The organism is Shewanella sp. K8 (assembly GCF_028823715.1).
Taxonomy (GTDB): Bacteria; Pseudomonadota; Gammaproteobacteria; order Enterobacterales; family Shewanellaceae; genus Shewanella; species Shewanella algae.
In genome coordinates this window covers 1-57,671 of record NZ_JAPEHY010000015.1, presented here as the reverse complement: position 1 = coordinate 57,671, position 57,671 = coordinate 1, and the positions used below count along the sequence as shown (strand labels likewise).

At 53.6% G+C, this 57,671-nt stretch carries 50 protein-coding genes and 1 other RNA gene (1 of these 51 running past the window's edge); 26 read left to right on the top strand and 25 right to left on the bottom strand.

Translation table 11 applies throughout. From position 1 onward, the window contains the following. From ON072_RS10040 to ON072_RS10020, 5 genes are all read left to right on the top strand, one after another. Positions 1-2,157, top strand: the 3' portion of a protein-coding gene (locus ON072_RS10040) for a molybdopterin-dependent oxidoreductase (protein WP_144166158.1). It extends 45 nt beyond the left edge of the window; 2,157 of the gene's 2,202 nt are visible here — the last part of the coding sequence; the start codon falls outside the window, past its left edge; it ends in the stop codon at positions 2,155-2,157. Between the two features lie 11 nt (positions 2,158-2,168). Next, a complete protein-coding gene (locus ON072_RS10035; protein WP_025890007.1) occupies positions 2,169-2,717 on the top strand; it encodes a 4Fe-4S dicluster domain-containing protein in 549 nt (182 codons plus the stop codon). After that, on the top strand, positions 2,714-3,337 hold the full coding sequence (locus ON072_RS10030) for a TorD/DmsD family molecular chaperone (RefSeq protein WP_144166159.1): 624 nt from the start codon (positions 2,714-2,716) through the stop codon (positions 3,335-3,337). Before ON072_RS10035 ends, ON072_RS10030 begins: the two co-directional genes overlap by 4 nt. Before the next feature lie 18 nt (positions 3,338-3,355). Beyond that, a complete protein-coding gene (locus ON072_RS10025; RefSeq protein WP_274626042.1) occupies positions 3,356-4,321 on the top strand; it encodes a formate dehydrogenase subunit gamma in 966 nt (321 codons plus the stop codon). A 103-nt stretch (positions 4,322-4,424) separates the two neighbouring features. Further along, positions 4,425-5,483 carry a porin gene (locus tag ON072_RS10020; RefSeq protein ID WP_274626041.1) on the top strand — a complete coding sequence of 353 codons (1,059 nt, stop codon included), beginning with the start codon at positions 4,425-4,427 and terminating at the stop codon, positions 5,481-5,483. Between the two features lie 36 nt (positions 5,484-5,519). Here ON072_RS10020 and ON072_RS10015 read toward each other — a convergent pair whose 3' ends face one another. Continuing rightward, complete coding sequence (locus ON072_RS10015) at positions 5,520-5,855, bottom strand: YkvA family protein (RefSeq protein WP_025011932.1); 336 nt, start codon at positions 5,853-5,855, stop codon at positions 5,520-5,522. Positions 5,856-6,262: 407 nt separating this feature from the next. Between ON072_RS10015 and speFL the strand changes: the two genes are divergently transcribed. From speFL to ON072_RS09995, 5 genes are all read left to right on the top strand, one after another. Continuing rightward, complete coding sequence (gene speFL / locus ON072_RS21110) at positions 6,263-6,394, top strand: leader peptide SpeFL (protein WP_363325324.1); 132 nt, start codon at positions 6,263-6,265, stop codon at positions 6,392-6,394. 268 nt (positions 6,395-6,662) lie between these two features. Next, positions 6,663-8,828, top strand: coding sequence for an ornithine decarboxylase SpeF (gene speF, locus ON072_RS10010; RefSeq protein ID WP_025011933.1), 2,166 nt, complete (start codon positions 6,663-6,665; stop codon positions 8,826-8,828). A 58-nt stretch (positions 8,829-8,886) separates the two neighbouring features. Then, entirely contained in the window at positions 8,887-10,206 is a 1,320-nt protein-coding gene (gene potE / locus ON072_RS10005) for a putrescine-ornithine antiporter (RefSeq protein WP_028780970.1), read from the top strand. A 77-nt stretch (positions 10,207-10,283) separates the two neighbouring features. Beyond that, complete coding sequence (locus tag ON072_RS10000; RefSeq protein ID WP_025011934.1) at positions 10,284-11,438, top strand: porin; 1,155 nt, start codon at positions 10,284-10,286, stop codon at positions 11,436-11,438. A 234-nt stretch (positions 11,439-11,672) separates the two neighbouring features. Beyond that, positions 11,673-14,402 (top strand): DEAD/DEAH box helicase, encoded by a 2,730-nt coding sequence (locus ON072_RS09995; protein WP_274626040.1) that lies wholly within the window; start codon positions 11,673-11,675, stop codon positions 14,400-14,402. Here the strand turns inward: ON072_RS09995 and ON072_RS09990 are convergent. Continuing rightward, positions 14,399-15,856 carry an MFS transporter gene (locus tag ON072_RS09990; protein ID WP_107006160.1) on the bottom strand — a complete coding sequence of 486 codons (1,458 nt, stop codon included), beginning with the start codon at positions 15,854-15,856 and terminating at the stop codon, positions 14,399-14,401. The genes ON072_RS09995 and ON072_RS09990 overlap by 4 nt on opposite strands. Between ON072_RS09990 and ON072_RS09985 the strand changes: the two genes are divergently transcribed. Together ON072_RS09985 and ON072_RS09980 are read left to right on the top strand one after the other, a co-directional pair. Further along, positions 15,855-16,154, top strand: coding sequence for a hypothetical protein (locus ON072_RS09985; RefSeq protein WP_208166099.1), 300 nt, complete (start codon positions 15,855-15,857; stop codon positions 16,152-16,154). The two genes, ON072_RS09990 and ON072_RS09985, sit on opposite strands and share 2 nt — an antisense overlap. Then, entirely contained in the window at positions 16,144-16,755 is a 612-nt protein-coding gene (locus ON072_RS09980; protein WP_096142601.1) for a TetR/AcrR family transcriptional regulator, read from the top strand. The genes ON072_RS09985 and ON072_RS09980 overlap by 11 nt, the downstream gene beginning before the upstream one ends. Before the next feature lie 58 nt (positions 16,756-16,813). Here the strand turns inward: ON072_RS09980 and ON072_RS09975 are convergent, their stop codons facing one another. Further along, positions 16,814-19,303 carry a YgiQ family radical SAM protein gene (locus tag ON072_RS09975; RefSeq protein WP_274626039.1) on the bottom strand — a complete coding sequence of 830 codons (2,490 nt, stop codon included), beginning with the start codon at positions 19,301-19,303 and terminating at the stop codon, positions 16,814-16,816. A 175-nt stretch (positions 19,304-19,478) separates the two neighbouring features. Then, positions 19,479-19,883: an MAPEG family protein gene (locus ON072_RS09970; protein ID WP_025011611.1), complete on the bottom strand. Its 405-nt coding sequence runs from the start codon at positions 19,881-19,883 to the stop codon at positions 19,479-19,481. Positions 19,884-20,099: 216 nt separating this feature from the next. On the opposite strand from ON072_RS09970, the gene ON072_RS09965 reads away from it, so the two are divergent. The 3 genes from ON072_RS09965 (at position 20,100) to ON072_RS09955 (ending at position 23,989) form a co-directional block, all read left to right on the top strand. Next, the gene (locus tag ON072_RS09965) at positions 20,100-21,320 is read left to right on the top strand and encodes a threonine/serine ThrE exporter family protein (protein WP_025889321.1); all 1,221 of its coding nucleotides are present in this window, start codon (positions 20,100-20,102) and stop codon (positions 21,318-21,320) included. Between the two features lie 156 nt (positions 21,321-21,476). Then, a complete protein-coding gene (locus ON072_RS09960; RefSeq protein ID WP_274626038.1) occupies positions 21,477-23,126 on the top strand; it encodes a hypothetical protein in 1,650 nt (549 codons plus the stop codon). A 68-nt stretch (positions 23,127-23,194) separates the two neighbouring features. After that, positions 23,195-23,989: a substrate-binding periplasmic protein gene (locus ON072_RS09955; RefSeq protein WP_082052759.1), complete on the top strand. Its 795-nt coding sequence runs from the start codon at positions 23,195-23,197 to the stop codon at positions 23,987-23,989. 45 nt (positions 23,990-24,034) lie between these two features. On the opposite strand, the gene rnpB is transcribed toward ON072_RS09955, so the two are convergent. Both rnpB and rsmI read right to left on the bottom strand, forming a co-directional pair. Continuing rightward, an RNA gene (gene rnpB, locus ON072_RS09950) (RNase P RNA component class A) lies at positions 24,035-24,404 on the bottom strand. 44 nt (positions 24,405-24,448) lie between these two features. Then, the gene (gene rsmI / locus ON072_RS09945; RefSeq protein ID WP_039035999.1) at positions 24,449-25,291 is read right to left on the bottom strand and encodes a 16S rRNA (cytidine(1402)-2'-O)-methyltransferase; all 843 of its coding nucleotides are present in this window, start codon (positions 25,289-25,291) and stop codon (positions 24,449-24,451) included. A gap of 88 nt (positions 25,292-25,379) precedes the next feature. Between rsmI and ON072_RS09940 the strand changes: the two genes are divergently transcribed. The 4 genes from ON072_RS09940 to ON072_RS09925 all read left to right on the top strand — a co-directional run bounded on the left by ON072_RS09940 (position 25,380) and on the right by ON072_RS09925 (position 28,800). After that, positions 25,380-27,209, top strand: a complete 1,830-nt coding sequence (locus ON072_RS09940; protein ID WP_144191260.1) for a penicillin-binding protein activator — start codon at positions 25,380-25,382, stop codon at positions 27,207-27,209. Positions 27,210-27,217: 8 nt separating this feature from the next. Beyond that, positions 27,218-27,544, top strand: coding sequence for a YraN family protein (locus ON072_RS09935; RefSeq protein ID WP_025889313.1), 327 nt, complete (start codon positions 27,218-27,220; stop codon positions 27,542-27,544). 96 nt (positions 27,545-27,640) lie between these two features. Continuing rightward, a complete protein-coding gene (locus ON072_RS09930; RefSeq protein WP_028780981.1) occupies positions 27,641-28,234 on the top strand; it encodes a phosphoheptose isomerase in 594 nt (197 codons plus the stop codon). After that, entirely contained in the window at positions 28,231-28,800 is a 570-nt protein-coding gene (locus ON072_RS09925; protein WP_025011605.1) for a BON domain-containing protein, read from the top strand. Before ON072_RS09930 ends, ON072_RS09925 begins: the two co-directional genes overlap by 4 nt. A gap of 31 nt (positions 28,801-28,831) precedes the next feature. On the opposite strand, the gene ON072_RS09920 is transcribed toward ON072_RS09925, so the two are convergent. Further along, positions 28,832-29,707, bottom strand: a complete 876-nt coding sequence (locus ON072_RS09920; protein ID WP_044733485.1) for a DMT family transporter — start codon at positions 29,705-29,707, stop codon at positions 28,832-28,834. A gap of 122 nt (positions 29,708-29,829) precedes the next feature. Between ON072_RS09920 and ON072_RS09915 the strand changes: the two genes are divergently transcribed. Next, the gene (locus ON072_RS09915; RefSeq protein ID WP_107353278.1) at positions 29,830-30,720 is read left to right on the top strand and encodes a LysR substrate-binding domain-containing protein; all 891 of its coding nucleotides are present in this window, start codon (positions 29,830-29,832) and stop codon (positions 30,718-30,720) included. Between the two features lie 57 nt (positions 30,721-30,777). Here ON072_RS09915 and trpS read toward each other — a convergent pair whose 3' ends face one another. From trpS to rpe, 3 genes are read right to left on the bottom strand one after another with little or no spacing between them, the layout of a single operon-like run. Beyond that, the gene (gene trpS, locus ON072_RS09910; RefSeq protein ID WP_261752970.1) at positions 30,778-31,782 is read right to left on the bottom strand and encodes a tryptophan--tRNA ligase; all 1,005 of its coding nucleotides are present in this window, start codon (positions 31,780-31,782) and stop codon (positions 30,778-30,780) included. Positions 31,783-31,790: 8 nt separating this feature from the next. Then, positions 31,791-32,477: a phosphoglycolate phosphatase gene (locus ON072_RS09905; RefSeq protein ID WP_243887792.1), complete on the bottom strand. Its 687-nt coding sequence runs from the start codon at positions 32,475-32,477 to the stop codon at positions 31,791-31,793. A gap of 3 nt (positions 32,478-32,480) precedes the next feature. After that, positions 32,481-33,149 carry a ribulose-phosphate 3-epimerase gene (rpe, locus tag ON072_RS09900; RefSeq protein WP_025011600.1) on the bottom strand — a complete coding sequence of 223 codons (669 nt, stop codon included), beginning with the start codon at positions 33,147-33,149 and terminating at the stop codon, positions 32,481-32,483. Positions 33,150-33,341: 192 nt separating this feature from the next. Here rpe and ON072_RS09895 point away from each other — a divergent pair, with 192 nt between their 5' ends. Both ON072_RS09895 and ON072_RS09890 read left to right on the top strand, forming a co-directional pair. Continuing rightward, the gene (locus tag ON072_RS09895) at positions 33,342-33,692 is read left to right on the top strand and encodes a hypothetical protein (protein WP_025011599.1); all 351 of its coding nucleotides are present in this window, start codon (positions 33,342-33,344) and stop codon (positions 33,690-33,692) included. Further along, complete coding sequence (locus ON072_RS09890) at positions 33,693-33,881, top strand: DUF2970 domain-containing protein (protein ID WP_025011598.1); 189 nt, start codon at positions 33,693-33,695, stop codon at positions 33,879-33,881. A gap of 21 nt (positions 33,882-33,902) precedes the next feature. Here the strand turns inward: ON072_RS09890 and ON072_RS09885 are convergent, their stop codons facing one another. The 9 genes from ON072_RS09885 to ON072_RS09845 all read right to left on the bottom strand — a co-directional run bounded on the left by ON072_RS09885 (position 33,903) and on the right by ON072_RS09845 (position 43,068). Beyond that, positions 33,903-34,742, bottom strand: a complete 840-nt coding sequence (locus ON072_RS09885) for a Dam family site-specific DNA-(adenine-N6)-methyltransferase (RefSeq protein ID WP_071237680.1) — start codon at positions 34,740-34,742, stop codon at positions 33,903-33,905. Positions 34,743-34,790: 48 nt separating this feature from the next. Continuing rightward, positions 34,791-36,257, bottom strand: coding sequence for an AAA family ATPase (locus tag ON072_RS09880; RefSeq protein WP_261752969.1), 1,467 nt, complete (start codon positions 36,255-36,257; stop codon positions 34,791-34,793). 16 nt (positions 36,258-36,273) lie between these two features. Further along, positions 36,274-37,350: a 3-dehydroquinate synthase gene (gene aroB, locus ON072_RS09875; protein ID WP_025011597.1), complete on the bottom strand. Its 1,077-nt coding sequence runs from the start codon at positions 37,348-37,350 to the stop codon at positions 36,274-36,276. An 8-nt stretch (positions 37,351-37,358) separates the two neighbouring features. Next, positions 37,359-37,874, bottom strand: a complete 516-nt coding sequence (aroK, locus tag ON072_RS09870; RefSeq protein WP_025011596.1) for a shikimate kinase AroK — start codon at positions 37,872-37,874, stop codon at positions 37,359-37,361. Positions 37,875-38,205: 331 nt separating this feature from the next. After that, the gene (gene pilQ, locus ON072_RS09865; RefSeq protein WP_145839896.1) at positions 38,206-40,260 is read right to left on the bottom strand and encodes a type IV pilus secretin PilQ family protein; all 2,055 of its coding nucleotides are present in this window, start codon (positions 40,258-40,260) and stop codon (positions 38,206-38,208) included. A 21-nt stretch (positions 40,261-40,281) separates the two neighbouring features. Continuing rightward, positions 40,282-40,800, bottom strand: coding sequence for a pilus assembly protein PilP (locus ON072_RS09860; RefSeq protein ID WP_044733480.1), 519 nt, complete (start codon positions 40,798-40,800; stop codon positions 40,282-40,284). After that, entirely contained in the window at positions 40,797-41,417 is a 621-nt protein-coding gene (locus ON072_RS09855) for a type 4a pilus biogenesis protein PilO (RefSeq protein WP_025889304.1), read from the bottom strand. The genes ON072_RS09860 and ON072_RS09855 overlap by 4 nt, the downstream gene beginning before the upstream one ends. Further along, positions 41,414-42,001 carry a PilN domain-containing protein gene (locus tag ON072_RS09850; RefSeq protein WP_261752968.1) on the bottom strand — a complete coding sequence of 196 codons (588 nt, stop codon included), beginning with the start codon at positions 41,999-42,001 and terminating at the stop codon, positions 41,414-41,416. The genes ON072_RS09855 and ON072_RS09850 overlap by 4 nt, the downstream gene beginning before the upstream one ends. After that, complete coding sequence (locus tag ON072_RS09845) at positions 41,989-43,068, bottom strand: pilus assembly protein PilM (protein ID WP_025011592.1); 1,080 nt, start codon at positions 43,066-43,068, stop codon at positions 41,989-41,991. The genes ON072_RS09850 and ON072_RS09845 overlap by 13 nt, the downstream gene beginning before the upstream one ends. Before the next feature lie 182 nt (positions 43,069-43,250). Here ON072_RS09845 and ON072_RS09840 point away from each other — a divergent pair, with 182 nt between their 5' ends. Then, positions 43,251-45,785: a penicillin-binding protein 1A gene (locus tag ON072_RS09840; RefSeq protein ID WP_028780991.1), complete on the top strand. Its 2,535-nt coding sequence runs from the start codon at positions 43,251-43,253 to the stop codon at positions 45,783-45,785. Positions 45,786-45,869: 84 nt separating this feature from the next. Here the strand turns inward: ON072_RS09840 and argH are convergent, their stop codons facing one another. The 5 genes from argH to argC form a co-directional block, all read right to left on the bottom strand. Then, positions 45,870-47,237: an argininosuccinate lyase gene (gene argH, locus ON072_RS09835; RefSeq protein ID WP_261752967.1), complete on the bottom strand. Its 1,368-nt coding sequence runs from the start codon at positions 47,235-47,237 to the stop codon at positions 45,870-45,872. 65 nt (positions 47,238-47,302) lie between these two features. Beyond that, positions 47,303-48,526, bottom strand: a complete 1,224-nt coding sequence (locus ON072_RS09830; protein ID WP_025889296.1) for an argininosuccinate synthase — start codon at positions 48,524-48,526, stop codon at positions 47,303-47,305. Positions 48,527-48,560: 34 nt separating this feature from the next. After that, the gene (locus ON072_RS09825) at positions 48,561-49,466 is read right to left on the bottom strand and encodes an ornithine carbamoyltransferase (RefSeq protein WP_025889295.1); all 906 of its coding nucleotides are present in this window, start codon (positions 49,464-49,466) and stop codon (positions 48,561-48,563) included. Between the two features lie 11 nt (positions 49,467-49,477). Continuing rightward, complete coding sequence (gene argB / locus ON072_RS09820; RefSeq protein ID WP_025011587.1) at positions 49,478-50,260, bottom strand: acetylglutamate kinase; 783 nt, start codon at positions 50,258-50,260, stop codon at positions 49,478-49,480. A 33-nt stretch (positions 50,261-50,293) separates the two neighbouring features. After that, positions 50,294-51,274, bottom strand: coding sequence for an N-acetyl-gamma-glutamyl-phosphate reductase (gene argC, locus ON072_RS09815; RefSeq protein ID WP_261752966.1), 981 nt, complete (start codon positions 51,272-51,274; stop codon positions 50,294-50,296). A 264-nt stretch (positions 51,275-51,538) separates the two neighbouring features. Between argC and argE the strand changes: the two genes are divergently transcribed. The 3 genes from argE (at position 51,539) to ON072_RS09800 (ending at position 56,007) form a co-directional block, all read left to right on the top strand. Further along, a complete protein-coding gene (gene argE, locus ON072_RS09810) occupies positions 51,539-52,690 on the top strand; it encodes an acetylornithine deacetylase (protein WP_219031707.1) in 1,152 nt (383 codons plus the stop codon). 144 nt (positions 52,691-52,834) lie between these two features. Further along, positions 52,835-55,471: a phosphoenolpyruvate carboxylase gene (gene ppc, locus ON072_RS09805; protein ID WP_144221176.1), complete on the top strand. Its 2,637-nt coding sequence runs from the start codon at positions 52,835-52,837 to the stop codon at positions 55,469-55,471. Continuing rightward, complete coding sequence (locus ON072_RS09800) at positions 55,468-56,007, top strand: DUF1439 domain-containing protein (RefSeq protein WP_144221177.1); 540 nt, start codon at positions 55,468-55,470, stop codon at positions 56,005-56,007. Before ppc ends, ON072_RS09800 begins: the two co-directional genes overlap by 4 nt. A gap of 71 nt (positions 56,008-56,078) precedes the next feature. On the opposite strand, the gene ON072_RS09795 is transcribed toward ON072_RS09800, so the two are convergent. Beyond that, positions 56,079-57,353 carry a CinA family nicotinamide mononucleotide deamidase-related protein gene (locus tag ON072_RS09795; protein WP_261752965.1) on the bottom strand — a complete coding sequence of 425 codons (1,275 nt, stop codon included), beginning with the start codon at positions 57,351-57,353 and terminating at the stop codon, positions 56,079-56,081. Between the last annotated feature and the right edge of the window lie 318 nt (positions 57,354-57,671).

Here is a 57,671-nt window from a genome sequence, read left to right as displayed (position 1 = left end):
GCCGTGCTTTCCTCCCTGTCAGGGTTGACTCCCGGTGTTGCCAATGCCAAAGAGGCGGGAGCCAATTCAGGGTTGCTGGCCAAGCGTAACGGCAAAGTCGTGTACCACAGCTGCCTGCGTAACTGCGCCGCCCGCTGTCTGCTCAAGTTCCGGGTTCAGGACGGCAGAATGACTTATGTCACCGGTGCCGAGGAACAGGCCAAGACTGGCAAGGCACCCTGCCTCAAGGGGCAAAGTTATGTTCAGTACACCTATGCCGCCGACCGTATCCTGCATCCCATGGAACGGGTGGGTAAGAAGGGTGAAGGCAAGTGGCGCCGGATCACCTGGGATCAAGCCTACAGCAAGATCGCCAGCCGCTTTAAGCAGATCATCAATGAGCACGGTTCGGAAGCAATTCTGCCCTACAGCTATTCGGGTAACTATGGTGCCATCGGCATGTCGGCCTCCGGCGAGCGTTTCTGGAACCGTATCGGTTCCTCCATTCTGGAACGTAAGGTATGTACCTACGCCGCCTACGACGGCCTCAAGTCACTCTACGGCACCTTCCTCGGCCCGGATCCTGAAGATGTGCTGCTCAGTGACGTCTATCTGACCTGGGGACACGATGAAGTCGTTTCCAACACCATAGCCATCAAGCTCATCAACCAGGCCAGGGATCGCGGCACCAAGCTGCTGGCGGTCAACCCACAGCGCACACCTTTGTGCTCTCAGGCCGACATCTACCTGCAACCTCGCCCCAGCACAGACGTACAACTGTGTGCCGGCATCATGAAGTATCTTGTAGAAAAAGATCTGGTTAATCATAAATTTATTGCCGAACAGACCATAGGCTACGACGAGTTGCTCAAGCGCCTCGATGAAATCAGCTACGACGAAATCGAAGCCATTACCGGGGTACCCAGAGCCAAGATGTTTGAATTTGCCCAGGTACTGGGTGAAAACGAAAAAACCATGCTGCGTATGGGTTATGGCTTCCAGCGCAACTTCAACGGTGCCCGTATGTCTCGCGCCGTCGCCATGCTGCTGGCGGTCACAGGCAATTTCGGTAAGCGCGGTAACGGCCTTATCTATGACAACGTTCATGCCGGTGGTGGCTTGAATCAGTACCAGGCCAGCGGCAAATACATGCGCCCGAATCCGGATGCCCAGCGGATCAATATGACAGAGCTGGCCAAGGCGCTGCATCCAACCAATCCCACCAGCCACGACAAGCCCAGCAAGCCGATCCACGGGATGATCATCTACAACGGTAACCCTGTGGTTGTGGCACCCGATACCAATGCGGTGCTCGAGGGGATGAAGCGCGAAGACCTGTTTGTTGTCGGCCACGACATGGTAATGACAGACTCTCTGCAGTACTGCGACATTATAGTCCCGGCTGCCAGCCAGTTTGAAACCGATGATATTGTCGGTGACTACCACGGCTACTATGTGCAGGTGTGCCAGAAGGTGATTGAACCTCTGGGTGAATCCAAGTGTAACTGGACCTTCTTCCGCGAGCTGGGCCAGGCTATGGGCTTTGAAGACCCCGCCTTCCAGGCAAGCAATGACGATGTGATCCGCGAGCTGCTGGATACCGACTCCGAGTACTATAAAGGAGTAACCTATGACCGGCTGATGAAGGAGAAATACATCAAGCTGGACATTCCTCAGCCCGTATTGGCCGACGGTAAATATGAAACCCCAAGCGGCAAGATTGAATTCAGTTCTCAGTTGATGGCCGATGCCGGTTTCCACCCGGTACTGGATTGGGGCCTGCCAGAGGATGAGATGGAACCCAGAGAGCGAGAGTTGCCATTCCGCTTGCTATCTTCCGGGGTACCACAGCGGGTTAACAGCTCCTTCTACAACGTGAAATATATCCGCGCCATTCCAGCCTACTACGTCAAGATCAATCCCAAAGATGCCCAGCAATACGGCATTGCCAACAACGACACAGTCAAACTCAGCAACCACAGAGGTGAAGCCAAATTTGTGGCCATGGTCACCACAGGTGTGCCAGAGGGCTCGCTGATGACTCCCAAGTGTAACTGGCTCAGGCTCAATCCCAACGGCACCGAAGGCTGCACCAACTCGTTGACCACAGATAAATTGACCGATATGGGCGGCTGCTCGGCCTATCACTCAACCCGCGTGGCACTGGCCAAAGCCTGAAGGAGATCCTCATGGAAAACAAACATCAACTCGGATTCGTCTTCAGACAGGAAAACTGTGTCGGCTGCCAGGCATGCACCATAGCCTGCCAGATCCACAATGAGCTGCCGGAAGACGTGCGCTTTCGCAAGGTAGACCGCTACGAAGTCAAACGTGACGACGGCATGGTGGACGTGTGGCTCAGCCATTCCTGCATGCATTGCGGCAACCCGGCCTGTCTCATGGTGTGCCCGGCTCAGGCCTATACAGTGCGTGACGATGGTTTGGTAGTACTCAACCGCGAGAAATGTACCGGTTGCGGCCTGTGTGTCAGTGCCTGTCCTTATGATGCGGTAGTCATGCTGAAAACCGATGGCAAAGCCGCCAAGTGCAACATGTGTATTGAGCTTATCGATCAGGGTCTCAAGCCCGCCTGTGTCGACGGTTGTCCGGTCAAGTGTCTGGATACCGACAGAGTACAGCAGGTGTTGGCCCAGAAACCTTCAGCCAGTAAACAAGGCGTAGGTTACGGCGACTGCATCACCAAGCCCAATATGGTCATCATCAAGGAGCGGCCATGACACATCTCGACCTCGGTCCGGTCGCCAGCGGCTATCAGGCCTTGAAGGGAATGCTGTTTGCCCCCTCAAGCCCTGAATCGCTCAAGCGGCTTATCGATTGGCTGGAACAGGAGCAGCGTTATCCAGAGTTGCTCCAACAAGCCAAACATTGGCAATCAGAGCCTCTGGAACTTGAGTGTGACTTCAACCGTATGTGTATCGGCCCCACCAAGTTGCTGGTGCCTCCCTATGAGTCTGTCTACCGCGATGTCGGCCGGCAGATCCATACGGATCGCACTCTGGAGGTCGCCGACTTCTACCAGCAGCTGGGACTGGTGACAGATACAGGTTTCAACGAACCGGCGGACTATATAGGCAATGAGCTGGAGTTTCTGTTTTGTGCCGAGGCCCTGCGCCATCAGCAGCAAAACGAAGACCCGGCCGCAGCCGATGAGCTGGAGCAGTTGGCGCAAGTCTTTCTCGAGCAACACTTAGGCACCTGGTATCAAGCGTTTGCCCAGGGGATCAGCCAACATGCACGGCTGGATTTCTGGCGTTGCTATGCCCAGGTGCTGGAAGACTTCCTCACTTCCAGACTGAAGAATTCCGGGGTCGAGACTCCGACTGCAAAGCATCATTAAGATGTTTAAGGATTTGACATGAAAAGTTTAAATGCCTTTATCTCAGGTGCTGTGGCCTTAGTATTCAGCTTACCGCTGCTGGCCGCCGACACTCTGACACCCGAGCCACAACAGTGGCAACCGATACAGGAAGTGGCGATTCAGGGCGATATCCCTGAACTCAGGGGCATGCCGCAACAGGCACAGTTCCCGGACGCGTTGCCCCCCGTCAATCAAGGGTATCTCGATACTCTGGCGCCGGCCTCCTGGTGGGCCGACCTCCTGAGCTACAGCTTCTTTGGCATGATAGTACTGCTGGCATTGTTCGTGGCCATCAATGGTAAAGCCAAGCTGAGCCAGGGCTTTTCCGGCAAAAAGGTCGACCGCTGGAGTGGCATGGATGTGCTGGTGCACTGGGTGGGCGCCATCGCCTGCCTACTGCTGATCATCACAGGCCTTATCATGGTTGCCGGCCGCTTCTGGCTGGAACCCAACATGGGCGACTCCCACTGGACCGGCTTTATCGGTACTTCGGTAGCCCTGCATGACCTGATGGCCTTCCCCTTCATCCTGGGATGGGCGGTCATGGTGGTCAAATGGGCCGGTAAGCAGCTGCCGGAAGCCTGTGATATCGGCTGGCTCAAAGTGGTTGGCGGCTATCTGAACTTCGGCCCCTTCAAAGGCAAGCATCCGGATGCCGGTTTTGCCAATGCCGGTGAAAAACTCTGGTTCTGGTGCTTCGCCTTGTTCGGTGCCCTGATGGTCGGCTCGGGTCTGGTGCTTATGTTCCCAAGCCTGGTGGCCACCAAAGACGGTGCCAATCTGGCATTGATCCTCCACCTTGTCAGTGCCTTCGTACTCGGCGCCTTTACAATAGTGCACATCTATATGGCCACAGTGATCTCTGAAGGCGGTATGGAATGTATGCTCAGTGGCAAGTGCGACGAAAACTGGGCGAAACAGCACCACAACCTCTGGTACGACAGCCTCTCCAAAGGCAAATAACCCCTGCGCCCTCCTCCTGCTCCCGGGGGAGGGTTTTCCAAACCTATGGCAACCACGGCCCTTATGGGTCGGGGATCCCTATACCCAAATGAGGGACAAACAGATGCGAACATCTTCCCTGTATTTACTCAGTTGTGCCCTGCCGCTGACAGCAATGGCGGCCGACAATAACAGCAACGGTGACTGGCAGCAGATTGACCAGCGCCTGCAACGCCTGGAGCAGCAACAAGTCAGCTCCAGTGCCGAGAACACCAGCTTCAGCCTCTATGGCTCACTGCGCCCGACCCTGGTTTACAGCGACAGTGACATCACAGATGAGTGGGATGTTGGCGATGCCCTGTCCCGCATCGGCGTCAAGGGCCGCACCGAATTTGCCCCCGGCTGGGCCTTGCTGGCTCAGGGTGAATGGAAAATCAACCTCAATGGTGATGGCAGCTTCGGCGATGCCAGGCTGGCATTTGCCGGGGTGGATTCACCCTATGGTCAACTCAGCTTCGGCCGCCAGCGGCCGGTGCAGTACACCCTGGTGGCCGAATACACAGACATATTCAACAACGCCAATAGCCCGTTTGCCTACAACCAGGAAAGCCCCTTCTTCGCCGACAACCTGGCGTTGTATCAGTTGAAGTTGCAGCACTTTACCCTGATGGCCTCGGCACGTTTCGATGGTGAAGGCGATAACAGCGGCACCGATGCCATCAATGCCGGTCTGGGCTTTGACTGGCAGGGTTTGCATCTGGGGGTGAGCTATCTGGAACAGGACAATTTCGAGGGTGAGCTGAAAACCGGCAAGGATAAGACCAGCGCCGCCGCTGTGGCCTACAGCTTCGACAACGGCATCTATCTGGCGCTCGCCTACCAGTATAAAGACTATCAATTGACAGGCTCCGAAGACAGGGACGGCAGCACCCTGGACGCCGCACTGGCGATCCCGCTGTGGCAGGACTACAAACTCAAGCTGGGCTACTTCCGCTTCGATGATGGCCTGGAGCCCGATATCAGCCTGGATTATCAGGGCTTCAACACCACGCTGGAATGGAACCCCGCCGGCAATGTACGCCTGCACCTGGAGTACCTGCAGCAAGACAACGAACAAGGTGCCACCGACAAGAGCATTGCCATAGGCATTCGCTACGACTTCGATCTGAACTGGCGCTTCTGAACCTTCTCCATTGGGCCAGGGACGGCCAACCTTGAGTTACTGCTCATCCCCAAACCAGCGCTTCAGCGTCTGATCGGCTTCCTGCTTCACCTCGGCATTCACGTAGAGGCTCACCATGGTCAGTGCCGCTGCCAGCGCACCGAGATCATCACTGAAACCCACCAAGGGCGTCAGATCCGGAATGGCATCCAAGGGAGTAATGAAATACGCCAGGGCGCCAAAGATCACCGTCTTGGCCCATTTGGGGGTATCGGGTCTTTGGGCGGCATAGTATAGCCAGAGCGCCTTTTGCACTACCTCCCTGCCGGCCTGCCTGGCATAACCCTTGAGTTTGGCCCAGAAACCACTGTCGCTGTACTGCTCTTGTTCCATCTCACTCTCCACTGCCGATATAGAGGACAGTATTCAACCCAGGCCCCGACAACGTCAAGCACCATACAAATGGTTGATACTGGAATAATCCGCCGACTCATTTACCTTTATGCAACAGTCTTAATAAAGTGAATATTTAATCAAATAATCGCAATATAATCTCAAATATATCGATATATCATACATATCCATTTATTTTAAATGTTCCTTATTTTATGTATAACCAAAACAATATATAAATATAAAGTGTAAATTTTTGGTACAACTCATTAAAAACAATAAAAATTTAAAATAAGCAGATACACTTTTTCACAAGTGATTGGAACTATGACTTAGCTCATACTTTTATTTTTTGGCCGGATATAAACTCGCAATTAAGTTATCACCAGTGCTTTTCTCTAAACGTAATGGAGTTGTATATGAAGAGAAAGTCCAAAATCATGGCGCATATAAGGCGCACCCGACATATCATGATGCCAACCCATCGTGACTATTTTGACTACTCCTACTTTTTCCCCGCCTCAATCATCGCTGACTGAGGAGATAGGCTGCTCCGCGCATCCATCTCCTTAGCATCCCCAATACATACAATTAGTTGCTTTTACTCGGCCGGTAATATCCTGCACGCGTAACGGTAAGGCTTTCTTATACCTTTTCTCTGACGAAGCATTCGTCATGGTATCTCTACGCCTTACATAAATATCGCTGCTTGAATATATCAGCCCAGGGCTGACTTTATCTAAATTTTAATATTGGAATTTATTTTCCGATACGAGCCCTGCTGACTTTTTTAAATAAGGTTATTTTATGAAATCACTAAAAATTGCAGCAAGTTTATCTGTTCGTTCTTGTTTTGATACTGAAAGAGAAGTGGTCAACGTATTAACTACCGACTTTTGCGATATTGGTGCCGTGGTTGTTTCAGTCACAGACGTTAATAACGGTATAGTCGACAAAATCAATAACACAGGCCTGAAACTGCCGATCTTCGTTGCCGTATGTTGTGAAGAAGCCTTCCCCGATGATATCTGCTCTTCCATTACCGGCGTATTTGAGCTGTGCGCCAGCAGCAGTACTGAGTTTTACGGCAAACAGGTAGAAACCGCGCTCAATAAATATGAGCAGGCACTGCTGCCACCTTTCTTTGGTACATTGAAGAAATATGTGGAAATGGGTAACTCCACCTTTGCCTGCCCAGGACACCAAGGCGGCCAGTTCTTCCGTAAGCACCCGGTTGGCCGTCAGTTTTTTGATTTCTTTGGCGAAACAGTATTCCGCTCCGACATGTGTAACGCCGACGTCAGACTGGGCGACCTGTTGATCCACGAAGGCGCCCCTTGTGATGCCCAGAAGCATGCCGCCAAAGTATTCAATGCCGACAAGACTTACTTTGTCCTCAACGGCACTTCAGCCTCCAACAAGGTGGTGTGTAATGCGCTGCTGACCAAGGGCGATCTGGTACTGTTTGACCGCAATAACCATAAGTCAAACCACCACGGCGCGCTGATCCAGGCCGGTGCTACCCCGGTTTATCTGGAAACTGCCCGTAACCCCTTCGGCTTTATCGGCGGTATCGATGCCCATTGTTTCAGCGAAAACTATCTGCGCGAAGAAGTCCGCAAGGTTGACCCCAGCCGTGCCGATGCCAAGCGCCCCTTCCGTCTGGCGGTGATCCAGCTGGGTACCTACGACGGCACCATATATAACGCCCGTCAGGTCGTGGACAAGATAGGTCACCTGTGTGACTACATACTGTTTGACTCCGCCTGGGTGGGCTATGAGCAGTTTATACCCATGATGAACGACTGCTCACCGCTGTTGCTGGAGCTGACCGCAGAAGATCCGGGGATCCTGGTGACCCAGTCGGTACACAAACAGCAGGCCGGTTTCTCACAAACCTCGCAAATCCACAAGAAAGACAGCCATATCAAGGGCCAGGACAGATACTGCAACCATAAACGTTTCAACAACGCCTTTATGTTGCACGCCTCCACCAGCCCCTTCTATCCGCTGTTTGCCGCACTGGATGTCAACGCCAAGATGCACGAAGGCGCCAGTGGCCGCTTCCTGTGGCGTGAGGCGGTGAAAGCCGGTATCGAAGCCCGTAAACTGCTGCTGAAAAAGTGCAAATATATCAAGCCCTTCATTCCGCCAATGATAGAAGGTACCCCATGGCAGGATCATGAAACAGAACAGATGGCCGATGACCTGCGCTTCTTCGAATTCGAACCCGGTCAGAAATGGCATGCCTTCGAGGGATATGAGAAAGGCCAATACTTCGTCGACCCTTGTAAGTTCCTGCTGACGACTCCGGGTATCGATGCCGAAACCGGCAAGTACACCAACTTCGGTATTCCGGCGACGATTCTTGCCAACTTCCTGCGTGAAAATAACATCATTCCGGAGAAGTGCGACCTCAACTCGATTCTGTTCCTGATCACCCCGGCCGAAAACATGGCCAAGATGCAGCATCTGGTATCTCAGATTGCCCGCTTCGAGAAGCTGGTCGATGAAGATGCGCCGCTGTCTGAAGTGCTGCCCAATGTCTACAACGCCAACAAGGAACGCTATCAGGGTTACACCATACGCCAGCTGTGTCAGGAGATGCATGACCTCTATGTCAGCCATGATGTAAAACAGCTGCAAAAAGAGATGTTCCGTCAGGCCCACTTCCCCAAAGCCGTGATGAACCCACAGGAAGCCAACATAGAGTTTATCCGCGGCAATGTGGAGCTGGTGCCCCTGTCACAGGTGGAAGGTCGCATCGCGGCCGAAGGCGCCCTGCCTTACCCACCGGGAGTGCTCTGTGTGGTTCCCGGCGAGATCTGGGGTGGCGCGGTTCAACGTTACTTCCTCGCCCTGGAAGAAGGGATCAATCTGCTGCCGGGTTTCTCACCTGAGCTGCAGGGTGTGTATCTGGAACAAACCCCTGAAGGCCGGCAACAGGCCATGGGCTATGTCCTGAAAGCTTAACCATAAGCGGCGGGGCATGGCGCCCCGCCACCTGGCAACATGACTTAGGTAAATAATTATGAGCAAAGCAAATAATAAAATTGGCGTGGTTCAGCTAACCATACTCACCATAGTGAACATGATGGGCTCAGGTATCATTATGCTGCCAACCCAGCTGGCTCAGGTGGGAACGATTTCAATTCTGTCCTGGTTGGTGACGGCGGCGGGTTCAACGGCATTGGCCTACGCCTTTGCCAAGTGCGGTATGTTCAGCAAAAAATCGGGTGGTATGGGCGGTTATGCCGAGTATGCCTTCGGTCGCAGTGGCAACTTTATGGCCAACTATACCTATGCGGTATCTCTGTTGATCGCCAACGTGGCCATCGCGATTTCCGCCGTGGGCTATGGTGCCGTGCTGTTCGGTGTCGAACTCAGCCCCATCGCTATCTGTCTGGCCACCATAGGTGTGCTCTGGCTGGCCACTGTGGCCAACTTCGGTGGTGCCCGCATCACAGGTCAGGTATCCAGTGTTACCGTGTGGGGGATTATCATTCCGGTTATCGGGGTGTCCCTCATAGGTTGGTTCTGGTTCGACTTTGACCTGTACAAAGCGGCCTGGAACCCCCACGACATGCCATTCTTCAAGGCTCTGGGTGGCTCAATCGCCATGACACTGTGGGCCTTCCTGGGATTGGAATCTGCCTGTGCCAACTCTGAAGCAGTAGAGAACCCAGAGAAAAACGTGCCTATCGCGGTAATGGGCGGCACCATAGGTGCAGCGGTTATCTACATCATCTCTACCAACGTGATCGCCGGTATTGTGCCCAACGGTGAGCTGGCGCTGTCCAACGCACCTTTCGGTCTGGCCTTTGCGCAAATGTTCAACCCCACTATCGGTTCCATCGTCATGGCCTGTGCCATCATCTCTTGTACCGGTTCCCTTCTGGGTTGGCAGTTCACCATCGCCCAGGTGTTCAAGTCATCTGCCGATGAAGGTTTCTTCCCTAAAGCCTTCTCCAAGGTGACCAAGAAAGACGCCCCGGTTGTCGGCATGCTGATCATCGTTTCGGTACAAACGGTACTGTCACTGATGACCATCAGCCCATCGCTGAGCAAACAGTTTGAGGCACTGGTTAACCTGGCCGTGGTCACCAACATCATCCCTTACATCCTTTCCATGGCTGCTCTGGGTGTGATGCAAAAACAATTGAATATCCCTGTAAAACAGGCCCGAATTGCCAACTTTATGGCGGTAATTGGTGCCCTGTACAGCTTCTATGCCCTCTATAGCTCAGGGGAAACCGCCGTAATGCTGGGTTCTATCGCAACCTTCTTCGGTTGGACCCTGTTCGGCATTATTTCCAACAAAAACGACAAGCAAAAATTGAAACACGCTTAAGGCTTACGGGTGTGCACTCCCCTGCGTGCGCGCCCACCTAAAAGTTAAATCAATAACAATATTGGATGAGGTGGACTATGAACAAGACAATACTGGCGCTGGCAATCCCTGCGCTGCTGCTCTGCGGCTCAGCCCAGGCAATCGATCTGTACAACGATGATACCAATAGCTTTGGCATCAGTGGATGGCTGGGTTTCGCCGCCTACAATGATGGCCACGAGACCTCGGTAATTGACGACACATCAAGGATACGTTTGAGCTTCGAGCGTAAAGAGCGCAACGGCTGGACCGCCTATGCGGTCACCGAATGGGGCATCAACATGGTCACCAGTGATGACAATCTGGTGCTACAGGGCGGCAGACTCGCCGCAGAGAAAACCGATGACTTCCTTAACAACCGCCTGGGTTATGTCGGTCTGTCCCACGATACCTGGGGTAGCCTGACCTTCGGGAAGCAGTGGGGCGCCTATTATGATGTGGCCGGTACCACTGACTTACCCAATGTCGTGGCCGGTTATGCCGTCGGCGCTTACACCTTCGGCGATGGTGGCCTGACGGGTACAGGGCGCGCCGATGCCGCATTCCAATACCGCAATGACTTTGGCCCGCTGCATCTGGCACTGCAATACGCCGCCAAGCAAGATGGTGAGGTCTCGGTACAGGACAGCAATGGCGAACCACTGGCCAACTCTGAACTGGACTTTGATTCCAGCTACGGTGCCAGCCTGACCTACAGCGTCACCGACAAGTTCAAACTACTGGCCGGCTTCAACCGTGGTGATATCGATGGCCACCTGGAAGGCAGCGAACTCAAGGTGACCAACCAGATAGTAGGCATAGGTGCCATGTATGGCGACTATTATCACTATGCACCCAACCGTGAAGCAAGCGGTTTGTATGTGGGTTTCAACGCCCACAAGAGTGACAACAACGAACTGGTTGGCGGTGAACTGTACGACGCCACCGGCGCCGAACTGATGGTGGCCTACCAATACGACAACGGCTTTGTGCCCATTGCCATGCTCAGCTACCTGGATCTGGATACAGATCAGCACAGCGCCATTCAAGGGGACTGGCGTCGCCAGTTTGCCATGGTGGGTCTGCACTATAGATACAGCAGAGACACTGTGATGTTCTTTGAGGCCAAACTGGACTTCAGCGACATGGATGACCCGGCCGAAGATGCCGCCCAGGACAATAACTTCGCAGTGGGGATCAACTACTTCTTTTAACTGAACTTCTATAGCGGCACACTCCCGCTCCATTGCTGGCAGTACCCTTTTTGCCAGGCACGCTCGGCCACCCTGACCCCACTTCCTTCCAGGGTGGTTTTTTTTACTTGAATCCGAAAAGTTTGGCGGGAGATATGCCCCCAGGCTCCACTCAAAACGACCGGCATCATGGCGCATTTCTGGAAAGCTTACGCCTAAACCGTTAGGATACTTGCCATCCCGCGGCTTCAGTGGATGCAGCCGCGCCAACGCAAAAAAATAGCCAAGGTCATGCCCGCCAAACCATTACTCGCTTACTACCAGGATTGCTATAAGGAAGATTGTGTCGACCTTAATCTGTGGCACCTTGGCAAACTAAACCAGGAAGACAGGCTATTTATTGAGGGCGAGGATTCGCTGCTTTCAGGCTTCCTGCCAAGACAGCCAATCGCCCATGAAGCCGGGGCGCAGCTCCTGCCCAGAATCGCCATGTACCAGCGCGAGCGCCAACTGCTTTACGTTTCCCATTTTGTGGTCGGCCAATTAAAGGAAGAGGGGCAAACCCGCACTGTACTCAGCCCTCTGGTTTTTAAAGAAGCCCAGTTGGAAGAGGATGACGGCAGCTTCTATGTTTCCCTCAAAGAGGGGGCACTGCAGATTAACGAACCCTTGCTGCGGCTGTTGCTGCCGGAAGACACTATGGAAGCCGGCTTTGATGCCATCTTCGCTCCCGAGCGCCCCGACAGCTGGACCTCGCTGTTGAGCCAGAGCCACCAGAACATAGATACCCTGGGGCTGCTGGGATTCCCCAAACTGACAGGCTATGACAGCCTCGCCCGCCTGACCCGCAAGCGTAAGTTAACTCTGGTGCCGGCATCGGCACTGGTGTTTCTGAAACGCCCCAGCGCCAGTCGCGGCATTCTGCATGAGATCTCTGCCATGATGAATGCGGCCGAACTCTCGGCGCCGCTGCAGAATCTGATGGGAACACAACTGCCACCCAAGGCCGAAGCCAAGCGCCGCCTCAAAAGCCAGTACCTGCCCTGCCTCTTGTCCCGGGCACAGCAGCAAGTGCTGGAGATAGGCGCCGGCCACAGTCTTGGCTGCGTTGTCGGGCCGCCGGGAACAGGCAAGAGTTATACCATAGCCGCCGTCGCGACCGAACATATGGCCCGGGGCGAGTCTGTGCTGATCGTCGCCAACAACGAGCATGCGCTCGATGTCATTAACGACAAGCTTGAGAGTCAGTTCGGGCTCAAGGACATCAGCCTGCGGGCGGGACAAAAGGCCTTCCTGAAACAGCTGAAGGATTATCTCAGCAATCTGCTGGACGGCTATCATTCACTTGAGCACACACCCCCGCGGCAGTTGGAAAGCCAGCTCAATTTATTGAACCGGCAACTGGACAACTCAGAACGCCGGCTGCTGCGATTTTTACGCCGCGCCATTCGCCGCGGTCAAAGGCTGCACAAACTGGAGCGCTCACAGCGGCGCTGGTTGTTGCAGCTCTATCTTGCTCTGTTTGGCCACAGCATGGAAAACCTGAGCCAACATTGGGACACCCTGGATGAGTTGAACGATAGCCTGACAGCCAAAGAGGCGCTGGCAGCCAAGTTGCTGCAAAATGTCAAAGCCAGCCGGGTCGCCGGCTTGCTGAACAACCACAGGCAACAGCTGCAAACTTTCAATCAAGCGATTCGTTCCCGCACCTCACAGCGGCAGTTTGCACTGTTCGATACCTTGGATTACCAGGTGTTGCAGCAGGCGTTTCCCATCTGGCTAGTGAGCCTCAACACCCTTCACAAGGTATTGCCGCTGCAGCGGGAGCTATTCGATCTGGTTATCTTCGATGAAGCCAGCCAGAGCAATATCACCAGCGCCTTACCGGCACTGTTTCGGGCCAAACGGGCACTGGTGGTCGGCGATGGCAAGCAGCTCAGGCATATCTCTTTCCTGTCCCGCAGCAAAGAGCTGGCGTTGCAACAACTGCATGGCGTGTCCACAGCGCAATCCGGCATCTGCAGCTATCGCGATAAATCGATTTTGGATCTGGTGGCCGAGCAGATAGCCTCCCAGCAGCAGGTCGCCTTTCTCGATGAGCACTTTCGCAGCGCTCCCGAGCTTATCAGCTTCAGCAACTCACAGTTTTATCAGCAGCGGCTGCGGATAATGCAGCACAGACCCTGTACCAGCAGCGGCCATCTGCATCTGCACTCAGTGATGGGCGAGCGCAGTGAACAGGGAGTCAACCAGGCTGAAATCAGTGCACTGTGCAACCTGATAAGGCAGCAGATAGACAGCTGCGAGCAAGCGGGAATGACCAAGTCGCTGGGAGTGTTATCGCCTTTTAGGGCTCAGGCCGATGCGCTGGCCGATGCTTTGTTCAAACAGTTTTCCGCCACCGAGCTGGAAAAGTATCGCCTGCGGGCCGACACCCCCTTTGGTTTTCAGGGAGAGGAGCGCGACATTATGTATCTCTCCTTCGCCGTTGACCCACAGAGCAAGAGAGCCGCGGTATATCTCAACCGCGAAGATGTGTTCAATGTAGCCATTACCCGCGCCAGGGAACAACAGCACCTGTTTGTTTCGGTAGCGGCCCAAGAGCTGCCGAGCAACTCACTGCTGCGTCTCTATCTGGAATCCAGCCGTCAATTCAATGCTCGGCACAGGCAAAATGACCAGCTGGATCAGTTTCAGCGCCAGCTTTGTGACGCCTTGGCCGGGCACAATATCGAAACCTGGCCGGGCTATGAGATAGCCGGCACAGAGGTGGATATCCTCTGTCGCTGGCAGGGCGAGTATCTGGCGCTGGATCTCATCGGCTTTCCCGGCCCTTGGATGGACTTCTTTGAACTGGACACATACAAGATACTGCAGCGGGCCAAGGTGCCCATGTTGCCCATCAGCTATGGACTCTGGTTGAAGAATCCCAGTGCCTGTATCGAGCGCATTCGCAGTAAGCTGACTCGGGAACCCCAGAGTTAACAATCATCAGAGGCGGTTTTGGCGGCTGCAAGCGAACCCAAACGGGGATGACGCAGTAGCAGTAACCATAAGGTCATCCCCAAACAAAGCACGCCGGCCCAAAACATGGCGGCCCCAAAGCCGGCGGCAACCGCCTGATGATTTATCGCCGCTATCCCACTCGGTTCAAACTGTCCCCCACTTTCAGTCTCTTTGGCCGTGTAGATGACCCGACTCATTAGAGTACCCAAGAGGGCGATCCCCAAGGTCATACCCGTCTGCCTCACGGCATTCATGGTGGCCGAAGCCATGCCCGAGCGCTGAGCTCCGACACTGGCCATCACCAGCTCACTGGTTGCCGGTACCGCCAGCCCCATTCCCAAACCAAGCAGGGCAAGATAGCCCGCCGTCAGAAAATAAGCCGTTTCCCCTTGCAGGTTTGACAGCAACATGAGCGCCAAAGCCATCAATCCATACCCCAGATTCATCAGTCGCCTGACTCCAAAGTTCGCCGCCAGGCGGCCAAACCCCATGGCCGCCACAGCCATGGCGATAAACTCGGGCGCCATCCGCCAACCGGCCTCGGCAGCATCCCAACGCTGCGCTTCCTGAAAAAACAGCGACATAAAAAACACGCTGCTGTAGGCAGAAAAGCCCAACACAAAGGAAGCCGAGTTATAGCAACTAAAGTCCCGCTGCCGAAACAGCTTCAGCGGCAGCAGTGGCCGCGGCGCCTTAAGTTCAACCCGGATAAAGACCGCAAACAAAATGGCGGCCAACAACAGCGGCACCAAGGTGTGATAACTCAACCAATCATGCTCACCCAAGCCGATAAGGCCATAGGTCAGTCCCCCAAGGAAGAGTATGCTGAGCAACTGCCCGGCAAAATCCAGTGCCGCCTGTTCCGGGTCGGCACTCTCGTCCAGCCCCCAAGCCCCCAGCAGTAATGCGATGAAGCCTATGGGGACATTGATCCAGAAAATACTCTGCCAACCCACATGCTGCACCAGCAAACCGCCGACTATCGGCCCCAGTATCAGAGACAGGGCGCTGACCGATGACCAGATGCCTATCGCGCGGGTGCGGGCGCCAACGTCAGAAAAGGCGTGGGTCAACAGAGACAGGGCTCCCGGGATAACGGCGGCACCGGCAATCCCTTGAATCACCCTTCCCAGGAGTAACAGCCACAGAGAGTCTGCCATGGCGCAGGCGATTGAACCCAGAGTGAACAGCACGACCCCGCAGAGCCACAACAACTTGCGGCCAAAACGGTCCCCCAGCGGCCCGGAAGAAAGAATTAAAGCCGATAAACACAGGGCATAGGCGTTCACCACCCATTGGGAATCCGCCATGCTGATTGCCAACTCCTGTTTCATGGTCGGCAAGGCGACATTGACTATGCTGATATCCAGAGTCGCCATAAAAGTGCCCAGACAGATGGCCGCAAGCAGAGCGACCTGACGCAGAGAAGACATGCTGTTCCTCCTTGAAGCTCAGTTATTATTGAGAATAATTCTCAATATAGATTTCGACCGACCGTCGGTCAATGGCATTTACAATCACTGGATGGCCGCCATCTGGCCTTGGATCAGCACTTTAGGTAGGATGAATGCCGATTCTGACAAGGCGGTCATAATGCACAGGGGCTTGATTCACTCGGCGAGTATGAAAGAATTTGGCGGCCAATCGGCCAAGAAAAACATTATCCTGGCCAACGCAGTTTCCTGGCAGATCAAACTTCTTATATTGAGTGGTATGGCTAATGACAAATAACAGCACCCCGGGAGCTCCACGTACCAAACCGGCAGAGGTTCGTCTCGATGAACTCATGGATGCGGCACAGAAGTTATTTATTGAGAAGGGGTTTGAAGCCACTACAGTCAGCGACATAGTGCGCGAGGCCAAGGTCGCCAAGGGGACTTTTTACCACTACTTCAATGCCAAGCCGGAGATACTCTCAGCTCTGCGGCAACGCTTTAGCCGGCATTTTGTCGAGCAGGTGCAACTGGCAATGGATGCCTGCGATAGCGATGACTGGCCGACACGACTGGATGTTTGGTGCCGGGCCAGTGTCAACGCCTATCTGGCCGGTATAGAGCTGCACGACCTGCTCTTCCATGACAACTATTATCACGGTCACGGCAACAGTGAGCGGGATCGGGTGTTGGCGCAGATTATTGAGCTTTTGCTAAACGGCAAGCGCCATGGCGCCTGGCAGTTGGAAAGGCCAGAGCTGAGCGCCATCATCCTCTATCACGGCATGCATGGCGCGGTAGACAACGCCATGCATAACGGCATCAAGGACCGCCAAGCGACGGCGCAACAACTCGGCGAAGATCTGTCACTGGAATTCCGGCGTCTGCTGGGATGTTAGCCTACGCAGCCCTTGTTTAGAACAAAGGCTTGCTAGCGCCCTCTATCCTCTTGGCTTTTTACTTTGATTTCTTACTCTGGCCCTGGCTTTTACCCTGACTTTTACCCTGAGCATGGCTCTGAGCATGGCCAAAGACAGGCCTGGCACCTGGTCTGGCTTTGCCACTGCCGGGCTTGGAGCCTTTAGCTGTTGTCGGTTTGCCTGTTGTGTGGTCGCCGCCCTTGCCTTTTCCGGCCTTGTTGCCGCCTTTGGCCCCTTCAGTGGACTTACCCTTGGCGGCTTTGCCGCTGCCGGGCTTGGAGCCTTTAGCTGTTGCCACGTTGCCTGTTGTTGTGTGGTCGCCGCCCTTGCCTTTTCCGACCTTGTTACCGCCTTTGGCCCCTTCAGTGGACTTACCCTTGGCGGCTTTGCCGCTGCGCTCTGCAAACTGATTGTCGCTGAAACGGGTGAGTCCCTGGCGGCCCTTGTCTGCCCCCTTGCGGTTATGCTTACCGGCCCAGGCTTCGGCGCGGCCTTCCGGGGGCACCAGATGCTGTGGCCCAGTGCCGATAAGATGCTGTTTCCCCATGGCGATAAGCGCCTCGCGGATCAGCGGCCAACCTGCGCTGTCGTGATAGCGCAGCAAGGCCTTGTGCAGTCGCCGCTGTCGTCCCTTCTTGGCCACCGGCACCTCTTCGCTGCTGTGTTTGACGTTTTTCAACGAGTTCAGCTCTGTGTGGTAGATGGTCGTGGCATTGGCCATAGGCGATGGGTAGAAGTTCTGCACCTGATCCAGCTTGAACTTACGCTCCTTGAGCCACAGCGCCAGGTTGAGCATGTCCTCGTCCGTGGTGCCCGGGTGAGCCGAAATAAAATAGGGGATCAGATACTGCTGCTTACCCGCTTCGGCCGAGTATTGGTCGAACAGCTCCTTGAACTTGTCGTAGGTGCCCATACCTGGCTTCATCATCTTGGATAAAGGCCCCTCTTCGGTATGTTCCGGCGCTATCTTGAGATAGCCACCCACATGGTGCTTGGCCAGCTCTTTAACGTAACGCGGATCTTCAATCGCCAGGTCATAACGCACGCCGGAGGCGATCAGCACCTTCTTGATCCCGGGAACATCCCGGGCGGCGCGGTAAAGATCTATGGTGTGCTGATGATCTGTGTCCAAATGGCCACAGATGCCGGGAAAGACACAGGATAAGCGCCGACAGGTTTTTTCGGCCTTTTCGCTCTTGCAGCCGAGACGATACATGTTGGCCGTTGGGCCGCCGAGATCGGAAATCACCCCGGTAAAGCCAGGCACTTTCTGCTGTATATCTTTAATTTCTTTGATAATTGATTCTTTCGAGCGGCTCTGGATAATGCGCCCTTCATGTTCGGTTATCGAACAAAATGAGCAGCCACCGAAACAGCCTCGCATGATATTGATCGAGGTCTTGATCATGTCGTAGGCCGGGATCTTGGCCTTGCCGTAAACCGGGTGTGGCACCCTGGCGTAAGGCAAGTCGAATACCGCATCCATCTCATCTGTGTTGAGCGGCCAAGCCGGTGGGTTGACCCAAACACCACGATCGCCGTGGGGCTGGAACAGGGCTCTGGCACAACCTGGGTTTTGCTCCTGATGCAAAATCCTCGATGCATGGGCGTACAGGTATCTGTCTTCACTCACCCGCTCGAAGGCCGGCAGCAACACATAGGTCTGCTCCCAGGGCCTTGGCTTGGGTGGCTGCACACTGATGGGCTTGGGAGCGTCGTTGTCGAAGATCTTCTTGTCGGATGGCCCGGACAAGTTCTGGCAGCCGACATCATCGGCGCCATAGGGATTGGGGATAGGGTCAATTTTGTGCAACTGATCTATCTTGCGCGAGTCCATGCCGCGCCATTCTGGCAGTGGCTCTTTTCGGATAACCGCTGTGCCGCGGATATTCTGCATCTGCGCCATGGTTTCCCCCTTGGCGAGACGGTGCGCCACTTCCACCAGCGGCCGCTCGGCATTACCGTAGATCAGAATGTCGGCCTTGGCATCAAAAATCACACTGCGGCGCACTTTGTCGGACCAATAGTCATAGTGGGCAATCCGCCGCAGGCTGGCCTCGATACCGCCTATGACCACGGGCACCTCTTTAAAGGCTTCCTTACAACGCTGGGTATAAACAGTCACGGCGCGATCCGGGCGCTTGCCGCCTTCATTGCCCGGGGTATAGGCATCGTCGTGGCGCAGTTTACGATCGGCCGTATAACGGTTGATCATCGAATCCATATTGCCTGCAGTGACCCCGAAAAACAGATTCGGTTTACCCAAGCTCATAAAGGCCTCTTTGCTGGACCAATCCGGCTGCGAGATGATCCCCACTCTGAATCCCTGCGCTTCCAGCAAACGGCCAATCACCGCCATGCCGAAACTGGGGTGATCCACATAGGCATCACCGGTCACCAGGATCACATCACAGCTGTCCCATCCCAGTTGTTCCATCTCCTTACGGGACATAGGCAGAAAGGGAGCCGTGCCGTAACACTCGGCCCAATACTTGGGATACTGAAATAAGCTGGATTCGACTTGCATTTGAGACTGACCATCAGAGGATTCGACACACGGCAGCCACGCTGCCTCAGGGCCGCGGAGTATAACAGGCTAACCTGGTTAAGTGTGACTAATTTTTCACCAATTGCCGACTATTTGTACCCCTTGTTTGTGCCTGCAAGCCAAGGCCCTACTAGGATTGTGGCTTATCTCGGGCTCAGAGCAGCAAGCGCCCCACATACTGCCATAGGTTAAACAGCGCCAGCACGAGTATGCTTATCCAGGTGAACAAGGTGCCTAGGAATCGGCCCGGGTGGTAACCGCCCTTGCCCTGGGTCAGACCTATGGCATGCAGCAATCTGGCCACCAGCCAAATCGTCCCCAATAGATGTAACCAAACGCCGGCCATGCCGTTGGCCTCGGCCAGCACCAAAAGCAGCAAGGCTATCGGGGCATTTTCCAGCAGGTTGCCGTGTACCCGGTTGGCCAAATGCAGTGCATCGTTACCGCCATCGCCCAGGCCTATCTTGTAAGCACGGCGCAAACGCACCACCCGGTAAGCCAAAGCCAAGACCAAAAGCCCCGTCAATGCGGCATAAAAACCCGATATAAACAATGACATAAGTTCTTTTATCTCCTTTTGAAATTCTCTTTTCAGCCTTGGCTGATGCGACGCTGTCCAAGCGCAGCCAATCAACCTTAACGCAACAAGCTTGCACTTAAGCTCACATAAAGGAAATAATTTTTAAAATGTCATTAACCGGATTCTGCCCCCTTACTGTAGAATCCGCGCGGGCAAAAAACCGTCCATCCAACCAAGGGCACAGTGGGAAACCGAGTGGATAATCAAGAATTCATTGAAAAGCGCCGTTTTATCATTAAGTTGGGTAAAGCTCTGCATAAGTTCGGCACCCCGGCTTATCGGCTCGAAACCCACTTGCAGACAGTGGCCAAGACGCTCGGCATCGAAGGCTATTTTCTGATCTCCCCCACTTCGATGACCTTTGTGCTGCAGCACGATACAGATCAGGAATACAACCATGTTGCCAGGGTTAAACCCGGCGAGCTGGATCTGGGGTCGCTGGCCCGTACCGACGCCTTAGTACAGGAACTGAGCCTGGGGCAACGCAGCCTGAGTGAAGCGCTGGAACGGCTGGATGAGATAGCCAACAAGCCCAATCCCTATGGCCCTATGTTAACCCTGGGCGCCTTTGGTACCTCGGCCGCCGCCTTTGCCATGCTGATGGGCAGCAGCTGGAATGATGTGTTCTGGTCGGCCTTGATAGGCATGCTGGTCTATGGCTTGGTATTCAGCGCCGAACGCTCGCGGCGGATGGCCGAACTGCTGGAGCCTCTGGCCGCCATGCTGGCCGGTTTCGCCGCCTGTGGCCTGGCGCAACTGGATGCCGGGCTGAATATCCCCGTGGTGGTACTGTCGGGGATCATCGTCTTTATTCCCGGCCTGGCGCTGACCCTGGGCCTGGCCGAACTGGCGGCAAGGGATCTCATGTCAGGCACCATGAGGATCATGGATGCGGTAATGCTGCTATTTAAACTCTACTTCGGCGCCGTACTCGGCGTAGCAATAGGCAATGCCCTGTTCGGCGAATCCCTCTATATTGAGCCCATGCCGTTGCCTCGCTGGGCCATCTGGTCGGCGGTGCCCATACTTTCCATGGCGCTGGTGTTCATCTTCAAGGCCAGGCTCAAAGATGCCCCCTGGGGCGTACTGGCCGGTATTGTGGCCTTCTTCTCCGCCATGTTCGGCGGCCTCTATTTGGGGGATTCTCTGGGGATCTTCTTCGGCGCCCTGGCCGTGGGTATTTACGCCAACCTGTTTGCCCGCTGGATGAAGGCACCGGCCTCCATAGCTCTGCTACAGGGGATAGTCATCCTGGTGCCTGGCTCCAAGACCTATATCGGCCTCAATGTGCTGATCTCGGGTGAAACCATGTTGAACCAGTCGCATCTGGGGTCGCAAATCTTTCTGATATTTATGTCACTGATCGCCGGGCTTATCTTCTCCAACGTGGTGGTACCGCCGAGAAACACCCTCTAAACGCTGCTGCCGTGGGCATTCGCGCCGGAGGGTGGTAATTTATTACAAGCTAAATCATTACTTTATTTCGAAGGTCGCCTTGACTAACCGCCCATTCGGTTGTGTTATTGAAGTGTGAATATCAGCCCGATATTCACTACCGAGAGGAGGCAGTCTATGGCAACAAGCCGCAGTGTCTTGCTTCTGGCAACCCTGTTTGCCAGCCTCTCCGTTTTGGCCGACACCGGCACCAAAGGCGATAGCACAACCTCGTCTTCCCAAGGCCAAAATCCACTCCCTGAGCGGTTCAGGGTTGGCAAAATTGTGGTGGTCAGCAACCCAATTTTCGACGAGTCTGCCGACAACGCCATCTTCCTGCACAATTGGGCCAACGCCTTGCATATCAATACCCGGGAGTCGGTGATCCTCAATCGCCTCAGTATCCAGGAGGGGCAGGAAGTGACCCCAAGGCAATTGGAAGAAGCGCAGCGAATTCTTAGGCGTGAAGCCTATCTCAGAGACGCCAGGATCTCTGTGGTCAAGGCCGACCCGAGTGCCGATCAACAGCCTGATGGTGAAACCTTGCTGGTGGAAACCTGGGATCAATGGTCGCTGCTGCCCACTATCAGCCTGGGACGCAGCGGCGGCAACAACAGCTTCTCCGTCGGGTTGAAAGACGACAATATTCTGGGTCTGGGGATCCGCACCCGTTTGAAGTATCAATCCGACGAGGACAGAACCGGCTACAAAGTCGCGTTCGAAATGCCGTTGAACATCATCAAAAATGCCACTGTGGCGGCCAACTTCTATGACAACAGCGATGGTCAGGCCAAACAACTGTATTTCGACAAGCCTTTCTATACCCTGGACGACACCCGGGCCTACGGTGCCGAGTATCTGGATGAAGACAGAATCGACACCATTCGCCAAAACGGCCTGGACATCAACGAGTTCGATGAAGAGATCCGCTATCGCAACCTCTACTGGGGCTTTATGTTCGCCAAAGAGAACCAGAGTCGGCAAAGATTACGCCTTGGAGTCACCCAGGATAAGCACAGCTTTCACGCCCTACCTCAATACCCGCAGCAGCCCTTGCCTCAGGACAGAGACTTTCTCTACCCCTGGGTAGAATGGGAGTACCTGCAGGATGACTTTCGGGTGCTGACCAATATTCACCTGGTCAACTATAACGAAGACTTCAACCTCGGCTGGCATCACAGCGTTAAATTGGGGCTGGAAACCAAAGACAGTGATAGCCTGGGTTATCACCTCAACTGGCGCAGCAGTCGCGGCTATTTTGAGGGCAAGGAGCTGCTATTGCTGGCATTTGGCGGTGAAGCCACCCTGGCCACCCGGCAACGGGACTTTTATCAAGTGAATGTTGCCGCCGAGTATTTCTATAAGTTCACCCCCAAGTGGATCGCCTATTCCAAGGTGCGGCTGTCCAACTCCAACAACAACTATATCGACCGTCCCTTTGCGCTGGGGGATGAAACCGGCATTCGCGGTTATCCCAACGACTACCAGCACGGTGACAATCAATGGCTGCTGACCGGCGAAATCCGCTATTACCCCAATATCAACCTTTACCAACTGGCAGAATTGGGCTGGGCCGCCTTTATCGATGTCGGTCAGGCCTTTGGGGGTGCCATGGCCAATGACAACGAAGTCTCAGGCCCCATAGGCTCTATCGGCATAGGTGCCAGAATCTACTCTTCCCGTTCCAGTTATGGTCATGTCGCCCATATCGATTTCAGCGTGCCCTTTACCCGGGGCGAGGAAGTGGACGGCTGGGAATGGCGCTTTCAAGTGAAGCAGAGTTTCTAGGCTGACTCTGCCACCCCAGCGGCAAACTCTGCACTAAACTTGAAGGGTCACAGCGACCTGGACCTGACATGAAAAAACTCCTTTCCTCCGTACTGCTCGGCCTGTCGTGCCTGATATCGGCACAGGCAAGCACGTTGAAAATCGCCTTTTTTGATTTTGCGCCATACAGCTTTCAGGAAGAAGGAGAACTCAAGGGCGTCATGGTAGAGATGACTCGCCTGGCCTGCCAGCGCTGGGAGGAAGGCTGCCAACTCAAGCTGTGGCCCAATCGCCGCGCCAGGCAACAGATGAACTCGGGAGAAACCGGTGCCATGGGGCTGGCCTGGGCAGATTATCGCACCTCACAATACTATTTCTCGGTCCCCCTGTTGCAGTCTGAATATGGTTTTTTCAGCCTCAAGGCACTGAGTTTGAAGCAGATGCAGCAGCTATCGGATCAGCGTGTGGCAGTATTCTCACCATCCAATACCCACAATGCCCTGCAAAAATTGAATCAGGAACTGATCCGGCAACAAGTTCCCCCCATGCAGGTGGTTACCTTTCCACAAAGCGATGAGTTACCACTGAAAATGCTCGCCAGAAAGCGTTTTGATGCCTATTTTGTCAACCGGGATGTCGGTCGCTGGTACGCAGGGAAACAGGGGATTGAAGGCTTGGACTATCTACCCAGCCAACCCAAGACTTACTACTGTCTGGCATTCGATATCCGTCATAATGACCGACAGACCATAGCCCGCTTCAATCGGCTGTTGTTGGAGTTGCAGCAGGGAGAAGCCTGGCACCAGTTACTGCAGCGCTGGCAGGTTGAACCGGCCCAATGGCAGCCTGAGCAAGCCCAAGCCATGAACATTCCACTCGAGTAGAAAAGCAAAAGGCCGCCCGTGATAACACGGGCGGCCTCGTTTTATTTGGTGAGTTGGCCTATAAGCCGGGTCCTGTTCTCCCGAAGGAGCGGCAGTCATTCCTCTAGGCCTGCAATCGCTCACAGGCTCAAGCAATCTACCCGGTTCCAACGCGAGCCACGCATTAATTCCGAAGAATAGTGGAACCCTATTTGATCTTGCTCCGGGTGGAGTTTACCGTGCCGCGAACTGTTACCAGCCGCGCGGTGCGCTCTTACCGCACCCTTTCACCCTTACCGGCCCGAAGGCAGGCGGTCTACTCTCTGTTGCACTGGTCGTCGGCTCACGCCGCCCAGACGTTATCTGGCACCCTGCTCTATGGAGCCCGGACTTTCCTCCCCGTTCTTGCGAACGCAGCGACTGCCCGGCCAACTCGGCGCGGATTATAGCCCATAGCGAGCCTCACACCAAGGCATTTCCTTACCAGCCCAGCTCCAGCCCTTTTTTATAGAGGGCGTTTTTCTTCAGCCCATGGATCTGTGCCGCAATAGCGGCCGCCTTCTTCAACGGTAATTCATCACAGAGTAGTTTGAGGGTATCCAGCGCCGCTGCGGGCGTTTCGTCTGCTTCTTCACTGACAAAACCGTGCAGCATAAGCACGATTTCACCGCGCTGCTGGTTGGCATCGGCTTCAACCTGCGCCAGCACTTCGGCCGTGGTGCCGCAGAGGAAGGTTTCAAAGGTCTTGGTCAGTTCCCGCGCCATCACCATCTGCCTATCCGGCCCCAGGACCTCCACCAGCGACTTGAGGCTGGGCAGAATTCTGTGGGGAGACTCATAGAAAATCAGGGTGCGCGGGTCTTCCCTAAGCGCCAGCAGTTTATCCTGGCGCCCTTTGTCTTTAGCCGGCAAAAAGCCTTCAAACGAAAAGCGATCCGAGGGCAAGCCAGATGCCGACAGCGCGGCAATGGCGGCGCAAGGGCCAGGCAGCGGGATCACCGGATAACCGGCGGCGCGCACATGGGATACCAGGTGATAGCCGGGATCGGAAATCAGCGGCGTACCGGCATCGCTGATCAGCGCTATGGCTTCACCTTCGCCGAGGCGTTCGACAATCCACTGCGCCCGGGCACGTTCATTGTGGTCATGCAGCGCTGTGGTGCGGGTGTCTATGCCGAAGTGACTCAGCAATTTACCGCTGTGGCGTGTGTCCTCACAGGCGATCAACGCCACCCGATTCAGTACTTCCAGAGCCCTGGGGCTCAAGTCCCCCAGGTTGCCTATGGGAGTGGGAACTATATACAGCGCGACCGACAGGTCCATAACTACCTCGGAGATGAAAGTGCCGAGACTTTCGTCAGGCACAATAGAAGGTTAAACTAGAGCCAGCATCTTACCAGAGTGAAGCCCTGTGTTAAAAAGCCTGAATAGAGTTAAATACATTTCTGCTGCGATTTTGCTTGCCAGCCTGTGGGGCTGTGGCAGCACGCCATCAGCAGACAAAGATCAGCTGGCCGTCGTTTCTCTGGTCAGTGCCCCGCAAGCCCCGGCCGAGTATTTGGCATTTGCCGCCAAGGCGCCCAGCAAGGAAAACCGCGAGCGTTACCTGCTGTTGGCCGCCAATGCTTACCTCAAGCAAGGTGATACAGATGCCGCTGCAGATATTCTGCGTTCAATGCAGGCCGGGCTGAGCCCGGTGGATGAAATCCAGGCCGAGCACCGTTTTCTCAGCGCCCGCCTGCAAGAACTGACCGGCAAAAACGCCGAGGCCCTGAGCACCCTGAATTACCCTGGTAATTGGCAACTAGCCGATTGGCAATGGGCCAGTTATCACCAAGCCCGTGCCCGACTGTTTGCTGCCAACCAACAACCCGTGGAGCAAGTGCGTGAGTTGAGTAAGCTCAGTCAATATCTGCCGGTAAAGGCGACCGGCGAGGTTAACGATGAAATTTGGCAATTGCTCAAGCCACTGCAGGAAGAAACCCTGCAGAGCTTTGCCGCTCAAGAGAGCGATGCCGTATTTACCGGCTGGCTGCAGCTGGCTTATCTGGCCAAACACTACGCGGTGGATCCCTCAAGCCTGATCCGCCAGTTGAGTGATTGGCAGAAACGTAATCCTTATCATCCTGCGGCGGTACAGTTGCCTTCGGATCTGCAACTGGCGCTCAGTGCCAAGCCATACAGACCCAGCAATATCGCCGTGCTGCTACCACTTTCGGGCCCAAGAGCCGGAGTCGCCAACACAGTGCGTCAGGGCATACTGGCCAGTTATCTGAGCGACCCGGACAGCAATGTTAGCCTCAACTTCTTCGACACGGCCCAAGGTGCCGACAAGGCCTACCAGCAAGCGCTGCAGAGCGGCGCGGAATTTGTGATCGGCCCGCTGCTGCAAAACGAAGTGGAACAGGTGATGGCGGCCCAGCAAGCTACAAAGACAGATACCCCGCCGCAACTGTTTCTCAATCAAATAGATAAGCTGCAACCGCAACAGAATAAGTACTACTTCGCCCTGTCTCCCACTCAGGAAGCCAGCGATGCCGCCAGACGCATGTATCAGGATGGCATACAGGTGCCACTGCTGCTGGCCAGCAATGATGCCGTAGGCCAACGTATGGCCCAGAGCTTTAAGCAGACCTGGATGGAGCTGACCGACAGTGATGCCGAGGTTCACTTCTATGATAACGGTGACAAGATGCGCGAAACCGTGGAAGAAGCCCTTGGCGTGACTGACAGCAAGGCGAGGATCCAGGCCATTAAGGCACTGCTGGGCAGCAAGGTGAAGGCTGACTTCCGATCCCGTACCGATATCGATGCCATCTATATGATCTCGGGGATTCAGGACTTACCGCTGCTGAAACCCTTTATCGATGTCAACTTCAGTGTCTTTGCCGAGCAAGTGCCGCTGTATACCAGTAGCCGCGCCCGTCAGGAAGACAACGCCAAGCAAACCGCGATTGAACTGAACAATATCACCATCAGTGATATCCCCTGGTTGCTGCAGGCCAGTGAAGAAACCGAAGCGGTCAACAAGTTGTGGCCCACCTGGGGCAATGCCCAAAAACGCCTGTATGTGATGGGCTATGATGCCCTGCAGCTGGTCAATCGTCTGGCCCAGATGCATGCCTTCCCCGGATACCAGTACAGTGGTCGCAGCGGCCAGCTGACGGTGAGCCCGGATGGCGTGATCGATCGTCAGCTCAGCTGGGCCAAATACCAGCGCGGCGTTTTGCGGCCACTCTAAGCCGGCTTATGGATCTGGGACAGGAAGGCGAGCGTCTGGCTCGCCGCTATCTGGAACAACAGGGCCTGACCTTTGTCGAACAGAATGTGCGCTACAGTTTCGGCGAACTGGACTTGGTAATGAAACAGGGCAGCCAATGGGTGTTTGTTGAGGTAAAATACCGCTCACCAAGCCGATTCGGCGGCGCTTTGCAGTCATTGAGCCAGGCCCAGATAACCCGGCTTCGCAAGGCCGCCAGCCAGTATCTGCAGCAACACAGGATCAATGCCCCCTGTCGCTTCGATCTACTGGCCATTGATGCCGGCAAGGTGCAATGGCTACAGGACGCTTTTTAGTAAGCGCTTAACCCGAAACAAATTTACACTTTAATGCCTGAACAAAGCCCCCGGCCTATGGCATGATAGCAACACTTGATAGTGAAGGACTTATCCATGTTAGAACGTATCAAAGACAGCTTCACCGAGTCGATTCAGACCAAGATTGACGCCGCAGAGGCGCTGCCAGAGTCTATCGCCAAGGCCGCAGAAATGATGGTGCAATGTCTGTTGGGTGGCAATAAGATCCTTGCCTGTGGTAACGGCGGCAGCGCCGGTGATGCCCAGCACTTTTCAGCCGAGCTGTTGAACCGCTATGAAGTGGAACGCCCACCTCTGCCGGCCATAGCTCTGACCACAGACACTTCTACCCTGACGGCCATCGCCAACGACTACAGCTACGACGAAGTGTTTTCCAAGCAGATACTGGCACTGGGTCAACCCGGTGACATACTGCTGGCCATTTCCACCAGCGGTAATTCAGGCAACGTCATTAAAGCGATGGAAGCCGCGCTGAGCCGGGATATGACCATAGTAGCGCTCACGGGTAAAGACGGCGGCGCCATGGCCGGATTGCTGAGCACCAATGATGTGGAGATCCGCGTCCCCTCCAATGTCACGGCCCGCATTCAGGAAGTGCACCTGCTGGTTATCCATTGCCTGTGCGACAACATTGACCGCACCCTGTTCCCGCAGGACGAACATCAATGAGACGTCTGCTGCCCCTGTGTCTACTGCTTACCAGTTTGACCGGCTGTGCCGGAGCCGTAATGGTGGGTGCAGTTGGCGGCGCCATGGTGGTTAACGATGAGCGTTCGCTCAAGACCCAGTTGGATGACACCAATGCCGATTTTCGTATCTCCAGTGTACTGGGAGCGGAAGATGATCTGAAGAATCAGACCAATATCACCGGGGTCAGCATGAACGGCAATGTGTTGATGATAGGTCAGGCGCCCAACTCCATGCTCAGGGACAAGGCGATTCGGCTGGTCAAAGAGCTGCAACTGGGTGGCAAGATCCACAATCAGATCCGTATCGGCAACCCAACGTCCTTCACTACCCGCAGCAACGACACCTGGATCACCACCAAGGTCAAGGGTCGGATGCTCAACGACAAGAATCTGGATGTCACCAAGATCAAGGTGATCACAGAGAATGGTGAAGTCTTTCTGCTGGGCCTGGTCGAGCGTGAACAAGCCGACCTGGCAGTAGAAATTGCCCGGAATACCGCTGGAGTACGTAAGGTTATTAAGGTGTTCGACTACGTCACCCCTTAACGCCCTTTATATCGAGTCGAACGAGAGCCGGTCACACCGGCTCTTGTGCTTTCAGCTCGCGGGCTTTCATCAACTTGGCGATGGCGGGCAGGCACAAAGTCGGCAGCACCACCAGGGCAGCCCCTACCCAGCTCAAAGTATCCAGCCACTCATCGAAAAGCAGCCAACCGAGGAAGACAATAAAGATAAGCCCGCTGTATTCGGCTACGGCAATTTCACTGGCCTTGGCCCTGCGATAGGCCAGGACACAGAACCAGTTATATGCCAGCAGGAAGGCATTGGATAACAGCGCCACTCCGAGCAGTGGCCAGCTCAGCCCGGCCAGTTGTTGCGACAGTGCCACCAGCAAGATCAGCGGCAAACTCAGCAGGTTGTAACAGAGCAAAGTCAGACTGGCCGCCTCTGTACTGGGCAGCTTGCGCAGGCTCATCTGGTTCAAGGAGAAGGTAAAGGCCGAAACCAGCACGGCAATGCCGGCCAACTCCAACTCGCTGGGCCTGAGGATCAATAAGATACCGGCAAATCCCAGCGCCGCAATACCCCACTGCAACGGCGTGATCTGTTCTTTCAGGAATACGGCACCTAACACCATGATCATCAAGGGCGCCGAATAGAACAGTGAACTGACAGTCGCCAAGGGCAGCGCCATCAGACCAATAATCAAAAAGAGCGCGCCAACAGCTCCTGTGTTGGCACGCCAAAGGTGGATCTTAAAGTGAGAAGTCCCCGGGCGACCGGCCTTGAGCCACAGGGGCAGCAACATAAGTACCGCTGTCACCTGGCGCACCAGCAGGAAAGTCGCCGCATTGGCATCATCCGGTAACCACTTGACCGACACGTCATAAAAAGCGCTGAAGAGATTTCCTACGGTCAATAAAATCAAACCGATAGCAACGGTTCTCTGCATCTTGGTTATCCTGAATGACTCTCAATCGGCGGCATCATATCCGGGTTAAAAACCAAACTGAAATGATGTTTTTTGCGCATAAATGAATTAAATTCATACTAAATTTCCGGAAAGAATAGCCTATGCGAAAACTTCCCCCCTTGAGAGCGCTGCAGGTATTCGAGGCAGCTGCTCGCCAGAGCCACTTTTCCCGCGCCGCCGAAGAGCTGTGCATCACCCAGAGTGCCGTGTCCCACCAGGTCAGATTACTGGAGGAACACTTTGGCGAGCCCCTGTTCCAACGTCAGGGGCGCAGTCTCAAACTGTCACCCAAGGGAGAGATCCTCTACGGGGAACTGGAGCGAATATTCAACGAGCTGGCTGACCTTGGCCGTTTGTTCGGCGAACCCAATCGCGAGCTGAAACTGGCGGTTTACAGCTCTTTTGCAGTTAAATGGTTGATCCCCAGACTCAGCGACTTTCGCCGCCGTCACCCTGAGGTGCAGATCAGGCTGGAGATGGTGACTCAAGATCCCGAGCTCAGCGACAGCGTGGCCGATCTCTTTATCAGTGGTGGCCTCAAACGACGGGGTTACTGGCAGACGGTGCTGCACAAGGAGCGGCTTATTCCGGTTTGCAGCCCACAGTTACCGCCCAGAGCCGGACAGATAACGATTCAGAGTCTGCAGCAGTACCCACTGTTGACCGTGGATGAAGGCCCGCTGGGGCTGGACTGGAACCGTTGGGCCGAGGCCAACGGTGTGACTCTGACAGCCAATCACAGGCAGCATATTTTCAGCCATGTGTTGATGGCCATAGAGGCCGCTATTGCAGGTCAAGGCATAGCACTGGCGTCAGACTTTATGGTAGAGGATGATATTGCCAGTGGCCGTTTGATTGAGGCCGAACTGCCGGATGTGCATACAGGGTTTGAGTTCACTTTTTGCTGTAAGGAGCGGCGCCTCAAAGAACCGGCGATAGCGGCCTTTGCCGATTGGCTGATGTTGATGGCAAGCCAGCCACAACCGCAGTAACTCGAACGCAGTCACAAAAAAGCCGACCTTGTCGGTCGGCTCTCAAGATTGGCTGATTTACACCAGCAAGCCTATCTTCTCATAAACTTTCTTCACTGTGACTTCGGCGCGGGCCTGGGCCTTTTCCGAGCCCTGCTTCATCACAGACTCCAGGAAGGCTCTGTCTTCGCGGAACTGACGGAAGCGTTGTTGCAGCGGCTCCAACATACCAACCACGGCTTCACCGGCGGCCACTTTCAAATGGCCATACATCTTGCCTTCAAACTCGGCTTCCAGTTCGGCTATGCTCTGGCCTGTCACCCCGGACATCAGGCTCAGCAGATTGGACACCCCAGGCTTGTTGTCTATGTCGAAACGCACGACAGGCGGCTCATCGCTGTCGGTCATCGCCTTTTTCAGCTTCTTCATCACCGCCTTGGGATCTTCCAGCAGGCCGATGACATTATTGCGGTTGTCATCTGACTTGGACATCTTCTTGGTGGGATCCTGCAGCGACATCACCTTGGCACCCAGCTCAGGGATAAAAGGCTCGGGCACTGTAAAGGTGTCACCATAGGCGTTGTTGAAGCGGGTGGCGATATCCCGGGTCAATTCCAGATGCTGTTTCTGATCCTGACCGACTGGGATCTCATTGGCCTGGTACAGCAGGATATCGGCCGCCATCAGTACAGGATAACCGAACAGACCCACGTTGATATTGTTGGCGTGTTTTTGTGACTTGTCCTTGAACTGAGTCATGCGGCTCAGCTCGCCCATCTGGGTATAACAGTTCAAAACCCACCCCAACTGAGTGTGCTGTGGCACCTGTGACTGAATGAACACAGTGCTCTTCTTAGGATCGACACCACAGGCAAGGTATAGCGCCAGAGTATCCAGGCAAGCTTCACGCAAGGCATTGGGATCCTGGCGCACTGTGATGGCATGCAGATCCACCACGCAATAGAGGCAATCATGGCTGTCCTGCATGGCTACCCACTGACGCAGGGCACCCATGTAGTTACCTATGGTCAACTCGCCTGAGGGCTGGGCACCGCTCAATACTATGGGTTTGGGACTGCTCATGAATTTCATTACTCCGATTGCTGTGGCGGCAAATGCGCCAAAATTTGCTCAAAATGATCGCATACGGCATCTGGGCCGCAAAGCCCAATATCTTCACCGTAGTTGTAGCCATAGGTCAAGCCGATTGAGGCAATACCTGCGGCTTTCGCCGCCAGAACGTCGTTGCGGGAATCGCCCACCATCAACATCTGCTGAGGTTGCAACTGCCATTTATCCAGCAGGTGGGTCAGCGGCAAGGGATCCGGCTTCATCTTGGTGAGTGAATCGCCGCCGAGAATTTCACTGAAAAACGACTCAATACCAAAGGCCTGCAATAGGGGCACAGTAAATCGATAAGGCTTGTTGGTGACTACCGCCAGCTTGAAACCTCGTCGCTGCAGGGTGCCAAGCACGGACTCAACCCCGGGATAGAGCTTACTGTAATGCTCGAGGCAAGCCTCATAATGCCTCATAAATACCGGCATGGCATCGGCCATGACAGAGGCATCCGGCTCATCGCCCAGGCTCGAGGTCAGCGCGCGGCGCATCAACATCTCTGTGCCATTGCCAACCCAGCTGCGAACCTGGTCTTCAGTGCAACCACGCAGTCCCATATCGGCCAAGGTTGCCTGGGTCGCAGCGGCCAAGTCCGGCACACTGTCCACCAGAGTGCCATCCAAATCAAAGGCGATCGCACTGATACTGCTTGCGATCATAACTTACACTCCTGCCAGTTCACTGCGCATCTGGTCGATAACCGCTTTATAGTCCGGTTGGCTAAAAATGGCAGAACCGGCTACAAACATATCGGCACCGGCGGCGGCGATTTCGGCAATATTGTCCACCTTAACCCCACCGTCGACTTCCAAGCGGATATCGCGGCCACTCTCATCGATGCGGCGACGCACTTCGGCCAGTTTGTCCAGTGTCGATGGAATAAATGACTGACCACCAAACCCTGGGTTGACCGACATCAGCAAAATCACATCCAGCTTATCCATCACATAGTCCAGGTAGTGCAGTGGCGTGGCAGGGTTGAAAACCAAACCCGCCTTACAGCCATTGTCGCGGATGAGTTGCACTGTACGATCCACATGCTCGCTGGCCTCTGGATGGAAAGTGATGATAGAAGCCCCCGCCTTGGCAAAGTCAGGCACTATGCGATCGACCGGCTTCACCATCAGGTGCACATCGATATCGGCGGTAATACCATAGTCACGCAACGCCTTGCAGACCATGGGGCCTATGGTCAGGTTAGGTACATAATGGTTGTCCATCACATCGAAGTGAACCACGTCGGCCCCCGCATCCAATACGGCTTTAACATCATCACCCAGGCGGGCAAAATCGGCAGACAGAATGGAAGGAGCAATAAGATATGGGCGCATAGCATTCTCACAGGATGTTTAAGAAGTCGCCTATTTTACCCGCCAAGGCGCTCGGGCTCTATAGCCTGGCGCCCATTTCTGCCGTTGAAAAGCGCCATAAGTTGGAATAAAGTTGTTACTTGGTAAAAAGCTGTTCAATTTATCAACGGCTTTGTTATAATTGACCGATGTCACATTTGGGATTGGAACAGGATGAACCAGAAACCGCAGGTTTTCACACACAGCATCAAGTCAGCAGTCATACTCGCTGTCGCCGCTGGCGTGGTGGGAGCAACTGCCGTTGGTTTCCAAAGCCTGGGTTCTTCCAGCAATAATCTGGCCTGTAGCTGCAGCCAGGAAAATGATTACAATCCCAACCTGCCTTCCAGCCATCCCAATAATCGCTGTGCGACTCAGGAAGATGATCTGAGCTGGAAGAGTTGGCTCAGCGGCAAGAGTCGTTCGGGTCAGTTCCATTTTGTTGACTTGTTGGAGTTGCTGCACGGCCATCAACGTAAACCGGTTGATGATATGGCTCCGGCGAATTCCAATAACGGTTTCTAGATGCTTGGCCGCTACTGGCGTTACCTTTACAGTACGCTGGCAGCCTTCTTCGGCGTGCAGAGTGAGTCCAATCGCGTCAGGGACTTCAGCGCCAATTCCTCACCTCTCCCTTATATCATCACGGGCGTGTTGCTAGCCGCACTACTGGTACTAGGTCTGTTGCTGCTGGTAAATCGAGTACTCGCCTGATTACTTTGGCAAAGATGACTTTCAGTCGTTCTCGTTGTGATAGGTTTCGTCGTACAGAGCCATCAACTCATTCACCTTGGTTCTGGTGCTGCCTTTCTGGCTGATGTTACGTTGAACCTGTATCGCTTCCATTCTCGAGCCGTGATAGAGCTCGCGGGTCAACGGAATATCATGGTTGCTGATAAGCACAGGAATGCCACGCTCAATGGCGGTATGACGGGAATGCCTGGCCAGCAGTGCCTGGTCATCCAAAGAGAAACCGGCACCGACATAAGTGGTAAAACTGGCGGTGGTCGATAAAGGTGCGTATGGCGGATCGCAATAAATCACGTCACCGCTTTTAGCCAGGGCAAACGCCTGCTCGTAGCCAATGCAGCGAAACTCGGCATTTTGTGCCTTGGCAGCAAAACCGCGGATCTCTTTCTCAGGGAAATACGGCTTCTTGTAGGAACCAAAGGGCACATTGAATGAGCCTTTACGGTTATAACGACACAGACCATTAAAGCCGTGGCGGTTGAGATAAAGAAAATAGACTGCCCGCTCGAAGGGGTCACGACTGCGATTGAATTTTTCTCTGACCAGATAGTATTGCTCTTTATCGTTCATCCGCGGTACAAACAGTTCCGCCGCCGCCCCTATGTATGCTTCCGGACGAGTCTGAATGATAGAGTAAAGGTCGATCAGATCGCGATTGATATCGCACAACAGATAGCTCGGATAATCTGTGTTGAGAAACACAGAACCAGCACCGACAAAGGGCTCAACCAAGCGCTCACCCTTGGGCAAGTGCTGAGTCAGGGCATCAACCAGTTTAAATTTACCACCGGCCCACTTAAGAAAGGCTCTTTGTTTTTTCTTCATTAAAATTGATTGGTGCCCGGAAAAACGAAAGTGAGGATTGTACTCCGTTTAAGATGAAATTTCACTGTTACTTAGGCCAGCTTGTAAGCGATAGTGCTGCAGTGATTGCCATGACTTGACCAAGGGTTGAGACAGGCCCAAAGTCTGCTGCAACACTTTGCCGGCTTCGATGGCCTCTTGCTTACTGGCATATTCCCCTACCAATACCACCCACCAATCCTTGTGCTTGGCTACCCTGACATTTTCCACTTTTTTCAGCTTGGCCATAAACGCCGTCAGTGACGATTCACGTTTCAGACTCACCAACTGCAAAGTATAACCCTGTGTCGGTAGCACTCCGGCCCTGGGCTCTTGTTCTAGCTCAGATTTATCCTGAACTTCTTGCGACTTGGTATCTTGAGAAGCCTTAGCGGCCTCTTTGACCTGCGGCTTTTGGGTAACCGGCGTAGTAACAGGAGCGGTTTGCACATCCAGTATTGCCTTGGCGTCACTCAGTAGCTCAGATTCTGACTCTGAGGATCGCGCTGTAACCACTTGAGTCTCTGCATGCTGAGCATTTTTTTGCTCCAAGACCGCCTGCGGCTCTGTTACCTGGCTTTGTACTTGTTCCAGGCGAACGTAAACGGGCGTAGTTGAGAGCGCCTCCTGATCTCGGTCAATATCGAGCCAACGTTCGGCAAATTGGCTTAAGGGACTTGTACTATGCTCCAGCACCAGGGTTGACTGGGGCAATTCAGGCAGAGGCTCGGTCGAGCGCAGCAGATACCAGGAGAGCAGCGCCAGAGAGATAAGCACGGCAAGGCTCGATATCAGTATGGTCTTCCAAGGGAATACCCTTGGCCTCGGCGGCTCACCATTCAATGCCAGCTCCAGCAATGCCAATACCTCGGCCGGTGTGCCTTGTTGCCTCTCCAACTGCTTGACCACTATGGCCCGTGGCGTGAAAGTGTGCACTGCGCTGCGGGTCAACAGTGTCTGATACAGGCCCTCACGCTCGACGAGAGAAAGCGGCTCAAGCTTAACCGGCAACACCTGCTGTTTCTGTGCTTTGGGCAGTTGAAGCTGTAGCTGCTCGGCAAACTCCGGAGAGACAGAACAGGTCAACGTGATAGGTTCTCCTCTGGCCTGCAGCTGAGTCAGCAATAAACACTCAGCCCAAAGCGCCAAGGGCATATTGTCAGCATCGTCGATCAGAATGTGGATAGGCTTGCGCATCTCACCCAGATAACGCAGCAGGGTATCGGCCAGAGGCTGCTCGTCGTCAAACAGGGGATCGGGCAGCAACTGGATCAGCAACTTGCGCCTTATTTCTGCAGCATCGGCATGTTGAGGGCAACTGACCAACGCCAGATTATGCTCATCGAGCACATTGGCCAAGGCGGTCAACAGTCGTGTCTTACCTGCTCCAGCCTGCCCCTGCAACAAAACCAGCTGCTGACCATAACAGGCCAGATGCTGCAGTCTTTGTAACAGTGCCTCTTGCGAGGGTAGGAGAAGTTCTTCGGTTGCCACCATTGTTACCCATCAAGGATCAAGTGCGGCAGATCACCTGTTCGAGTAGGGATTCCGGCACTTGAGCAAAAATACCGGCCTGACCCATGTCTGTGGGCAAAACCAGGCGAATTTGCCCAGCCAAAACTTTTTTGTCACGCCGCATGTGTTTGATAAAGCTTTCAAAATCCATGGACTCTGGTGCAGTTACCGGTAAATCGAATACCTGTAGCAGCTCAGTGATGCGACGGAGAATTGACTCGTCAATCAGTTCCATGGCTTTTGCAGTTTGTGCAGCAAGGACCGTGCCAGCGGCAACCGCTTCACCGTGAAGCCAATTGCCATAGCCCATTTCGGCTTCGATAGCATGTCCGAAGGTATGCCCCAGATTCAACAGAGCGCGAACCCCCTGCTCTGTCTCATCTTCGGCAACCACTTCGGCTTTTATCTCACAGCAGCGACGTATGGCATAAGCCAGTGCCTCTGGCTGCTGCGATTTGAGTGACTCAACATTGTTTTCGAGCCACAGGAAAAAGTCAGCATCCCAAATGATGCCGTATTTGATCACCTCAGCCATGCCGGCGGCAAATTCACGCGCCGGCAGAGTCTTCAGGCACAGGGTATCTATCAGCACAAGTTGTGGCTGATAAAAAGCGCCTATCATGTTCTTGCCCAGCGGATGATTGACCGCTGTTTTGCCGCCCACAGAGGAATCGACCTGAGACAGGAGCGTAGTGGGGATCTGGATAAAGTCCACGCCCCGCTGATAACAGGCCGCAGCGAAGCCGACCATGTCACCAATGACACCGCCACCGAGAGCCACCAGCACCACATCACGACCGCAGTTGTGCTCAAGCAGAGCCGTAAATACGCTTTCGAGTTGTGCCAGTGTCTTGTACTGCTCACCATCGGGCAGAATATGAGCAAAAACCTGAGCCGCAGGCAGCAGAAGGCGCTGCAAAGACTGCAGATACAGGGGAGCTACTGTGTCATTGGAGACAATGAGGACTTTTTTACCCGAGACACTCGCCGTCAGGCAATCGCTCTGGGCCAACAGACCCTGGCCAATGAAGATAGGATAACTGCGTTCACCTAAATCAACCCGGATCTGTTGCATCTTGCGTCCTAGAAGCCTAATTGTTCAATGATTTGATTGGCCACAACTTTGGCGCTTTGCTCGTCTGTCTTGACGATAACATCGGCGATTTCCTCATAGAGAGGATTACGCACGTCTGCCAGTGCTTCCAACACTTCACGAGGATTATCTACCTGCAGCAAGGGGCGACGCTTGTCGCGCTGGGTACGGGCCACTTGCTTGTCGATAGTGGTTTCCAGATACACCACGATACCGCGGGCAGAGAGGAAGTTGCGGATATCTTTGCTTTGAACTGAGCCACCACCTGTGGCCAGAACTATGCCTTGTTTCTCGGTCAGATCGGAAATCACCTGAGCCTCGCGGCGACGGAAACCTTCTTCGCCTTCAACGTCAAATACCCAGGCAATGTCAGCGCCAGTGCGATTTTCAATCTCTTGATCTGAATCGTGGAATTCCAAATGCAGCATTTGTGCCAGATGACGACCTATGGTGCTTTTGCCTGCGCCCATAGGGCCTACCAGAAAAATATTACGTTTTTCAGCCATTTCTTGTACGTCTGAATCTTATGAAAAGTTTGCCGAATGTCGACTTACTATCAAATCGACGGGATTTGTTACCTTGCTCTAATGAGACTTGACCGGGGATTATCTCAGCTTAAGGACATTCAAGGCAAGTAATGCCGACTATTAAAGCCAAATTTCCCCGGGCCCAAACATCAAAGCCAGCGACTGGCACTGGCTTTGATTGAGGTTTTACAGGTTTGGAAAAAACTTAGGCTGACCCCGGCATGCCTTCAATCAGATGCCTTGAATGCCAATTGCTGTGCAAGCCACGCTCTACAAAAGAGAACGCCACGATGACCCATTCACACCTTCCCTAGATTTCTTCGGTCACTATCTTGGGCGTTACGAAGATCAGTAACTCCTGGCGCTCATTCTTGTCCGAAGTATTGCGGAACAGGAAGCCGACCAAGGGGATATCCCCCAATACAGGAACCTTGCTGACCCGGCTGATCAGGTTCTGTTGATAGATACCACCCAAGACTATGGTTTCACCATTATCCACCAGCACTTGAGTACCTATGCGCTGGGTATCGATGGAGACAGCCTCTCCCAACGGAGTTTGTACTACCTTACCCTGCGAGTCCTGAGTAATTTCCAGATCCAGTATCACGCGGTTGTCCGGGGTGATCTGAGGTGTTACCCGCAGCGACAGTACCGCTTTCTTGAACTGTACAGTTGCCGCCCCACTGGAAGCCGATTCCACGTAAGGGATCTCGACACCCTGCTCAATATAAGCGGCTTTCTGATTCGAAGTGGTAATCCTCGGACTGGCAATGATTTCACCCTTGTTTTCCTGCTCCAGCGCACTCAATTCCAGGTCCAAGACGGTACCGTCAGCCAATTTGGCCACATGGAAAGCTATGCTGGTAGCATTGCTTGGTGCTGCCGGCAGATTCACATTGAGACGATCGCCAATTGATGGAATGGTGCCGTTGGCTATGTCCTGAGCACCTTCCAGGCTACCCGATGTGCCCTTATTGCCCTGCTGATCTGTAATTCCCCAACGGATACCCAGGTCTTCCGAAACATCATCTTTGACCGTGACCATTCGGCTTTCAATCAGCACCTGACGAATAGGTACGTCCAATACTTCAATCAGCTTATGCACATTTTCCAGGATATCGGCCGTGTCTTTAACCAACAGAGTATTGGTTCTTTCATCCACAGCAACAGTGCCACGCTTGGATAACAGGCTGGAGCCTTCTCCCTTCAGCAGGTTGGCAATATCATTAGCCTTGGCGTAATTCACCTGCAGATACTCTGAGTAAAGCGGTGCCAACTCTTCTGAAACCTTTTTCTTGTTCTTGAGCTGATTTTCCTCACGTATGGCCAGCTCTTCCGCCGGCGCCACCATCAGGATATTACCCTCGATTCGCTTATCCAGCCCCTTGGTTTGCAGGATAAGATCCAACGCCTGATCCCAAGGGACATCGTCCAGTCTCAGGGTGATGCTGCCGTCGACAGTATCACTGGTCACCAGATTGAAATCATTGTAATCGGCGATAATCTGCAGCACGGTCCTGACGGAAATATTCTGGAAGTTAAGTGACAGAGTCTTACCTGAGTATTTCTTCTCTTCTTCCAGTTGAACTTCACGCTCGACCTTGTTCATCGCCAAGGTGAACATATTGCCATCTTGCTTGTAGTTATATTCGTAGTCACCTTTGATATCGATTAGCACCCGGGTAGTCAGATCTTCTTTGAAGGTCTCAAAGCTCTTCACCGGAGTGGCAAAGTCCTGCACATCCATGACATATAACATGTCAGATGGAATATCTGTGTTATACAACTTCAGCTCCAGCCTAGAGCCAACTTGCTCCACATTGGCGGCAACCGATGAATTACGCAGCTCAACCAGTAATTCTCCGCCATTATCACCCAAGCGGCGGAAATCAATATTCTTTATGCTATTGACGAAAGGACTGCTGGCCTTGCTCTGGGGATCCATGACCTCATCATTGACAGTCAAACGATAAACGTTGTCTACCGCCTTACCCTGATAAGGTTTCACTTTTTTCAGTGCCAGAACCAGTCGTAAATTATCGCCGTCCTGCATGCTGGACAGCTGCTCGACACCGGCAGTATTAATAGGGATTCGTGCTTTCTCCAGCGCCGAAATACTGTCGCTGAAGTCCAATTGGATACTGGCTGGATCGGCACTCAAATTGATTTCCGGCTCAGATATCGGCTTGTCAAACACCAACTCCAGCTCCAGTTGATGATCCACAATGGCGTGGTACTTTACATCCACCAGCTTGTTGGCAGCACCAGCGTAGGGACTGAGCCCCAGGACGAGCAGGCTGCCCAGGATAAACTGCATCCATTTGGCTGCATTCTTCGGGGTGATATTCGCGGCAGAAGATTCCATTATTCCCTCATCCTTCGCTTGTTATTCTCCGGTCAATTCCAGGCTGCTGTTGCGCTCTGTCCAACAGCCGGAACCGTCCGGTACTAATTCAATGATGTCGATATTCTGTGCTGATACTTTGGCGATGCGGCCGTGATAGAGTCCCAAATACTCGCCCACTCCCATCCGATAGACATTGCCATCGGTTGTTTCCACCAAGGCCCAAACCACGTTGTCTTCGCTCAGGGTGCCGCGCATCTTGAGGTTGTCCAGCGCATAGGTTTCGAGACGGCTCTTGCGACGCTTGAGATCCGGCTGCAGGCAATCCTTGGTGGTATCTATCACCTCTTCCGTCAGTTCCCGGGAGGGCGGCACAAAGGGACTACGCAACATATCTGCCTGATAATCAAAATGCTCAAACTGAGGCGGCTCTTTCAACGGCGGGATCCTGGCAACATGCTGAGCCTTGGTGCTGGTGACAAAGGCTTCAAGATCTGTTCTGTCACCGATACAGCCGCCAAGCATTAACGCCGCCGCGATCAGGGGGATGAGTCGTTTCATTTACCTTTCCCCTTAGCCTTCTCCGGCGGTAATTCCGTTCCTTCTTTAAATCTGTAGGTCTTGGCCAGAATTTCCATTGCCAAGGTGCCGGATGGATCGCGCTTAACCACAAAGTCATGCAGGCTGACGATCCTTGGCAGCTTGGCCACTCCGCCGACCATGTGCCCCAATTGGTGATAGTCACCGGTCACTGCCATGCGTATCGGAAACTCAATATAGAAATCCCGTTGGATCTCTGCATCCCAATCCAGACTCTGGATCTTCAGACCCGCATCTGTGGCGACATAGGTCAAGTCATCGAGCAAACCCGGCATTTCATTCTCTGATGGCAGCATCTTCAACAGTTCGGCAAATTGTGCCTCCATCTGTACCAATTGCTCCCGATATAATTTCAGGTTAGCGGCCAACAGATACTTTTGCTTGAAATCATCACGCAGTTGTTGCTCTTTCACCTGTTCAGACTGGTAAATATCTATGGCGTCTGAAACAAACAGATAATAGCCACCGACGAACACCAGAATCGCCAGCAAGCCTGCAAATACGGCCTTGACCTGAGTCGGCCAGCCGCCGATATTCTCCATGTCCAGATCATTGAACTGGCTCAAATCGAAACTCATTTGCCCGCTCCTTTCGCCATCTGTGCCGTCCCTTCAAGCCGGTTTGCTCCCTTGATACTGACTTTGAGACTGAAGCGTTGCAGCTCTCTGAGTTCTTCCTGTTGAGAGACTATCGACTGCATACTCGGATCCTGAAGCCATTCTGATGCTTTAATTTTTCGCATCATGTTGGCGACATTGTTATTGGACTCACTGCGTCCTTCGATCCAGATAAGGCTGCCTTTTTTTTCTATGCTGGAAAGATAGATACCTGGCGGAATAACCCGTACCAGCTCATCCAATACGTGGGTTGGCAAATTACGCGCCTGTTGCAGGTTAAGAATAATCTCGGTGCGACGTTCAATATCCTTTTTACGCTGTTTTATCTTGGTGATTTCAGCTATCTGCTTGTCAAGCAAACTGATTTCTGACTGGAGATAAGCATTTCGCTGACGCTGATCCTCTGTCATCAAGTCGATAATGTTCAGTGCCAAATAAACCAATAACGCGGCGCCAATAAAAACAGCAGCCAGAATACCTATATAATCCCGCTTCTGTTTTTCCCTGGCTTCTTCACGCCATGGCAATAAGTTTATGTTCGCCATTGAGCATAACTCCTCAGTGCCAGGCCGCAGGCCACCATGTATTTACTGATATGGGGTTGCAGGGCATTTTTTACTGAATCGTCCGCATGTAAACTTCCCTGAAAGGGGTCGGCAATTATAGTGTGAACACCTAATTCATTGGTTAGAAGATTAGCCATGCCTTCTAATTTGGAAGTGCCGCCACAAAGCACCAAATGATCGACTTTATCCTTACCACTGGAAGTGCAATATATTTGCAGCGTACGTTTTATCTGTTGCAATAATTGCGTTTGAAATGGCGATAACACCTCAAACATATAATTGCGAGGTAGATCACCTTCTATCTTGGCCTTTTCCGCCTGCTCATAGGACATACCGTAAAAAGACAATATAGATTGAGTGAAGAGTTCACCACCAAATGCTTGCTCGCGGATAAAGGCTGTTTCCCCTTTTTCCACCACGGCGAAGGTGGTCATATTGGCACCGATATCAACCAAAGCGACAACCTGATCTGCTGCGCCATCCGGAAGCTGCCCCAGGATCAATTCATGGGCACGTCCCAGAGCATAGCCTTCTACATCAACAACTTTAGGCTCAAGGTCGACACTGTCCAGCGCATCGATTCTGGCATCAATATTTTCGGTACGGCAAGCACTAAGCAAGACATCAACCTTGCTGGGGTCTGTCTTGTTGACACTCAGCGTTTCAAAATCAATGCTGACTTCATCAAGTGAATAGGGAATGAGGTTATCCGCTTCAATCTCAATCTGCGCCTCCATTTCAACCTCACTCAAGGAGGCGTCCATGTAGATGACTTTAGTCATTACGGCTGATCCGGATACAGCGACAGAAGCAAATTTAGTTGATTTGGGCAATTGCCTCTTCAGCTGTCTCATTGCTTCAATAACGGCTTCAGGATCGCGAATATCATGATCATTGATGGCTCCTTTTTTTACAGGAGCAGCGGCATAAGCCTGGATTTTATAACCATCGCCTGTCTTGCCCAGCAGGATCGCTTTGACCTCGTGAGAACCGATGTCAATACCCACCATTTGCGGAGCCTGACGCTTCCATAGATTCGAAAGCATAGTCCTTTGTCACTTTGTTATTGTTAGGTTTTAGATTAGCACATTTTCAAATTGTTACGCCCCTTTGTATAAAATGTTTGAGCACATTACAACGGCTAATTTTTTGACGCTGCCTTTTTGCTTCACCCTGCACAAAACGCCTTATATACTATTGTGCCCGCAGCAAGTTTTGGAATAATCTCGTGAAGTGGTTAAAACGTATACTCATAGCTCTATTCAGTCTGGCCCTTCTTGGGGTTGCAGCTATCGTTGGAGCCTACTTCTACGTCCTGCCCGAACTCCCGGATGTCGCTACACTCAAGACAGTTCAACTGCAAACGCCACTGAGGGTGTACTCCAGTGACGGCAAACTGATCTCGCAATTCGGTGAAAAACGCAGGATCCCGCTGGAGTTGGCCGATGTGCCCAAACCACTATTGCAGGCCTTCCTGGCAACCGAAGATTCACGCTTTTATGAGCATAAAGGTATCGACCCCATAGGTGTGGTGCGCGCCGCATTGGTTATGCTGGCCACCGGCGAGAAAAAGCAGGGTGCCAGTACCATTACCATGCAAGTGGCCAGGAACTTCTTCCTGACTCGAGACAAGACAATTATTCGTAAAGTCAAAGAGATATTTATCTCTATCCACATAGAGCAGCTGCTAACCAAAGATGAAATTCTGGAGCTCTATGTCAACCGTATCTATCTTGGACAGCGTGCTTACGGGGTTGGCGCCGCGGCTCAAGTTTATTACGGCAAGGAAGTCAAAGACTTGACGCTTGCTGAAATGGCAGTTATCGCAGGTTTGCCAAAAGCCCCTTCAACACTCAACCCTATCACCTCCCCCAGCCGAGCTTTGACCCGTCGTAACCTGGTGCTTAACCGTATGCTGGAGGTCGGCTATATCACCCAGAGTGAATATAACGAAGCCAGTGCTCAACCTATTACCGCCAAATACCATGGCGCCGAAATCGATCTCTATGCCCCTTACATTTCAGAGATGGCCAGAGATTATATGGTGCAGAAATATGGTGAAGAGGAAGCCTATACCGGTGGTTACGATGTTTACACCAGCATAGACTCATCACTGCAGTTAAAAGCCCAGAAGGCACTGCGCAACAATGTCTACGCCTATGATGAACGCCATGGCTATCGAGGCCCAGAAGCGGTTCTATGGACAGACAAGCAGCCTGATGAGAGCGAGTTGATTGCCACCCTGAAGAAAACTATGCCCATTCAGGAGCTCAGGCCAGCCGCCGTATTGCAAGTAGAGGAACAGCAAGCACAGGTGCTGCTCGCCTCGGGAGAAAAACTCACTCTGCCTTGGGATGGCCTCAAATGGGCCCGCAAGTTTATCAATGACAAACGCCAAAGCGCACCACCGAAGAAAGCCGAACAGTTTCTGAAAGTGGGCGAGCAGATTTGGGTGCGTAACAACGGCGATATCTGGCAGTTGGCTCAGGTGCCTCAGGTTGCCAGCGCCATAGTCTCGATAGATCCCAAAGATGGTGCAATTCAGGCTCTGGTCGGTGGTTACAGCTTCAGTCAGAGCCAGTACAACCGGGTAACTCAGGCCAAACGTCAGCTGGGCTCCAACATAAAGCCTTTCTTATATGCTACGGCGCTGGAGAAAGGCTATACCCTGGCGACACTGATCAACAATGCGCCGATCAACAAGCCCGACCTCAGCCAAGGTACGGCATGGCGCCCCAAAAACTCACCCGACGTATACGGCGGCCCCACCAGGCTACGTCTGGGACTGGCCCAGTCTATCAACGTGATGTCGGTGAGAACCCTGCGTTATGTTGGGCTGGATGCCGCCATCGACAAGCTGGTGCAGTTTGGTTTCGATGCCAAAGAGCTCAACCGCAACGAGTCTCTGGCGCTGGGATCACCATCTGCCACACCTTTGCAGGTGGTCACTGCCTTCTCTGCCTTTGCCAACGGGGGCTACCTGGTTGAGCCTTACTTCATTAAACGGATCCAGAATGCCCAGGGCGAAATCCTTGAACAAGCTCATCCGGCTCTGGCTTGTGATGCGCCGCTTAAGCCTGAAGAGGATATGGCGGATAACGCGATAACCGATTTGACTATGCAAGAGCCGCTGCAGCCCCAGGTTCAGGAAGATCCTTTCAGCTGTGACAGCCCAAGTGCCCGTCACGCCAAGCAAGTGATCAGCGAGCAGACCGCATTCCTGATCACCGATGCCCTCAAGAGTGTTATCTGGGGTGGCGGTAACTGGAGCAAGGGCACTGGCTGGAACGGTACCGCCTGGCGCGCCGCCAGAGTGGTCAAACGCCATGACATAGCCGGTAAAACGGGAACAACCAACGAATCGCGGGACACCTGGTTCAGTGGCTACAATCCTAAGCTTGCCACCACTGTCTGGGTCGGCTTCGATGACCATGGCCGTGAGCTGGGACGTACCGCCTGGAATGCCAGCGGCGCCAAAGATCAGATTTCAGGGGCCGAATCCGGTGCCAAGACCGCGGGCCCAGGCTGGAACGAGTTTATGCGCGATGCCCTGGAAGGAACGCCGGAAGAACCCAGCATTCCACCGGCTGGAATCGTTTCGGTGCGTATTGATTTAGACAGCGGCAAGCTGTCCCGTAAGACAGACTACACCAGCGACTTCGAGTACTTTATTCAGGGTACCGAACCCAAGGAATACGCCACCGGCGCCGAAGATGACAGCGACATCTTTATCGAAACACCGCCGGAAGAGCTGTTCCAGTAACTGTCTGTGTAACACCGTCTGTTAAACATTAAAAAACGCGCCGATTGGCGCGTTTTTGTTTGGCTCGAATCCGAGGGATAGCTTCTATTTGGCCTGTTTGGCAGCCAGTGCGGCCTTGACCTGCTCTACCGCGGTACCGCCGAGAATATTGCGTTTCGCCAGGCAAGAATCGATACCCAAATGCGGATAAACATCCTCCGCTATGATATCGGCATAGCTTTGCAAGACTTCAAGTGGCAAGGCTTCCAGTGGCTTACCCTCAGCAATAGCTTGCAGCACCACTTCACCCACAACGTGATGCGCCTGCCTGAAGGGCATGCCTTTACCCACCAGATAGTCCGCCAGTTCAGTGGCATTGGCGTATCCCTGTTGAGCTGCGGCCAACGCATTGGTTCGGTTAACCTTGACACCTTCGAGCACCAGAGCCGCCATTTTCAAGCACAGGCTCCAGCTGTCCATCACATCGAACAAGCCTTCCTTGTCTTCCTGCATATCCTTGTTGTAGGCGAGTGGCAGCGCCTTCATGGTGGTGAGGATCCCCATCAAGCTGCCGTATACCCTGCCCGCTTTACCGCGGATAAGCTCAAGCGCATCGGGGTTCTTCTTCTGCGGCATCAAGGAAGAGCCTGAGGTGACATTGTCGGCCAGCTCGATAAAGTTGGCTTCGCCGGAATTGAAGAAGATCATATCTTCAGCCATACGACTTAAGTGCATCATGCTGATAGAGGCGTCGCTGCAGAGCTCGATCACATGGTCACGATCAGACACGCTGTCCAGGCTGTTGAGGGTAGCAGAGGCAAAGCCCAGGCTGGCCGCCAGCGCCTGACGGTCAATGGCATAAGCCGTGCCCGCCAAGGCGCCACAACCCAGAGGGCAGGTGTTGAGGCGATTCAGAGCGTCCTGCAAGCGGCTGATATCCCGCTCAAACATTTCCACATAAGCCAAAGCCCAGTGGCCAAAGGTCACGGGTTGTGCCCGCTGCAGATGGGTATATCCCGCCATTACGGCATCCAACTCGCGCTCGGCCAAGGCCAGCAGCCCCTGTTTGACTTCAATCAACAGACTCAGCAGGTGTGCGCCTTCCTGTTTGCACCACAGCTTGAGATCGGTCGCCACCTGGTCATTGCGCGAACGGCCGGTGTGCAGCTTCTTACCCAAGTCACCCACCTTGGCGATCAGCTGTGATTCCACAAAACTGTGAATATCTTCGGCGCCGGAAGCGATGATCTGCTCCGGCGTATCTTTAACTTCTGCGAGCAACTCAGCCAGCGCCTGAGTCAGGGTCTGGCATTCCTCCTGGGTTAACACGCCGGCCTGGGTTATCGCCTCGGCCCAGGCGACTGAGCCCTGGATATCCTGCTCCAGTAAACGGAAATCCACCGGCAGGGAATCGTTGAAGAGTTTGAAAAGTTCGCTGCTTTGGCCGCTGAATCTGCCACCCCATAAAGCCATGATAAGGTCCTCTTTCTCGGGCATAAAAACTAAGGGGCGCCGATGCGCCCCTGATATACTGACGCTTACTTGCTGTTGAGCGCGCGGATACGGCTCGCCAATGAGTAGAGGCGGATAAAGCCTTCGGCGTGTTTCTGATCGTAAACCGTGTCTTCACCGAAGGTGGCAAACGCCTCGGAATACAGGCTATTGGGAGAACGTTTCTTCACGGCAACCGCCTGGCCCTTGAAGAGCTTGATCACCACTTCGCCGTTAATGTCCTGGGCCAGTGCCTCGGATGCCGCTAACAGCGAGTTGCACAGAGGCGTAAACCAACGACCATCATAGACCAGATGTGCCATCTGAGCGGCCACCTGTTCACGCCAGTTACGGCTGGTCTTGTCGAGCACCAACTCCTCTACCGCTCTCAGAGCAGCAAACATGACAGTGCCGCCCGGTGTTTCATAACAGCCACGGGACTTCATCCCCACCAGCCGGTTTTCAGTGATATCGATACGGCCAACACCGTGAGCGGCAGCAATCTGGTTCAGCTTCATCAGCGCCGCATAGGGGCTCAGGGCTTCACCGTTGACTTCAGTCACCCGGCAGTTTTCCACTTTCAGGCTGACATACTCAGGCTCATCTGGCGCATCCAGCGGATCGACTGTCATGGTCCACACCTCTTTGCTGGGCTCATTCCAGGGATCTTCCAGTTCCCCACCTTCGTGGGAGATATGCCAGGCGTTGGCGTCGCGGCTATAGATCTTGGTGGCCGAAGCCGAGGTCTTGATGTTGCGCTCGGCCAGGTAAGCCAGCAGATCTTCACGGCTCTCCATGGTCCACTCACGCCAAGGGGCAATCACTTTCAGATCCGGCGCCAGTGCGGCAAAACAGCCTTCGAAACGCACCTGATCGTTACCCTTGCCGGTACAACCGTGACACAAGGCGTCGGCGCCGACCTTACGGGCCACTTCCACCTGAGCCTTGGCGATGATGGGTCTGGCCATGGAGGTGCCCAGCAGATAGGTTCCCTCGTAGATGGCACCGGTTGCTATGGTGGGATAGATGTAGTCTTTAACAAACTCTTCTTTCAAATCAACAATATGACATTCACTGGCGCCGGAAGCCAACGCCTTTTCTGTCAAACCTTCGAGTTCGGCTTCCCCTTGTCCAACATCGGCACAAAAGGCAACGATCTCACAGTTGTTATAGTTCTCTTTCAGCCAGGGAATAATGGCCGAGGTATCCAGGCCGCCGGAGTAGGCCAGGACAACTTTTTTCACATCTGTGTTTTTCTGTGCAATAGACATCTTAATTTTCCTAGATTCAACTGGCCCTTGGCCATCAGCTCAAAAGTGTTACCAGAACGGCATTCTGCGCGTGCATGCGGTTTTCTGCCTGTTGCAGGATCAGAGAACCTTTGCCATCCATCACCTCATCTGTCACTTCTACCCCTCTGTGAGCGGGTAAACAATGCATAAAATACTTCACCTTATACTGATCCATCAGCGGCTGATTGATTTGATAAGGATTAAATTTTGCTTCAATATCAGAAAGTTCTGTTTGGTCGCCCATGGAAATCCAAGTATCAGTGTAGACGGCATCCTGACCTTCCAGGGCGGCGATGTCTGAAGTCAGTATCAGGCTGCCTCCATTCTCGGCCGCCAGTTGCTGTACTTCATTGACAATCAGACCATCGGGGAAATGCCCTTCGGGGCAGATAACCGTCATGCTGGCACCCAGAATAGCAGCGCCTATCATCAATGAATGGGTCACGTTGTTGCCATCACCCACATAGGCCAATTTCACCTTGCTCAAGTCACCGAGCTGCTCTGACAGGGTCAGAAAATCCGCCAGGGCCTGACAAGGGTGGTACAAGTCCGACAGCGCATTGATCACAGGTACAGTGCCGAACTCGGCCAGGCCTTCTATGGTCTTGTGGCTGAAAGTCCGTGCCACTATGGCGTCGGCCCAGCAGGAAAGGTTACCGGCGAAATCGGCAACAGATTCGCGCTTGCCCAAAGCACCATTTTGTTGATCCAAATAAAGACAGTGACCACCCAGCTTATGGATACCGATATCGAAACTGACCCTGGTACGCAGGGAAGGTTTTTCAAACAGCATCACTACGCTCTTGCCCGCAAGCGCGTGTCGGTAGTCTGCCGGATTGGCCTTGATCTTCTTGGCCAAGTCCAACAACGCCAGCAACTGGGATTGGGTGAGTTCTTTAATGGTCAACAGGTGCTTCATACTGCCTTCTCCTATGGTTTTATTTGCGTACCCACGGCTTCGCCCTGAGCCAATGCAGCCAGTTGCGCCGCATCTCTCCAGGAAGCAACCTGTACCGGCTGCCCCATGAGTTCTGCGACTTCCAACGCCGCCTCTACTTTGACTTTCATACCTTTCTCTATCACGCCCAATTTCACCAGGTCGTCGATTTCGCTACGATTAAGACTGGCGATCAACTGCCCCTTACCGTCCAATACTCCGGAAACATCGGAGAGCAGCACCAGCTTGCCCTGCACCAGCTTGGCCAGCACTGTGGCAGCCTGATCGGCATTGACGTTAAGCAGTTGCCCTTCGCTGGATACTGCAATGGAGCTGACAATGGGCATCCAACCCTGAGACAGGACGAAATTGATATAGCTGCCGTCTTTGGGGGAAACTTCACCCACCAGCCCCAAACGTTCATCTTTAATTACCGCATCGACCAAGTTGGCATCCGCCAGACTCATGCCAACGCTGGCGACACCAGCCTTGATGGCCGCCGCCTGCAGTATCTTGTTGGACATACCGGCCAGGGCGCCGGCGATGATCGGCATCTGCTCCGGCGGGGTGACCCGCAAGCCATCGAGCTTCACCGTATCCATGCCATTGGCCTTGAGCTGTTCATCCACCAGATAACCGCCACCATGAACCAGAACCACTTTCTGTCCCTGGGCCAACATTTTCGCCGCCGTATCCATCAGCCTGGCCATTCCCATCTCACACTGCATCAGTGCGCCGCCAACTTTCAGAACCAACACCTTGTCTTTCGTGCTCATAGTGACAACTCTCTCTAACCGTTCCGGGAATAATTAGTATTTAAAGTGAATATTTATGCATTGCAGCGCCTGACTGGCAGCGCCCTTCATCAGGTTGTCTATGGCACTGGCCACCACCAGATAATGGTTCTGTTCATCAAACTTCCACCCCAGATGACAATTGCCCGTGTGTACCACGTCATCCACCTTGGGAAATTGGTTCTGCTTTACGCTGACTATGCTCGAGCCATGGTAGATGCTGTAAGCCTCGGCAACGTCCTCAGTCCTGGTACCCGGCTTGAGCTGCAGCGTAATGGTGGCGAGAATGCCGCGTTTGAAGTTGCCAAGGTGCGGAGTAAAAATCACTTCCTGCCCCAGTTGGCTGGCGATTTCGGGCTGATGCCTGTGACCAAGCACACCGTAGGGCGTTAAACTCACTTCACAGAAACTGGTGTGCAGCTGCGCCTTGCGCCCGGCTCCGGTCACACCGCTAACGGCATTGATAACGGGGAAGGCATCAGTCATCAGTGACTTGAGCGGCTTAAGCGCCAACAGAGATGCCGTGGGATAACAACCGGGAACCGCAATCATCTTGCTGTTGGCAATGGCCTCGGCATTCCACTCGGCCAGGCCATAAACCGCCTGTGCCAATACTTCGGCTTGGTTATGCTCAAAACCATACCACTTGGGGTAGTTTGCAGCATCGCTGAAACGATAGGCACCGCTCAAATCAAATACCGCCAGCCCCTGGGCATAAAACCAAGCTGCCAATTCCAGGCTTACCGAATGTTCGGTCGCCAACGCCACGGCGTCGGCCTGTGCCACTATCTGCTGTTTGGCCTCTGGCGTTAACGGCTGCAACACTGCAGAGATATGTTGATATACAGGATAAAGCTCGGCCAGGCTTTTGCCCTTATCCAGACTATTTTCAGAGACATACAACCCTTGAATGCTTAACTCTGGCTCAGTTTGGATCAGGGCGGTTAACTGGGCACCTGTATATCCACTGGCCCCTATGATGGCGATATTTTTCATGGTTTCTAATTCTTCAAGCTAATCAAAAAAGGAAGGGCACAACGAAAGCCCGTGGCTCAGCGCCTAATGACAAGTTTATCGTCGCAGGGAGTTATTGCAGTTTTTGGTCTGAATCAAGCTCAAGGTCGAACTCAACATACTTAGTCTCACTGAATTTAGTCACCATGAAAGATGACACTGGCTTTAGCTGTTTGCTAGACTAACACAGCAATTTATTTATGCAATATATATGAATAGTTATTTTTAATGTTTTGCGGAATAGTCATGAAAAAACTGCCGGAACTCACAGAAAGCTTCAGTGCGCTTATCGCCTCGCCCTCCATCAGTGCCCTGGAGCCCGAACAAGATCATTCCAATGCTGCCGTTATCGACTTGCTGGCCAACTGGTTTGCCGATTTGGGGTTGGAGTGCCGCCGCCAGCCGGTGCCCGGCAGTCGCAACAAACATAACCTGCTGGCCAACCAGGGCACTGGCCAAGGGGGCCTACTGCTGGCCGGGCACACAGACACAGTACCGTTCGATGAAGGCCGTTGGCAGCATGATCCCTTTCGGCTAACCGAAAAAGATAACCTTTGGTATGGCTTGGGAACTTGTGACATGAAAGGTTTCTTTGCCTTGATATTGGAGGCCTTGAAACAACTGCCGCTGACACAAATGAAGCGACCTCTTTATATTCTCGCCAGTGCCGATGAAGAAACCACAATGAATGGGGCCAAGGCCTTTGCTGCCAACGCTGCAATCAAACCTGAATTTGCCATCATAGGCGAACCCACCAGCCTACGGCCGGTTTATATGCATAAAGGGCACATGGCTCAAGGCATTCGGGTAACGGGCCGCAGCGGCCACTCGTCGGATCCGGCCAAGGGACTCAATGCCATAGAAGTGATGCATCTGATCATAGGCCGGCTACTTAAACTCAAGCAGCATTTGAGCGAACACTATCGCGAAGATGCCTTCAGTGTGCCTTACCCAACCATGAACTTTGGCCATGTCCACGGCGGCGATGCCGCCAACCGTATCTGTGGTTGCTGTGATCTGCATCTGGATATTCGCCCGCTTCCCGGTTTGGCTTTGACCGATCTGCAACTCATGCTGCAGCAGTATTTACAGCCGGTCTGCGAACAATTCCCAGGGTCAGTTTCCATCAGCGAACTCTATCCCGGGTCGGAGCCGTTTGCCGATGATAGAGACTCTCCCTGGAGCCAACTGGTCGCCAGCCTGGCGGGACAGGCACCTCAAGTGGTGAACTATGCCACCGAGGCGCCTTATATTCGGCAACTGGGGTGCCACACTCTGGTATTGGGACCCGGCAGCATAGAGCAGGCTCATCAACCGGATGAATATTTGGATACGGCGCAGATCAAACCTACGATAAACTTGCTGAAACAGCTTATTTATCATGCCTGTATAAAATAATGATCCAGCCCACAGCCACTGGAAACAACGTGAGGCAAATACCTCAGCGTATTGACCATAGGGCACAGTGCTGGTTATTGTGCTCTACTCAAGTCCGCCCGAAACGACGACTCTTTCTCACTATTCTTTGGAGCAATCAACACGATGGCAGATATGTATGCATCCTTAAGATCCAACGTCAGTATGCTTGGGCAGATCCTCGGCGACACCATGCGATCCGATCTGGGGGAGCCATTTCTCGATAAGGTGGAGCAGATCCGTCAACTGGCCAAGAGTTCCCGTCAGGGTGATGAAAGCGCCCGTCAGCAGATGTTGGAACTGCTGACGGCCTTGCCCGATGACGAACTGGTGCCGGTCACCAAAGCCTTTAACCAATTTCTCAACCTGGCGAATATCGCCGAGCAGTTTCATACCATCAGCCGCAACTGTGATGAACTGGTGTGTGTACCGGATCCCGTGGAGCAACTGCTCGGACGCATGCTGAACGGCCCGATAGATCAGAAGCAGATGCTGTCCTGTCTGAGGGAGATGAACATAGATCTGGTACTGACGGCACACCCGACCGAGATATCCCGCCGCACCCTGATCCAGAAGTACTCATCTGTGGTCGATTGTCTGACGGCTCTGGAAAACGATCAGCTCAGCGAGCGCGAGTTTAAACAGATCAATCTGCGACTGCGGCAGCTAATTGCCCAGATTTGGCATACCAATGAGATCCGCCGCGAACGCCCGACGCCGGTAGATGAAGCCCGCTGGGGTTTGGCGACTATCGAAACCTCACTGTGGCAGGCGATTCCCGACTTTTTACGCCAGCTCAACGACCAGGTAGAAGAGCGCACCGGCAGCCAGCTACCGATTGATATCGCTCCGGTGCGATTCTCCAGCTGGATGGGTGGCGACCGTGACGGCAACCCCTTTGTTACCGCCAAGGTCACTCAGGAAGTATTGGATCGTAACCGCCATGCCGCCGCCAGACTCTATCTCAAAGATATCGTATCTCTGGTTGGCGAATTGTCCATGGAAGAAGCCAACGAGGAGTTGAGCCAGTATACCAACGGCAGCTGTGAACCTTATCGTGACGTGCTTAGAGATCTGCGCCAAAAGCTGCGCAACACCATAGACTATCTCAATGCCCGCCTCGAAGGTCATCAGCCTGAGGTCGACAGCCATAGCATCATCTGGCACCAGGACGACCTGAAAAGGCCGCTGCTGATGCTGTATCAAAGCCTGTGCGATTGCGGCATGAGTCTGATAGCCAATGGCTTGCTGCTGGATATGTTGCGCCGCTTGGCCTGCTTCGGCATTCATATGCTGAGGTTGGATATCCGCCAGGATGCAGAGCGCCACGCCAATGCCATTGCCGAGCTTACCCGCTATCTGGGCATGGGTGACTTCAACCATTGGGATGAGACAGAAAAGCAGGCCTTCCTGCTCAGGGAACTGGCCAACCGCAGACCCTTGATCCCGGTAAACTGGCAGCCATCAGACGAGGTGGCCGAGGTACTGGCAACCTGCCGCTTGATAGCCACTCAGCCTCAACAAGCTCTGGGTTCCTATGTGATATCCATGGCCAGCCAACCATCCGACGTGTTGGCGGTACTCTTGCTGCTCAAGGAAACCGGCTGTCACTATCCCATGCGGGTAGTGCCGCTGTTTGAGACCCTGGATGACCTCAACAATGCCGCCGATTGCATCTCTGCCCTGCTCGATATCGATTGGTATCTGGGTTACACCAAAGGCATGCAGGAAGTGATGATTGGCTATTCGGATTCGGCCAAGGATGCCGGAGTCATGGCCGCGGCCTGGGCACAATATCGGGCGCAAGAACAACTAGTTGCGGTATGCAAGAAGGCTGGCGTCAAACTGACCCTATTCCACGGCCGTGGCGGTACTATCGGTCGTGGCGGCGGCCCGGCTCACCAGGCGATTCTGTCACAGCCTCCGGGCTCAGTTGACGGACGGATCCGGGTGACAGAGCAGGGAGAGATGATCCGCTTCAAGTTCGGTCTCCCTAAGTTGGCAGTGCAGTCACTGGCGCTTTACACCTCGGCGGTGATGGAAGCCACTTTGCTTCCGCCTCCCGAGCCTAAACAGGAATGGCGGCAATGCATGCAGCGACTGGCCGATGAATCTGTACTGGCCTACCGCAGCATAGTCAGGGAAGAAGCTGACTTTGTTGCCTATTTCAGAGCCGCAACGCCTGAAGTGGAGCTGGGTAAGCTGCCACTCGGCAGTCGACCGGCCAAACGCCGGGTGGATGGAGGTATCGAAAGCCTGCGCGCCATTCCCTGGATATTTGCCTGGTCACAGAACCGTTTGATGCTGCCGGCCTGGCTCGGTGCCGGTGAGGCGCTAGAAGCCGCGGCCAAACGAGGAGAGCTTTCTCTGCTACAGGAGATGGAACGTCAGTGGCCCTTCTTCAACACCCGTATCTCCATGCTGGAAATGGTGTATGCCAAGGCAGAACCCAACCTCGCCCGCTATTACGACACCTGCCTAGTGCCTGAAGACCTGCGTCATTTGGGTGAAGCTCTCAGGGAGAGGCTGCAACAGGGGATCCAGGCGGTACTCGAACTGACCCGCTCTGACAGCCTGATGTCGCATACTCCCTGGAACAGGGAATCGGTGCGGCTTCGAAACCCCTATATCGACCCGCTCAACTTCCTGCAGGCCGAGTTGTTGGCCCGAAGTCGCAAGGAACAGGAAACCTCGGAACAATTGCAACTGGCGCTGATGCTGACCATAGCCGGTGTCGCGGCGGGCATGAGGAATACAGGATGAGGCTGCCCCTACTGCTGTCTCTGTGGTTGATGCTGATGTTGGGTGGCTGTGTCAGCCAATACAGCATCAGCGAAGGACAGCTGGAATCCTATCTGAATAAAGAGCTGCAGCTGGATAAGCAAGACACCCAGGGGCCACTGGCAACAAAGATCCAGTTAAATCGGGTAACAGTCAAATTGGGGCACAAGCCGGATACCATGGCGGTGAAAGCCACCTCAGAACTGATACTCAGAACGCCACTGTTTCCCCTGCGTGCCAGCCTGACAACAGAGTTTGAGGCCAAGCCTTGGTATGACAACCAAACCCATGGCGTCTATCTCCGTGGTCTGGAGTTGACCTCTGTCGAGTCCAATCCCAAGGATATTCAGCGGGCTTTACAGGGTATTGCCCCACAGTTGATGGACTTTATCCGCAACTTCCTCGAAAGTCAGCCGGTTTATGTTCTGGACACCCAGGACAGCAACCAAGCGAGACTGGCCGATATGACCAAGAGCCTTCAGGTTAAACCAGGCAAGCTGGTGCTGGAGTTTAAATAAATCAATATTCAGAGCACAAAAAAGACGCGGCCTTGGCTGCGTCTTTTTATTTAACCTATTGCTGCCTTTGACTATTTGGCAAATCGACCAATAGAGGAGTAGTCAACAATAACCGCCTCGCCCAGCAACTCGCGGCGCAGCATGTCATAGGCTACTGCGCTGCTGAGGCTGCGAACCAGCTCTCTAGAGCGCCTTGGCAGCTGAATCATCTGGCTGTAACAACCTCCCTTGGTTGCCAAGGCTATGGCAACAGTACCGACAGGCTTCTCCTCTGTGCCACCATCAGGACCGGCAATACCACTGGTGGCCAGAGCATAGTCGCTATCCAGTATCGCCCTGGCCCCCTTCGCCATCTCCTCAACGGTGGCAATCGACACAGCGCCATGGTCATCCAGAGTTGAAGGTTGTACCCCAAGAATACGCACCTTGCTCTCATTGCTGTAGGTCACTAACCCCTGATGCAAATAGGAAGAACTGCCAGGGAAAGCCACCAATTGGCTGGTCAACATACCTCCGGTACAGGACTCGGCCAGGCTAAGACTAAGGCCTGAATTCAACAACCTGTGATGGATCTCTTCCGCCAGTGTCGCGCGATTTTCGGCAACAACCGCAGTGCCCAAAACCTGTCGCACATGATTGGTGACTCGGGGCAACAGAGCAATGGCCTTATCACTGCGGGCAAACAACTTGATCTCTATATGTGGCATAGAGGAGCGATAACCTATGGTGATCCCTGCTGGCAACTCCAATGCTTCCAGCTTATCGGCCAGCGTCGATTCGCCATGGCCCAGGGTCAACAGCTTGTTCAATGCGACTTTTGCATCCAGGCCGAACTCCTGTTTGATAAAGGGCAGAAACTGCTCCTGAACCATATGTTTCAGCTCAAATGGCACCCCTGGAGTGAAGTAGAGCCAGGCACGATTGAGTTTGACTCTAAAGCCACAGGCCGTGCCAACCGGATTATCCACCATGACGGCAGACTCAGGCAGTAAAGCCTGTTTCAGATTACTGGCCGGCATCTCTCTGTTGTTACGGCTGAACCAGGCCTCCATCTTGGCACGCCATTCGGCGTTCTCAACCAGAGGCTCACCCTTAGCCTTGGCCATAGCTTCGGCCGAGAGATCGTCGCTGGTTGGCCCCAAACCACCATTAACCAGAATGATATCGGCATGGAGACTACGCTCCTGAAATACGGCTATCAGATCTTCGAGTCTATCCCCCACTGTGACCCTGCGCTGCACCTCAATCCCATGCTCCATCATCACATTGGCAAACCAGGCGGCATTGGTATCTACTATCTGACCGGACAACACCTCCTCTCCGGTACAAATCATCTCTAACTTCATTCAAAGATCCCTTTGGCAAAAACTGCATATACGTTAAGTAACCACTGGATGAATAGCAAGCACGGCTTGGAAGACACAAGAAAGGGAGAAACAGGGAGAGTGGAAAACCAGCATGACACGCAGTTTCGAGAGTTGTACGCACGTTAGTTTGCAGGGGCAGAAGTCGATTTGTCGCGGGGTAAAGTTCAACGCAGTTCTGGATAAAAAGTCTGTGGATAAAAACGAAAAAAGCCTCATCTTTCGATGAGGCTTTCTCTTTAAGTTGGCGGAGCGGACGGGACTCGAACCCGCGACCCCCGGCGTGACAGGCCGGTATTC

Coding starts and splice junctions, on each gene's coding strand:
- ON072_RS09995 (WP_274626040.1), top strand. CDS start 11,673: ATGCAGCCGCGCCAACGCAAAAAAATAGCCAAGGTCATGCCCGCCAAA.
- ON072_RS09955 (WP_082052759.1), top strand. CDS start 23,195: ATGAAAAAACTCCTTTCCTCCGTACTGCTCGGCCTGTCGTGCCTGATA.
- ON072_RS09890 (WP_025011598.1), top strand. CDS start 33,693: ATGCTTGGCCGCTACTGGCGTTACCTTTACAGTACGCTGGCAGCCTTC.
- argE (WP_219031707.1), top strand. CDS start 51,539: ATGAAAAAACTGCCGGAACTCACAGAAAGCTTCAGTGCGCTTATCGCC.
- speFL (WP_363325324.1), top strand. CDS start 6,263: ATGGAGTTGTATATGAAGAGAAAGTCCAAAATCATGGCGCATATAAGG.
- ON072_RS09830 (WP_025889296.1), bottom strand. CDS start 48,526: ATGTCTATTGCACAGAAAAACACAGATGTGAAAAAAGTTGTCCTGGCC.
- ON072_RS10020 (WP_274626041.1), top strand. CDS start 4,425: ATGCGAACATCTTCCCTGTATTTACTCAGTTGTGCCCTGCCGCTGACA.
- ON072_RS10015 (WP_025011932.1), bottom strand. CDS start 5,855: ATGGAACAAGAGCAGTACAGCGACAGTGGTTTCTGGGCCAAACTCAAG.
- pilQ (WP_145839896.1), bottom strand. CDS start 40,260: ATGGAATCTTCTGCCGCGAATATCACCCCGAAGAATGCAGCCAAATGG.
- ON072_RS09980 (WP_096142601.1), top strand. CDS start 16,144: ATGACAAATAACAGCACCCCGGGAGCTCCACGTACCAAACCGGCAGAG.
- ON072_RS10000 (WP_025011934.1), top strand. CDS start 10,284: ATGAACAAGACAATACTGGCGCTGGCAATCCCTGCGCTGCTGCTCTGC.
- speF (WP_025011933.1), top strand. CDS start 6,663: ATGAAATCACTAAAAATTGCAGCAAGTTTATCTGTTCGTTCTTGTTTT.
- ON072_RS09800 (WP_144221177.1), top strand. CDS start 55,468: ATGAGGCTGCCCCTACTGCTGTCTCTGTGGTTGATGCTGATGTTGGGT.
- ON072_RS09860 (WP_044733480.1), bottom strand. CDS start 40,800: ATGAAACGACTCATCCCCCTGATCGCGGCGGCGTTAATGCTTGGCGGC.
- ppc (WP_144221176.1), top strand. CDS start 52,835: ATGGCAGATATGTATGCATCCTTAAGATCCAACGTCAGTATGCTTGGG.
- ON072_RS09895 (WP_025011599.1), top strand. CDS start 33,342: ATGAACCAGAAACCGCAGGTTTTCACACACAGCATCAAGTCAGCAGTC.
- ON072_RS09880 (WP_261752969.1), bottom strand. CDS start 36,257: ATGGTGGCAACCGAAGAACTTCTCCTACCCTCGCAAGAGGCACTGTTA.
- argB (WP_025011587.1), bottom strand. CDS start 50,260: ATGAGCACGAAAGACAAGGTGTTGGTTCTGAAAGTTGGCGGCGCACTG.
- ON072_RS09850 (WP_261752968.1), bottom strand. CDS start 42,001: ATGGCGAACATAAACTTATTGCCATGGCGTGAAGAAGCCAGGGAAAAA.
- aroK (WP_025011596.1), bottom strand. CDS start 37,874: ATGGCTGAAAAACGTAATATTTTTCTGGTAGGCCCTATGGGCGCAGGC.
- ON072_RS09985 (WP_208166099.1), top strand. CDS start 15,855: ATGCTGTTCCTCCTTGAAGCTCAGTTATTATTGAGAATAATTCTCAAT.
- argC (WP_261752966.1), bottom strand. CDS start 51,274: ATGAAAAATATCGCCATCATAGGGGCCAGTGGATATACAGGTGCCCAG.
- ON072_RS09845 (WP_025011592.1), bottom strand. CDS start 43,068: ATGCTTTCGAATCTATGGAAGCGTCAGGCTCCGCAAATGGTGGGTATT.
- ON072_RS09905 (WP_243887792.1), bottom strand. CDS start 32,477: ATGATCGCAAGCAGTATCAGTGCGATCGCCTTTGATTTGGATGGCACT.
- potE (WP_028780970.1), top strand. CDS start 8,887: ATGAGCAAAGCAAATAATAAAATTGGCGTGGTTCAGCTAACCATACTC.
- rsmI (WP_039035999.1), bottom strand. CDS start 25,291: ATGGACCTGTCGGTCGCGCTGTATATAGTTCCCACTCCCATAGGCAAC.
- ON072_RS09920 (WP_044733485.1), bottom strand. CDS start 29,707: ATGCAGAGAACCGTTGCTATCGGTTTGATTTTATTGACCGTAGGAAAT.
- ON072_RS09990 (WP_107006160.1), bottom strand. CDS start 15,856: ATGTCTTCTCTGCGTCAGGTCGCTCTGCTTGCGGCCATCTGTCTGGGC.
- ON072_RS10030 (WP_144166159.1), top strand. CDS start 2,714: ATGACACATCTCGACCTCGGTCCGGTCGCCAGCGGCTATCAGGCCTTG.
- ON072_RS10025 (WP_274626042.1), top strand. CDS start 3,356: ATGAAAAGTTTAAATGCCTTTATCTCAGGTGCTGTGGCCTTAGTATTC.
- ON072_RS09915 (WP_107353278.1), top strand. CDS start 29,830: ATGCGAAAACTTCCCCCCTTGAGAGCGCTGCAGGTATTCGAGGCAGCT.
- ON072_RS09825 (WP_025889295.1), bottom strand. CDS start 49,466: ATGAAGCACCTGTTGACCATTAAAGAACTCACCCAATCCCAGTTGCTG.
- aroB (WP_025011597.1), bottom strand. CDS start 37,350: ATGCAACAGATCCGGGTTGATTTAGGTGAACGCAGTTATCCTATCTTC.
- argH (WP_261752967.1), bottom strand. CDS start 47,237: ATGGCTTTATGGGGTGGCAGATTCAGCGGCCAAAGCAGCGAACTTTTC.
- ON072_RS09925 (WP_025011605.1), top strand. CDS start 28,231: ATGAGACGTCTGCTGCCCCTGTGTCTACTGCTTACCAGTTTGACCGGC.
- ON072_RS09885 (WP_071237680.1), bottom strand. CDS start 34,742: ATGAAGAAAAAACAAAGAGCCTTTCTTAAGTGGGCCGGTGGTAAATTT.
- ON072_RS09975 (WP_274626039.1), bottom strand. CDS start 19,303: ATGCAAGTCGAATCCAGCTTATTTCAGTATCCCAAGTATTGGGCCGAG.
- trpS (WP_261752970.1), bottom strand. CDS start 31,782: ATGAGCAGTCCCAAACCCATAGTATTGAGCGGTGCCCAGCCCTCAGGC.
- ON072_RS09960 (WP_274626038.1), top strand. CDS start 21,477: ATGGCAACAAGCCGCAGTGTCTTGCTTCTGGCAACCCTGTTTGCCAGC.
- ON072_RS09855 (WP_025889304.1), bottom strand. CDS start 41,417: ATGAGTTTCGATTTGAGCCAGTTCAATGATCTGGACATGGAGAATATC.
- ON072_RS09935 (WP_025889313.1), top strand. CDS start 27,218: ATGGATCTGGGACAGGAAGGCGAGCGTCTGGCTCGCCGCTATCTGGAA.
- ON072_RS10035 (WP_025890007.1), top strand. CDS start 2,169: ATGGAAAACAAACATCAACTCGGATTCGTCTTCAGACAGGAAAACTGT.
- rpe (WP_025011600.1), bottom strand. CDS start 33,149: ATGCGCCCATATCTTATTGCTCCTTCCATTCTGTCTGCCGATTTTGCC.
- ON072_RS09930 (WP_028780981.1), top strand. CDS start 27,641: ATGTTAGAACGTATCAAAGACAGCTTCACCGAGTCGATTCAGACCAAG.
- ON072_RS09970 (WP_025011611.1), bottom strand. CDS start 19,883: ATGTCATTGTTTATATCGGGTTTTTATGCCGCATTGACGGGGCTTTTG.
- ON072_RS09795 (WP_261752965.1), bottom strand. CDS start 57,353: ATGAAGTTAGAGATGATTTGTACCGGAGAGGAGGTGTTGTCCGGTCAG.